Origin of the sequence: Thalassospira profundimaris (genome assembly GCF_003326675.1) — a bacterium.
GTDB lineage: Bacteria > Pseudomonadota > Alphaproteobacteria > Rhodospirillales > Thalassospiraceae > Thalassospira > Thalassospira aquimaris.
Genome location: NZ_JPWF01000002.1, coordinates 403,701 through 461,371, shown reverse-complemented (window position 1 = coordinate 461,371; position 57,671 = coordinate 403,701). Strand labels below are relative to the sequence as shown.

Genomic DNA, 57,671 nt, shown 5'->3' with positions numbered 1-57,671 from the left:
CCCCAAGGCCCTGCATGACGAGCTGGTTGCGCTGACCAAGGCGGGCTGACTTCGTGCTTTGGTAAATGTCAGTTGTCGGAAAAGTCGGTGTCGGCAATAAGATCAGCAACCTTTTGGTCAAGGTTGGGCAGATCGCGCTGGATTGTGTTCCAAACGATTTCCATGTCGACTTTGAAATAGCCATGCGCCAGCGCATTTCGCATGTCATAGGCAAATGCAAATGGGATGTTGGAATTGGCTGTTGCGATCTCAGGAAAGTTTCGCGTTATGTTTCGCGAAGCTTCGCCAATGATCTCCAGATTGCGGATGACGGCGTCCTGCAAAAGCTGATCAGAGAAGAACCGGGTTTCGTCATGGTCACTGGTATATTGTTCGATGCGCGCAATAGATTCTCGGATATGGAGAAGATAATCCCGAAGCCGCGTTTTGCTATACGTCATATTGGTCTTGCTTCTTGCAGGACTTTTTGACGGAAAGAATCCGGCAACGCATTGGGAGTTAATACATCGACTTCAACGCCAAGCAGTGAGCGCAGTTCGCAACGGATGGCGCCAATATCAAGCATGGTTGTCAAAGGTGTTGGGTCAATCAGGATATCAAGATCGCTGTTGATGCCGTCATTGCCATGCAAAGCAGAGCCAAATACACGTGCATTGCTTGCATGGTGTTGTTCAACAACTTTGCGGATGGCTTCCTTGTGGCGTTCAAGTGCTGCTGACGGCGTCATCACTTTTCTCTGTGCGGTGCATGAACTGTGTGAAGTATAGCTTTGATCAGGGGCGTGCGCCAGTGATGGTGGAAGGTTGTTCGTCGTTGGGGGGGCGTTACTGGAAAAACGCCTGCTTGATGCCATCAATGATGAACTGAACCGCAAGGGCCGCAAGGATCATGCCGAGCAGGCGCGATACCACAGTGGCGACCGTCGGGCTGAGGCGTTTGGCGACGATGTTCGATGCCAGGAAGAAGACAAAGGCGATGGCCATTACAACGGCGACCACGCCAATCACGCTGGCCTGCATGGCGATATTGTCTTCGAATTTGCCCATCAACAGCATGACCGAGGCGATGGCGCCGGGACCTGAGAGGAACGGGATCGACATCGGGAAGATCGAAATATCGTCTGCTTCGTGATCCGGGATTGTGGGCCCGGGTGCAGTGGCGTTTGCGGTGGGGGATGATTTCGTCTTTTCAGCCTTTTCGGCTTCGTGGTCTTCTTCGAGTTCCTGATGAACCTGTTCGGCGCGCTGGTTACGTTTCTGGCTGCGTTTTTCAAACAGCATTTCAAGCGCGATCAGGAACAGAAGCGTTCCGCCAGCGATGCGGAAGGCTGGCATATGGATGCCGAAAATGCCCAGCAATCCCTCGCCGATCAGGGCAAAGGCGGCAAGGATGAAAAAGCTGGTCAGGCAAGCGCGGATCGCCATGCGACGACGATGGGCAGCACTGGTGCCTTGGGTCAGGACAATGAAAACCGGAACCAGACCCAGCGGGTCAATAATCACAAAAAGCGTGACAAAGACCGGGATCAGATCATTGAGCATGTCAAAGCTTGGCATCGGTTTTCCCTGAAAAAGACGGTTAATCGGCTGCGGGCATTGTCATGATGGACCCGGGACGGGGTCATGTATCGGTCTTAGTCTGACAGGTAAATGGTCAAGTTGGGAATTGTTTTGTCTTTTGACAGATCAGGCAACGTGATCTAGCGCCGCTTGCCACGATTACGCCCGTAACGACCGCTGCTTTCGGGCCAGTCAACATAGTCGGCGGGCTTTTTACGGACCCATGCGATGAATTTAAGGATGTCCGGGTGGGTTTTGAGCTTTGCGGGATCATCGTAATCGCGTGCAAGCGTGGCTTCATCAAGCAGGCGGTGAATCATGCGATGACAGACGCGGTGCAGCCATTGGGTCTCGGTTCCACCCTTTGATTTCGGGCGCCAGTGATGGCGATCAACACTGGCGCCAGCGATCATTGGACGTTCACAGATCGGGCACGGGCCAAGATCAGTTCCGTTTTTATCAGGGGGTGGCAACATGGTCTGTTACGGGTTGGGCATATTGCGGTTTTCAAAGAATTTCTGCCATGTGCCGGGTTTAAGCGCGCGAAGCGCCTTGATCCGGGCGGTGACAGATGGATGGGTATCAAGCAGGCTGGGGGGCTGGGTGCTGCGATAGGGGATGACGCCCAAGCGTTTGCGATTGATCTGATCGATATGAAGCAGGGCATCAATCATGTCTTCGGGGCCGTTTAACAAATCACTTGCCCCGTGATCGGCGGCAAATTCCCGGTCGCGAATGACCGCACGTTGCAGCAAAAAACTGATTGTCGGCACCGCGCCAAACAGCACGACCATCCATGCAGGCGGATTGAAGTCGCCAAAGATAAAGATCGCCAGTCCAAACAGGGCAATGGTCCATGTGGCGCGATAAAGGACATCGGTGATCAAAAGGATGCGGGTGTCGCCGTGCCATGCATGGGCGATTTCATGGGCAAGGATCGCCCGCATCTGTCGCGGTGACAGGTTGTGCAGGGCGTCATCGGAAATTGCGATTGTGGTGTTGTCATCCGTGCCGGTGGTGATCGCATTGGCGCCCTTGCCCGGCAGGATGAACAGTTTGGGATCATGGCCAAGTCCGGCGCGTTCACACAGTAAATGAACCATTTCATGAATGGCGGGATGATCACGGGCCAAAAGCGGTCGGGCACGCAGGATTTTCATCAGGATTTCCGGCGAGATCATCGGGGTCAGTGCCAGCATCAGGGCAACTGCAATTCCGGCCGAAATCATCATGGATATGCCGCCAAGCATCCAGGCGCAGGCCGCAAGAACACCAATCATGCAGGCCATCAGGCCGCCTGCATGGGAAATTCCGCCCGGTTCAAGGGCAAGAAAGCGTTGAATGAATGCCGGAAGTTGCGGGCTGTTATTTGTCATATCCGATCCGCAGGTTGCATTTCAAAATGGTGCATGTCGGTTCCCCGGAGATAGGGACGAAAGGGGTCCTTGCGCAATTCAAGCCGGGCGCACCAATTAAAACATAACGATGGCAAATGGTTGGCGCATGGGAAAAGGATTGCACTGCTTGCCCGTTTACTCAAGGGATGAACGCAGACCTATACCGTTAAGATGTGCGTCAGTTCGATGATAAGGCGATGAATTACGGGGATTTGTGGCGTGATTTTAACACATCCTTATATATTCCAACTGAATAGTGGCAGTATGCCATCGGCTAGGTTGCCCGTCGCAGCATTGTTGCGCGGAGCGTTTGCCATGCGTGAAAGCAAGATGCCAAAGTTTGGCGTCATGGTATGATGAAGCGATTGCCAATGGTGGCAAAACGGAAGGATTGAATGGGTCTACTCGACAAAATCCGGCCAACCCGCAAAGCGGATGCGGGACGTGAGGGGGATCGCACCCCGCTTGAACGGATGTTCTGGCGGTCGATCGCGCTCGTGGGCGGATTCTCGATGGTGATCAACCTTCTGAATATGGTGATCCCGATCTATTCGATGCAGGTCTTTGACCGCGTCCTTTCCAGCCGTTCGGTAGATACGCTTGCGCTTTTGACGCTGGGGATCGGGCTTGTCCTGCTTTTCATTGCATCGATGGAACAGTTGCGTTCGCGGGTTCTGATCCGGGTGGGAACAGCACTTGACCTGCGTCTGGGCGGCGAACTTTTTGCCCATGTCGTTCAGCAATCGGCACGCGGTGCGCCGATGCGTCAGCGGCCTTTGCGCGATCTTTATGGTCTGCGCGGCTTTTTGACCGGAAGCGGGCCCTTTGCCCTGATCGATTTCATGTGGGCGCCGGTCTATATCGGGGTGGTGTTTATCTTTGATACCCGTCTTGGTCTTGTGGCCTGTGGCGGGGCGGTGTTGCTGATTGCGATTGCTGTTGCCAACGAGGCGGCGGCCAAGATTTCTGTCGACCGATCCGAAGAAAGCCAGAACCGCGGGATCGCGCAGGAAGAAACCTATGTCCGCAATGCCGAGGCGATGGAAGCCATGGGCATGACCCAGTCAGCGCGCCAGCGCTGGCAGGCGGACCAGTCGGATTCCCTTTACTGGGAAGGTCAGGCCAGCCGCCGGGTGGGCACATCGACCACACTTTCGCATTTCATCCGACTTGCGATGCAGGTGTGCTTTATCGGGGTTGGTGCCTATCTGGTCCTGTCGGAAAGCATTACCATCGGGATCATGGTCGCATCGATGATCCTTGGCATGCGCGGGCTTGCCCCCTTTGACGGGGCGGTGAATGCCTGGCGCAGCTGGAACGCGGCGCGCAGTTCGTTTGAGCGTCTGAACAAGATCTTGCTTGATAAGCGCCAGACGGTTCCGGCCCCGCTGCCGCGAGGGCGTGGTATGGCCGTCAGTGTGGATCGTCTGGTCTTTGCACCGCCAAACAGTCGCAATGTTCTTTTCAAAGGATTCTCGTTCAAGGCCGGACCCGGACAGATCATTTCGATTGCCGGGTTTAATGGCGTTGGCAAAACCGCGCTTTTGAAGCTGATTATGGGGATATGGTTGCCCGGTTCCGGGTCGGTGAAGCTTGATGATGTTGAAGCATCACGTGTTGATCGCGCTGATATCGGCGCGCAGATCGGCTATCTGGCGCAGAACCCGTTCCTGTTCCCCGGAACGATTGCGGAAAACATTGCCCGTCTTGGCAATGCCGAGATGCGCGACATTATCCAGGCCGCAGAATTGGCCGGGGCGCATCAGTTTATCCTTGATCTTCCAGATGGTTATGACACGCGTGTCGATCGAGGTGGACGGAACCTTTCGGGTGGGCAGCGCCAGTTGATCGCGTTGGCCGCGGCCCTGTTTTCCAGACCGCGCATGTTGCTTTTGGACGAGCCGACAACCGCCCTTGATGATATCGGGGTGTCCCATATCAGCGATCTGATTGATGTGTTGCGCAAGAACGGCATCACGACCTTTATCGTCAGTCATGAGCGCGCCATTCTTGCCCGCGCCGATGCCATTCTGGCGCTTGCGGATGGTCAAATTCAGGTGGTGCCCGTCAAAAACGCGCCAAAGCTTCCGCCCGGCAAGCCGACGGTTCAAGTCGAAGATATTGCCCGTGGTCTGCCGCCCGCCGCCCGCCCGGCGGCCGTGCCGGAACAGGCCGCAGTGGCAGCAGATGCAAGTGCCGCAGAAAATGTCGACGGGCAAATGCGCATCACACCCAAACAGATCGAAGTCCCCAATCCCGAGGCACCGCGCCCGATTGTCGAAAAGAATTCGGCCATGGGGCAGCATCCCGCCAGTGTTATGGATATGCTTGATCTGGAAGAAGACGAAATACCCGAGATCGAGGACTTTGGGCTTGCAGGTGAAACCGGCTCCGGTCGGGTGCAGGCCGCGAAGGCAGCGGCAGGCATCAAGCCGGAAATGAAGCCGCAACCCACGCCGGGCGGAACAATGATGACGATGCGTCCGGTGACGCCAAAGGTTGAAGAACCTGCGCCGGTTAAGAAATCTGTCAGCTGGTCCGATGAAGAAAAGCCGCAAAAGACCGAGCGTCCGCGTGTAAAGGCCGCCGCAAAACCGCAACCGGAACGAAAGAAAACCGAGGCCCGCAAGGTCCCGGCACCCAAGCGTCAATTGACCGACGCCCAGGCCGCGGCAAAGGCACGCGAAGACGCCGCCATGCGGATGCGCAAGGTGCGTGAAGATGCCGAGCGTGCGGCTGCTGAACGTGCTGCGGCACGTCGGGCGCAGGCCAAAACGGCACCTTCGGGCGATGTTCCACAGCGGGGGCGGCCGCAGTTGCGTGTTGTTGAGGGATCAGCTGAACGTCGACGGGGTGGTGCCTGATGTCAGGAGTGCAATTACCAACCGCCCGTCAACTTGATACCGACGTCAAGCCGTTGGTAAGGCTTGGTCTGTTGATTCTTGTTCTTGGATTTGGATCGGTGTTTCTTTGGGCGGCAACGGCCGAGGTCAATTCTGCGGCAACTGCAAGTGGCGTGGTTGCGCCGTTTTCCGGCCGACAGAGTGTGCAGCATCTTGAAGGCGGCATCATTCGCGAAATTCTGGTGCGCAATGGCGCGCGGGTGAAGGCGGGTGATGTTTTGATCAAACTTGATGATACGCGGTCCCGCGCCAGTTTTGATCTTCTCAACAACCGTTATCTGAATTCGCTGGCGACCCAGACGCGCCTGATCGCCGAACGTGAACAAAAAGATGATCTGGTGTTCCCGGCAGTGCTGAATGATGCGCGCTATTTCTCGATCACGGACTCGCAGCGGACCCTGTTTGAAAGCCGCCGCAGTGCTTTCAAGGGCGAGGTCGATCTTTATGACGAGCGGATCAAGGAATTGCGCCGCGAAATCGTTGGGACCCGCGAGCAGAAAACAGCGTCAGAGCAACAGGTGGGCATCGTCAAGGAAGAGCTGGCGATGGTCAAACCGATGGTCGAGCTTGGCTATGCCAGACGGACAAGGTTGCTTCAGCTTGAAAGCCGCTTGGTCGAAACGCTTGGTAATATCGGGCGGTATTCCGCCGATATCGCGCGGATCGAACAGCAAATCCAGCAGGTCAAGGCAAGCCAGTCGCAGTTGATGCGCGACCATCTTCAGTCGATCAATACCGAATTGCGCGATGTTCAAAGCGAGATTTCAGATCTGAATGAACGGTTGCGTTCGGCGGAAGACGTTTTGGTGCGATCCGACATCAAGGCACCGCGCAACGGCACTGTGACCAACATGCAATTCACCACCGTGGGCGGGGTTATTCCGCCGGGTGCCCAAATTCTGGAAATCGTACCACTTGATGACCGTCTGGTGATCGAGGCAAGGGTTTCGCCCAACGATATCGATGTGGTTTCCACAGGGCTTGGTGTGAATATTCGCGTCACAGCGTTTAGCCAGCGCTGGTTCGCCCCGGTCAAGGGTGTGGTGACCGATGTATCGCCAGATCGCCTTACCGATTCGGAAGGTCGATCCTATTTTCAGGCTATGGTTGAGATCGATGCCGAGAGCCTAGCCGAGCATGAAGGCATGATACTATCCCCTGGTATGCCTGCCCAGTTGGAGATTGTGACGGGTTCCCGCACCATTCTGGCCTACCTGTTTTCCCCGATTACCACCAGTTTCGAGCGGGCTTTCCGCGAACAATAGGCTTCTGCACGTTTTGGTCGATGGTCTGATCTGACCTATACAACCTGACAGAATCTGACAGTTTGTATTTCCGGCTTCCAAATCCCCAAAAAACATGAAAAAAAACTAAAGCAGCTTGATTTTCAAGCTATCAGTGGTTGATGGTCTGTTGGTGGTGGTTTATACTACTGTATAAATCGATTCTACGTTGCATCACGCAGATCGGGATCAGGTAAAATAATTCCCAAGTAGGGAGTATGTGTCTTGGCTTCGCCCGCCAATCAAGATGATGGTGTTGGTATCACCGACACCGATATTGAACAGGTTCTCGACAGTCGCGCGGAAGATGATTCGGCAGCGGCTAATTCTGATTCCGAAACCGGTTCGCAGGGCGATGGCAATTCCCCCTCATCCGCAAATCAGATTTTCACCAATGTGCAGAACGTCATCGGCAGTGCCTATGACGATATTCTTGTTGGTGATGGCGCGAACAATACGCTGATTGGTGGCGATGGTGACGATATCCTTGAGTCGGGCGAAGGCGAGGATGTGGTCACCGGTGGCGCAGGACGCGACACCTTTGTGCTGGAAAGCGGGTTTGAAAAAACCACGATCACCGATTTTAATGTTTCCGAAGACGAACTTGCTCTGACCGACCTTGGTGTCAGCAGTGTTGTTGATCTGATGTCACTTGCCGCTGATGACGGTGCAGGTAACGTCATCATCACATTTTCGACTGGCGATATTCTGGTTCTTCAGGGTGTCAGCAAGGCCGAACTTGCAAATGTCACCATTGTCGATGCACCGCAAATTGCACCGGTAACTGTTGTTTCCGATGATGCTGCCGATGACGGTTCTGATGCGTCGGGCGAAGACGCGGCAAATGTCATTGATGGCACGTCTGGCGACGATACGATTGTCGGTTCTGACGGCGATGATGTGATTTCGTCGGGTGGCGGCATCGACAGTGTTGATGGTGGTGCGGGCGAAGATACCCTGTCACTTGATGGTGCCGCAGACGGCATGCGTGTCGATCTGGAACAGGGTGTTGCGACCGATGCGACGGGCGCAAACCGTGTTTCCTTTGGCGGGATTGAAAATGTTGAAGGGACGTCCGGTAACGACGTTCTTACCGGTAATTCCGGCGATAATTCCCTTTCGGGCGGTGCGGGTGACGATACCTTCAAATCCAGCGGTGGCAGCGATGTCATTGATGGTGGCGAAGGCGAAAATACCGTTGATTTCAGCGACTCCGAGCAGGGCGTCCATGTTGATCTTGGTTCCGGTGCGGGGCAGGTCAATACATCCGATACAGTAACAGACACATCTGGCAGCGAAACTGGCGATACGGCTGGCGCGGGTGACGAAACGTCGGGTAGCGGTTCGGACAGTCCCGATACTGGCGGCACAGATGGCGGTGCTTCAGATGCCGGTGCCGGTTCATCCGATGATTCGACGACCGGATCTTCGGGCACGGATACCACCGATGGCAGTTCCGAGGACGCGACCGGTTCTGATACGAGCGGTTCAGATGAGGCCGGCTCTGATGCTGGCGCTGGCGAGACGGTCGAAAGTGGTACGGAAACCGGTGGTGCCGAGACAGGCGCTTCAGGTGCCGGAGATTCCGGAGCCGGTGAAACCGGTTCGGGTTCTGGTGATGCGGGTGCGGGCGACAGCACCAATGGCGATGCCGGCTGTGATACTGGCGCAGGTGCGGAATCCGGTGCGACGGACGGATCGGACACATCCGGCGAAGGTGGCTCGACCGACGCGACGTCTGCCGGTTCCGATGCGGCCGGTGGCGATGCGGGAACAGATTCCGGTTCGGCCGATGGTGATGAGGCAACTGGCGATAATTCCGGTTCCGGCGATACCTCGGGCGCAACCGATGGTGAAAGTGCTGCGGGCGATTCTGGTTCGGATAGCGTAGCAGGCTCGGACGGTGGTGATACCGTCGATACCGGTGCGTCCGACACAAGCGACAGCGGTGACACCTCTGGTCAATCCGGTGCGGAAGCTGGCGGCGCAACCGACGGTGAAACCGGTGCCAGCGGTGAAACTGACACTGGTGGAACTGACGCTGGTGACGCAGGTGGCGACGCATCCGGCACTGATGAAGAAGCCGAAACCCAGACCGGTAGCGGCGGCGAAACTGGCGCAACCGATACATCCGATACATCTGGTTCGGACGCATCCGGATCTGATGGTTCAGGCTCTGATACCGGTGGTGATGCGGGTGCTGACCAGGTTTCGGGATCAGATGGATCTGATACGCTTGGCGCTGGTGAAGATACGACTGGCGAGAGCAGCGACCCTGATGCCGCGGGTGGTGATGGTTCTGATGCGACGGGTGAAGACACCGGCGCTGATATCGGGACGGATACCACTGGTGCCGAAGGTGGCACCACGCAGGAAGACAATACCACGTCGGGCGCACAGGCCGGTGCCGATACGACTGGCGGTGATAGCGCCAATACAGATGGTGAAGATACGGCTTCGGGTGCTGATGCCAGTGATCCAGCGTCTGATCCGGCGTCTGACACAAATGATGGGACCGATGGTTCTGGTTCTGCCGAGACCGGTGCGTCTGAAGGCGACGGTACCACGGATCAGGGTGGCGTGACCGAAGGTGAAGCCGGTTCGGAAGATACCGGCACATCAGCCGAAGGCGAAACCGCGACTGACGGTGAGGATGCGTCTTCGGGCGACGGCGGCTCGGGCGATGATTCCGGGGCCACGGCCTTTGATAACACTCCGACGGCTGCCGATGATCTGGTTCAGGGCGGTGATGACGCTGACCACTTTGGTGGTGGCGGCGGGAACGACACGCTTCAGGGCAATGGCGGCGACGATACGCTTGAAGGCAACCTTGGCGACGATGTTTTGCAGGGTGGTGCCGGTGATGACGTCTTGCTGGGAGAAGAAGGTGATGACCTTCTTCAGGGCGGCGAAGGTAATGACAGCCTTGATGGTGGTGCCGGCGACGACGTTCTTCAGGGTGGTTCCGGCGATGACACGCTGATCGGTGGCGATGGCAATGATGTTATGGCTGGTGGTTCCGGCGATGACTTCATGCAAGGCGGTGCCGGTGACGACCACATTCAGGGTGGCAGTGGTACCGATACCGTCAGCTATAGCGACGCGACCAGCGCGGTTACGGTTGATCTTTCGAACGAAACCGCGACGGGCGGTTCGGGCAATGACGTCGTCCAGATGGTCGAGAACGTCATTGGTTCGGATTTTGACGACCATATTACCGGGGATGACGGCAATAACGTCCTTGAAGGCGGGGCTGGAATTGACACCCTGACCGGCGGTGCAGGTGATGACATTCTGACCGGTGGATCGGGCAAGGATGACTTCGAACTGACCGAGAATTTCGGTAACGATACCATTACCGATTTCAACGGTTCAGAAGACATTATCGACCTGTCGCGCCTTGGTGTTCAGGATTTCGCGACCCTGCAAACCATGATGTCGGATGACGGGAACGGCAATACCGTCATTGATTTCGGCGAACAGGGTGTTCTGACCCTTGAAGGTGTCAGCAGTGACAGTCTTGTCGCGGATGATTTCCGCGGATTTGGTCGTATCTTCGAGTCTGAAAATGACGATGTTGAAACCGGTACTGGCGGCAATGACGCCATTTACGGTTACGGCGGGAATGACACCCTGAGTGGTGGTGACGGTGATGATGTCATTTCGGGCGGCTATGGCGATGATACCGTTTCGGGCGGTGCGGGCAATGATACCCTGCGTGGCCAGGAAGGCATTGATACCGTCGATTATTCGGGTGCAAACGGCAGTGTTCAGGTCGATCTCGCAGCTGGAACAGCGACCGGTGCCGATGGCAATGATGTTCTTGATCGTATCGAAAACGTCATCGGGTCAAACTATGACGACGAGATTTCCGGTGATAGCGGTGTAAACGTCCTTGCCGGTGGTGACGGTAACGACACGATTATTGGTCGTGGCGGCAACGACACTCTTGACGGTGGTGCGGGTGATGACCTGTTCTTTGGCGAGGATGGCAATGACACGATTATCGGTGGTGCGGGCAACGACACCCTTGATCTGAGTGCACGTGATACCGCACAGGATGTCCATCTGACGACCGGAACGGCACGTGATACCGAAACCGGGGAAGTTGACCAGGTTTCGGAAATCGAAAACGTCATTACGGGTGCCGGAAATGACACGGTAGTCGGAACATCGGGCGATAACGTTATTTCTACCGGTGCGGGCGACGACGTGGTGCGCGGTGTCGGTGGCAATGACACGATTGACGGTGGTGAAGGCAACGACACCATTGGTTTTGGCAGTGAGAAGGGCCTGAATGTCAATCTTGCGACCGGAACGGCTGTAACCGATTCCGGTACGTCGCAGATTTCGAACTTTGAAAATGTTATCGGTACGGGCAATGCCGACATCATCACCGGTGATGACGGCGACAACATTCTGTCGGGCCTGAATGGCGACGATATTCTTGCCGGTGGTGGCGGGAATGACACCCTTCTTGGCGGTGACGGTATTGATACTGTCGACTATTCCGATGTTGAGGGCGGTGTAACGGTTGACCTTGTCAATGGCGTGGCAAGTGGCGATGGCACCGATACGCTTTCGAGCATTGAAAATGTTGTTACGGGATCGGGCAACGATGTCATCTATGGCGATAGCCAGGGCAACGTTATTGATGCAGGTGCAGGCGATGACACCGTTTATGGTAGTGGCGGCATTGACACGCTGACCGGTGGCGAAGGCACGGATACGCTGAGCTATAACTCGGGCGCGGACAGCACGCTTAATCCGAGTGTTTCTGTTGATCTTGAAGCTGGAACTGTAACGGGCAGCAATTTCGTCGATCAGATTTCCGGTTTCGAAGTTATCGAAGGATCGTCTGGTGCTGACACCATGTTGGGCAGCAGTGGCGATGACGTGTTTATTGGCGGAGCCGGGAATGACACCATCGATGGTCGCGGCGGTGATGACACGCTGACCGGTGGTAGCGGTGCCGACACCTTCGTGGTTTCGCCAGACAGCGGCAATGACGTTGTTACCGATTTCAATCCGGCGAATGATGTCATTGATATTCAGGGGATAGACGGGCTTGAACTGTTCTCTGATATCGCTGATTTCATTGGTGAAGATGCGCTTGGAAACGCCACCATCACGCTTGGTGATGCGGTTATCACCCTTGAAGGCGTTGATCCCAACAGCCTGACCTTTGCCAACTTTGTTGGTATCCGTTCGCTTGAGGGGACTGAAAACAAAGACATCCTCGAAGGTACAAACCGCAGCGATGTTATCGATGCCAAAGCCGGTAATGACACTGTTACAGGTGGTGACGGCAACGACACGATTGATGGTGGTTCGGGCAACGACGTCATTTCTGGCGATGCTGGTGCAGATACCATCACCGGTGGCGAGGGCGACGACGTTATCAGCGGTGGAACCGGCAACGATGTCCTTGATGGCGGTGAGGGTAATGACACCCTGAGCTATCAGGGGCAGACAAGCGGTGTCACAGTTGATCTTGAAACCAATCAGGCAAGTTCGGGTACGGAAACCGATACGATTTCGAATTTCGAAAACGTTACCGGGTCTTCCTATAACGATACGCTGTCAGGTGACGACAATGCCAATACCCTGCGTGGTGGCGTTGGCGACGATATTCTGAATGGCCGTGGCGGTGATGACTATCTTGATGGCGGCGTCGGGAATGACACCTTGGCCGGTGGCGAAGGCAATGACGTCCTTAATGGTGATACCGGGAATGATACGGTTACCTATGCGGATGCATCCGGTGGTGTAAATGTCGATCTTGGTGCCGGTACGGCAACCGGTGCCGACGGTGAAGATACTCTGCTTGATATCGAAAACCTGATCGGCTCTGACCATGACGACATCCTGACCGGATCGGTACAGGACAACACAATTGACGGTGGTGCCGGTAACGACACCATCAATTCCGGTGCAGGTAGTGACGTTGTTACCGGTGGCGAAGGTGCCGATACCTTTGTTCTGGACAATGCCAGCGACGAAGTCCTGGTGACCGACTTTGATCCGTCAGAAGACAAGATTGATCTCAGTGCCTTCAATATCCCGAATTTCGAGGCGCTTAAAAAGCTGATCAGCACCAATGAGAACGGCGATGCCGTGATCACGGTTGATGATCGCATCATGACGCTGAACGGTGTTTCGCCGGAAGATTTGAGCGCGGATAACTTTGTTGATATCGAATCCCTTGGTGCGACCGAGGGTGATGATGTTCTGCAAGGGACATCGTCCGAAGAAATTATCGACGGTCTTGGCGGCAATGACACCATCAACGGCGGTGCCGGTGATGACACCATCTATGGCAATAGCGGTGATGACACGATCATCGGTGGTCAGGGCGCAGACATCATTGATGGCGGCGAAGGCCAGGATACCGTTGATTACAAATCCAGCGGCAGTGTCACGGTTGACCTTGAAGCAGGTACAGGTGGTGTCGCGGGCGAAGATACCCTTATTGATATCGAAAACGTCAATGGTTCAAACCAGAAAGACATCATCACCGGTAACGACGGCGCCAACACGCTGATCGGTAATGGTGGTGATGATACGATTTCGGGTGGTGCCGGTGACGACGCCATTCTGGGCGGTGCAGGCAATGACAAGCTGGTCGGCGGGGCCGGAGATGATGCGCTGATCGGTGGCGATGGTACTGACCTTGCCGATTACAGTGCCGCCGAAGGCGGTGTCACGGTTGACCTGTCAGCGGGTACCGCAAGCGGTGCCGATGGCAACGATACCCTTGAAACCATCGAAAATGTTACCGGTTCGGATCATGACGATACCCTGATCGGGGACGATGGCAACAACACGCTGAGCGGCGGTGCCGGTGATGACGTGCTTGATGGTGGTGCTGGCAACGATCTGCTGATTGGTGGTGCCGGTGATGACATCATCGAGGGTGGCGAAGGCATCGATACCGTCAGCTATGAAAATGGTGAAGCTGTCAGCGTTGACCTGTCCGAAGGGACTGCAACCCGTGCAGACGGCACCGATAGCCTGAGTGGTGTTGAAAACGTCACAGGTTCGAAATTTGACGACATTATTACCGGCGATGACGGCAACAACGTCATTCGTGCCGGTGCCGGTGCCGATACGATCACCGGCGGTGCAGGCGATGATACGCTGACTGGTGGTACGGGTGCAGATGTTTATGTTGTCGGACCGAATGACGGCACAGATACAGTCACCGATTTTGCCGTTGGCGAAGACCAGATCGATATTACCGGCCTTGGTATTGATACCTATGGCGAACTTTATGAATTGATGTCTGAAAACGAAAACGGTGACCTTGTCATCGATTTCGGTGAAGGCACGTCGATGATCCTTAAGGGCGTCAGCCTTGATGATATCACGGCTGACAACTTTATCGGTGTTCGCGACATCGTCGGGACCAGTGGTGATGACACCATGTTTGGCACCGACGGTCAGGATACCCTGTCGGGTCTTGACGGCAATGACACGATTTATGGCCTTGAAGATGATGACAGCATCTTTGGTGGTGATGGTGATGACACCCTGATCGGCGGCGAAGGCAACGACATCCTTGATGGTGGGGATGGTGTTGATACCGCAGATTACAGCGATGAAACCGGTCCGGTTACCGCCAACCTGAATACGGGTACAGCGACCACAGAAGGTGGCAATGACACGCTGCGCAACATCGAAAATATCGTTGCGGGTGCTGGCAACGACACCCTGACCGGTTCTGATGGCGACAACCTGCTGGTTGGCGGCGAAGGCGACGACGTTCTGGAAGGTCTTGACGGCGACGATACGCTTGTCGGTGGCGAAGGCAGTGACACGGTCAGCTATGCCAATGCTCAGGGTGGTGTAACGGTCGATCTTGAAGAACAGACGGCAACCGGTGCTGCGGGTGATGATACCCTGTCGGGGATCGAGAATATTGTTGGTTCCGGTCATGCCGATACACTGGCCGGTGACAGTGGCGATAACAGCATCAATGCCGGTGCAGGCAATGACACGATCATTGCCACGGGCGGCAATGATGTTCTGCGCGGCGGTGCGGGTCTGGATACCGTTGACTATCGTAATGCCACCGGTGGGATTACGGCCGATCTGGAAGCAGGCACGGTAACCGGGCTTGGTACCGATCAGCTTGAAAATATCGAAAACATTACCGGTTCTGATTTCAACGATACCATTCTTGGTAACGAGCTGAACAACGTTCTGTCTGGTGAAGATGGCGACGACATCCTGTTTGGTGGCAACGGTGATGACACCCTGCTTGGTGGTGCTGGCAATGACACGCTGGATGGCGGCAAGGGCAACGACTTCATCGATGGTGGTGATGGCGTTGATACGGTCGATTACAGCGACGAGCAGCAAGGTATCGAGATCAATCTTGGCACCGGCGAAACCGATGATGAAACCGGCGATACCGTTCTGAATGTTGAAAATGTCATCGCAACAAGCCGTAATGACATCATCACCGGTTCGGATGCGGACAATACCATTCTGGCGGGTGCTGGTGATGACGTGCTTAATGTCAGTGCTGGCGACGATGTCATAGACGGTGGTGCCGGTCAGGACCGTATGGATTACAGCGGCAGCAACACGGGTGTTGATGTCGATCTTGAAGCCGGAACTGCCCAGAAAGCCGATGGTACCGATCTTCTGAGTAATATCGAAGATGTTACCGGTTCGGATGCCGATGACAGCATTTCCGGTTCGGCAGATGCCAACACCCTGATCGGTGGCGCAGGCGACGATATCATTGATGGTCGTGCGGGCGATGACCTGATTGCCGGTGGTGAAGGCAATGACACCCTGTCGGGTGGTGACGGTACCGATACGCTTGATTACTCTGATGCATCGGGCGCACAGAACATTGATCTTGGTGCGGGTACGGCAAGTGGTGCCGATGGCGATGACACCATTTCCGGGTTCGAAAATGTAACCGGTACGGATTACGGCGATACCATCACCGGTGACGATGGCGCTAACTCCATCGATGGCGGTGCCGGTAACGACATGCTGACCGGTGGGGCTGGCAATGACATCCTTAATGGTGGCGCCGGTGATGACAGCTTTGTCGGTGAACTTGGCGATGACACCTATATCGGTGGCGAAGGTGCCGACACGCTTGATTATTCGGATGCCTCGTCCGGCCTGAACATCAATCTGCAGACCAACATTGCGACCGGTGATGCGACCGGCACGGATACCTTTAGCGGTATCGAACAAATTATTGCGTCGGACCACGATGATGTTGTTACCGGTGGTGCCGGCAACGATACGGTTCTGGCGGGCAGCGGTAATGACACGCTTACCGGTGGTGCAGGCAATGACATCCTGTTGGGTGAAGACGGCGACGACACCATTTCCGGTGGCGCAGGCCGCGATACGCTTGATGGTGGTGAAGGTGAAGATACCCTTTCCTATGCCGATGAAAATGGCGTTTCGATTGATCTGCAGACCGGTGTAACCAGCACGGGCGACACCATTTCGAACTTTGAAAACCTTGAAGGTTCGGGTGGCAACGATACGCTGCGCGGTGATAGCGGCCGCAACACCCTGAGCGGTGGGGCTGGCAATGACGTGCTTGATGGTCGTGCCGGTGACGACGTTCTGCTTGGCGGTGCGGGCGACGATACGCTACGTGGTGGCGCTGGTAGCGACACCATTGATGGCGGCGAGGGCAACGATACCCTTGATCTTTCAGACCTCACCGGTGATCAGACAGTTGATTTCACCAATGGTACGGCGACCGATGGCACCGATACCGACAGCTTTACCAACATTGAAAATGTCGTCACGGGTGATGGCAATGACCTGATCATTGGCGATGACAATGGCAATGTCATTGATGCAGGCAATGGTGATAACACCGTCGAAGGCGGTGTTGGTGAAGATGTTATCACCACCGGCGATGGCGCGGATCTGGTTGATGGTGGTGCGGGTAACGACACCATCAATACCGGTGCGGGTGCCGATACGGTTCTGGGTGGTGACGGCAACGACGTTATTTCGTCGGGCGCCGGTGACGACCTGATCGAAGGCGGTGCCGGTAACGACACCATTTCGGCCGGTAGCGGCAATGACACCATTGATGGTGGTGCCGGTAACGACACGATCCTGTCGGGTGCGGGTGATGATGTCATCATCGGTGGCGACGGGGTTGATACCGCAAGCTATATCGACTCTGAAGCCGGAGTTGTGGTTGATACCAGCAACAATACGGTCAGCGGTTCTTCGATCGGAACCGATACCCTTGATGGCATCGAAATTGTTCGCGGTTCGGAATTCAACGATACCTTTATCGGCGGTGGTCAAAGCGACACCTTTGTTGGTGGCGCAGGGGATGACACCTTTGACGCCGGTGCAGGCAATGACACGCTGACCCTTGGCAGCGGTGCCGACCAGGTGATCTTCAATCCGGGCGATGGCAATGACACCATCACCGACTTCAATGTCGGCGCCGACAAGATCGACCTGACCAGCTTTAATATCGCGGGTTACGACGCGCTTGAAGAACTGTTTGGCACCAATGCCAACGGTGATCTGACCATCAGTCTGGAAAGTGGTGACACCATCACCCTTCAGGGTGTCAAGGCAGGCCAGCTGAGTGCGGATAACTTTATTGGCGTTGATGTCCGTCTGGGCACCGACGACGCCGATGAAATGATCGGTGGCGATGGTGATGACATCATCAATGCGCTGGGCGGTGATGACACGGTCGATGGCGGTGTTGGCAATGACCGTCTGATCGGTGGTGACGGCAACGATACCCTTGATGGCGGTGTTGGTAATGACACGCTGGTCGGCGGTGCCGGATCGGATGTCCTGATCGGTGGCGAAGGCAATGACACGGTTGATTATTCGACCGAAGATGCAGGCATTGTTGCCGATCTTGAAAACGGAACAGTGACCGGTGGCGAGGGTGATGACACCCTTGACGGCATCGAAAACGTTATTGGTACGCTCCATGACGACGTTCTGATTGGCAATGACCAGAACAACACCCTGTCGGGTCTTGATGGTGATGACAGCTTTGTCGGTGGTACCGGTGATGATGTGATCGATGGCGGCGAAGGTTCCGATACCGTTGATTATAGCGGTGCAACCCAGGGCGTTACAGTCGATCTTGATGCCGGAACAGCAACCGGTCAGGGTTCCGATACCCTTAATGACATCGAAAATGTCGTCGGATCCGACTTCAATGACGAGATTACCGGCGACGACGGCAATAACACCATTTCGTCCGGTGCTGGTGGTGATGCGATCAATGCCGGTGCAGGCAATGACGTGATTGATGCAGGCGACGGTATCGACGAAGTCAGTGGCGGTGACGGTGACGACATCATTGATGGCGGTGCCGGTGGCGACATCCTGTTGGGTGAAGCAGGCAATGACACCATCATGGGCGGCGAAGGCGATGATATCGTCGAAGGCGGTGCCGGTGATGACTGGGTTTATGGTGATGCAGGCGACGATATCCTTGATGGTGGCGAGGGCGATCTGGATACGGTCGACTATTCCAATGTTGATGGCGGCGTCACGGTTGACCTGATCAAGGAATATGCGACGGGTGCCGCAGGTGATGACATTGTTCGTAACTTCGAACGTGTTATCGGTACCGATTATGCCGATACCCTGATCGGCAGCGATGGCATCAACACCCTTGATGGTGGTTCGGGCAACGATACCCTGTTTGGCGGTGCTGGCGATGACGTGATCATCACCGGCGACGGCGAAGATATGATCGTTCTGAAGCCGGGCGGCGGACATGACACCGCGACCGACTTTGATATCGAAGAAGACATGATCGATCTGTCGTCATATGGCATCGAGGATTACGCAACCCTGCGCGATCAGATGTATGACGACGAGAACGGCAATGCCGTGATCACGGTCGGCGATGACAGCATCACGCTTGAAGGCGTGTCTGTGGACGACCTGACGCCGAAGAACTTCTTTGGCTATGACGTTATTTACGGCACCGAGTTCGAAGACAACATCACCGGCAGCCAGATCAGCGATGAAATCCACGCCCTTGAAAGCGATGACATCATCGACGGTCAGGCCGGTAACGATGATATTTATGGCGATGCCGGTGACGATACGCTGATCGGTGGTGCGGGCGACGATACCCTGCGCGGCGGTGAAGGCAGCGATACGGCCGACTATGCCGACACGACCGAAGGTGTGACTGTTGATCTGGGCGCGGGAACCGCGACCGGCGAAGCAGGCAATGATACCCTTGAAAGCATCGAAAACGTTACCGGCGGTGCCGGTGATGACATCCTGATTGGCGATGAAAATGCCAACATTCTGGATGGCGGTGCAGGCAATGACACCGTTTATGGCAATGGCGGTGATGACACCCTTATTGGCGGCGAGGGCGATGATGTCCTGTCCTACGAAGATGCGGAAAGTGGCGTAAATGTTGATCTGGATGCCGGAACGGCAACCGGTGGCGCAGGCAATGACGTCATTGACGGCTTTGAGACCCTGATCGGGTCGGATCATGACGATACGCTTGCCGGTAACGATGCCAATAACGTCATTGATGGCGGTGCCGGTGATGACACGCTTTCGGGCGGTGCCGGTGACGACACCCTGATCGGTGGCGACGGCAACGATATCGTTGATTATTCCGACCAGACCGACGCGGTTGTTGTCGATCTTGAAAACGGTACCGGTACGGCGACCGATGGCGTCGATACCCTTGATGGTATCGAAGGTGCGACCGGTGGTGCGGGTGATGACACCCTGATCGGTTCGACCGGCGACAATATCCTGTCGGGCGGTGCCGGTAACGATACCCTGACCGGTGGTGCAGGCAATGACACCCTTGCCGGTGGCGAGGGCGCGGACCTTGTTGATGGCGGAACCGGTGACGACGTTCTGTCGTTCGAAGGTGATCGCATCGGTGCGGACGGTGAAACCACCGATCATGTCGGCAGCCCGACCACGGATGGCACCGGTGAAACTGCCGATATTTCCGGCAAGAACCTTTCTGATGACAGCTTTGTCGGTGGCGAGGGCAATGACACCCTGGTTGCCGGTTCTGGCGACGATGCAATTATTCTGGACCGTGATCATGCCGGTGGCGGATCGGCCAACCCGGCAATTGTCGATATTGAAAATATCGATGCCGGTGCCGGTAACGACGTTGTCGACCTGACCAGCGAAGTTCACTCCTATGGCGATGTCACGATCGACGGCGGCGAGGGTGATGACACCATCTGGTCGAATGATGGCAATGACGTCATTTATGGCGGCGAAGGTGCCGATAATATCCATGGTGGTGCTGGTGACGACGTGATCGATGGCGGTGCCGGGGATGACGTCCTTGATGGTGGCGAAGGTACCGACACCATCGACGGCGGCACGGGCAATGACACGATTGCGGCTGGTGCCGGTAATGACATCCTGATTGGTGGCGATGGTTCCGATACGCTTGATATGTCCGGCGCAGACGGTGCAACCATTGATCTGGGTGCGGGCACGGCAAGCAGCGATGCGACCGGTGTCGACAGTCTTTCCGGGTTTGAAAACGTCATTGCGACCGATGGTGATGACACCATTACCGGTTCGGACAGCGATAACACGATTGATGCCGGTGCAGGCAACGATACGGTGACCCTGGATGCCGGGAATGACAATCTTGATGGTGGCGAGGGTGTCGACACCCTTGATCTGTCGGGAACGACGGGCGGCGTTACAGTTGATCTGGGCGCAGGTACGGCAAGTGGTGCCAATACCGGTACGGACACGATTGCCAACTTTGAAAATGTCACAGGGTCGGATGATGCCGATACCATTACCGGTTCGGACGATGCCAACGTCATTGATGGCGGTGCCGGTGACGACGTGATCGACGGTGGTGCGGGCGACGACATCCTGTCAGGTGGCGAAGGCAATGACACGCTTGCCGCAGGCGAAGGCAACGATACGCTTTCGGGTGGTGCCGGTGCGGATACCTTTGTCTTTGGCGATGGCACCGATGCGGATCTGGTCACCGACTTTGATCTGAATGCCGATGTGATTTCCCTGCCGGATCTCGGGATTTCGGCCTGGACCGATTTGCAGCCGCTTCTGTCTGATGGACCGGACGGTGCTGTCATTACCCTGCCATCTGGTGGCACGGTAACGCTTGCCGGTGTGGCGGTCGGTGATCTGACGCCGGATCACTTCAAGGATGTCGCCAATGTCGGAACGCCCGGTGAAGACACCCTTGGCGGCGGCGATGGCGATGACAATATCGACGGCGATGATGGCGATGATACCGTAGACGGCGGTGGCGGCGACGATACCCTTCAGGGTGGCGGCGGCAACGACACGGTCAGTGGTGGCGATGGCAATGACAGCGTCGATGGCGGTGACGGTGATGATTCTGTTGGCGGTGGCGACGGTGATGACACTGTTTCCGGCGGTGGCGGCGATGATACGCTAAGCGGTGGTAGCGGTTCCGATACGCTTGATGGCGGTGACGGTAACGACGTCCTTCAGTTCGAAGCCGACCGTATCGGTCAGGCTGGCGATGAAACCGACCATGTCGGCAGCCCGGGTGTTGATGGCACCGGCGATGTTGCCGATCTTGAAGGTCTTGGTATCAGCGATGACCAGTTCGATGGCGGCGAAGGTGTTGATACGCTTCTTGGTACGTCGGGTGCGGATGCGATCATTCTTGATAACGATCACGCAGACGGTTCGAACGCACCGTCAATCAGCGGCATTGAGGTCATCGATACCGGCGCAGGTGATGACGTTGTCGATCTGACCAGCCAGACCGACGCATATGGCGATGTAACTGTGAATGCCGGGACCGGCAATGACACGGTCTGGACCAGTGCGGGCAATGATGAAATCAATGCCGGTGACGGCGATGACGTGATCAATGACGGTGCAGGTAACGACTTTGTCGATGCCGGTGCAGGCAATGATACGATCGCAGGCAGCCTCGGCAATGATACCCTTCTGGGTGGCGAAGGCACGGATACCCTTGATCTGTCCGATGTGACGGTTGATGTTGCGGTCAATCTTGAAGATGGCACCGCCAACAGCAGCCAGACCGGTGCGGATATCATTTCCGGGTTTGAAAATCTGGTGACCGGATCGGGCGATGATACCATTGTTGGCAGCGCATCCGACGACACCATCTCGACCGGCGACGGTGCCGATACTATTGACGGCGGTGATGGCATTGACCTGATCGATGCGGGTGCCGGGAATGACGTGATTTCCGATGGTGCGGGCAGTGACCTTGTCATGGCCGGTGCCGGTGACGATACGGTTGTAGCCGGTTCGGGCAATGACAGCCTGGATGGCGGCGACGGTATTGATACCATTGATATGTCGAACGCATCGGGTGATGCGGTTGTCAATCTGGGTGCGGGTACGGCGACTTCGGCCGAGACCGGAAATGACCAGATTTCGAACTTTGAAAATGTCATCACCGGTGCCGGTGATGATGTCATCACCGGTTCGAACGCCGATAACGTGATCAATGCCGGTGCAGGCAATGACACCATTGATGGTGGTGCAGGCGACGATACCGTTTCCGGTGGTGCAGGTGCGGATACGTTCGTCTTTGCCGATGGCGTCTATGACGATGTGGTCAGTGATTTCACCCCGGGCGAAGACAAGCTTTCGATTGATGATCTTGGCATCGAACGCTGGGCCGATCTTGTGCCGTTGCTTAGTGAAAACGGTAATGGTGATGCGGTTCTGAACCTGCCAGCGGGCGGTACGGTGACCCTGATCAATGTTGGTCTGAGTGATCTGAGCGCAGATGACTTTAACAATATCACCGACGGCGCGACCCCGTATGACGATGATCTGCTGGGTACCGACGAAGACGACACCATTGACGCGCTTGCCGGTGACGACACCGTTTCCGGTGGTGCAGGTGACGACACGCTGCTTGGCAATGATGGCGATGACACCATTGATGGTGGCACCGGCAATGACAGCATCGATGGCGGTACTGGCAGCGATACACTTACCGGTGGTGCCGGTGATGATGCGATTGCCGGTGGTGATGACAATGACACGCTGTCGGGCGGTTCGGGCGATGACACCCTTGACGGTGGTTCGGGCAACGACGTTCTGAACTTCGAAGCCGATGGTACAGCCGACACCGGCGATACCACCGAACATACCGGTAGCCCGGGTGTGGATGGTACGGGCGATCTTGCCGGTATCAGCGGCAAGAACATTTCCGACGATACCTTTATCGGTGGCGAGGGTAACGACACTCTTAATATGACCGGTGGCAGTGATGCGCTGATCCTTGACGGTTCGAAACTAGGAGATGGTCAAACCACCGAGCCGACCGTCGAAACCCGTACGCTTGGCCTGACGGAATCGGCAAGTGCCGCAGATGTTCAGGCCGCTTGGGCGGATGCGAACCTGTATGCCTTTGACTTCGGGACGTCGTTTGTTGATGAAAACGGCAAGCTGAACCTTGCGGCGGCAGATGACACCGTGACCTTTGACGGTAACGGCATTGGCAATGATGGTGGCAGCCCGGCGGGCAGCCAGATCAACCACAACGCCGCAACCGGCGAAAGCGAAGCAATCGTTGTTGATCTTGGTGCCGATGCGACCACCGCAACGGTTCAGGTTTCCAACCTCATGGCCAACGAAGCCAGCGGCGAGGTTGGTTCCTGGCAGGCATTTGATGCCGATGGCAACCTTGTGGCTTCCGGTACGCTTGATAGCAGCACGATTACCTACACCAGCAATGGTGTCGGTACGGCAACCATCAGCGTCACTGACGGTTCTGGCAGCTCGGTCGAATTCCGCTATATCGCGTTTGAAAGCGAGCCCTATGCCAGCGGCTCCAGCGGTTCGGACAGCAGTGACTTCTTTGTCCGATCCATCAGCTTTGACACAATTGTTGATGAAACCGTCACCGATGGCGCGCGCCTTGACGGGGTTGAGGTCATCAATGCCGGTGACGGCAATGACGTGGTCGATCTGACCAGCGACACGATTTCCTATGGCGATGTCACGATCAATGGTGGTTCGGGTGCCGATACCCTTTGGGGTAACGCGGGCGACGATACCATTCGCGGTGAACTGGGTGATGACAACATCCACGGTGGTGCCGGTGATGACTACCTCGATGGTGGTTACGGCGATGATGTGATCAATGGTGGTGTTGGTAATGACACCCTGCTTGGCGGCACGGGCGAAGATGAACTTCGCGGTGGTGCAGGCGATGACACCATCGTCGGTGGTGCCGATGTCGATACCGTCATTTATGACGATGCCACGTCCGGTGTTGATGTCGATCTGGCCAATTACACCGCCACCGGCGGTGCGGGGAACGACGCGATCTATCAGGTCGAGAACGTTACCGGTTCGGACCATGACGACATCATCAAAGGTGACAGCAAAGCCAACATTCTTGATGGCGGTGCCGGTGATGACACCCTTGTCGGTGGCGCGGGCAACGATACCCTGCGCGGCGGCGATGGCACTGATACCGCGGATTACAGCAACGCAAATGCTGCTGTGAATGCGAACCTGTCCACCGGTGTTGCCAAGGTTGGCACGACCGAAACCGACAAGCTTTCAAGCATTGAAAACCTGATCGGTTCGGCGGGGAACGATACCCTGACAGGTTCGGACGGGGATAACACCCTGACCGGTGGTCTGGGCAATGACATTCTTGTCGGCAATGGCGGCGATGACCTTCTTGAAGGTGGTGCCGGCAATGACAGCCTTGATGGTGGTGAAGGTAACGACACCCTTGATGGTGGCGACGGCAACGATGTGATCAATGCCGGTGCGGGTAACGACACGGTCGACGGCGGTGCGGGTGACGATACCGTGCTGGCCGGTGCAGGCGACGATACGCTTGCTGGTGGTGAAGGCACCGATACGCTTGACCTGTCCGAGGCCGCCAGTGGTGCGACGGTTGATCTGGGTGCAGGTACGGCATCCTCGACCGAGACCGGCAATGACAGCATTTCCGGATTTGAAAATGTTGTCGGTGGTGCCGGTTCTGACACGATTACCGGTTCTGACGGCGATAACGTGATTTCCGGCAATGGCGGGGACGATGTCCTTGACGGCGGTGCCGGCAATGACACGATTTCCGGTGGTGCCGGCAACGATACGGTCATGGCCGGTGCAGGCGACGATACCCTTGCGGGTGGCGAAGGCACTGATACGCTTGACCTGTCCGAAGCTACCAGTGGCGCGACGGTTGATCTGGGCGCTGGTACGGCAAGCTCGGCCGAAACCGGTAATGACAGCATTTCCGGCTTTGAAAACCTGACCACGGGTGATGGTGATGACACCATTACCGGTTCGTCCGGTGACAACGTTATCAATGCCGGTGCAGGCAATGACACGATTGCCGCCGGTGATGGTGATGACACCATTTCGGGTGGTGCGGGTGCCGATAAGCTGATCTTCGAAGATGGTACGGACAATGACGTCGTTACCGACTTCGATGTTGATGAAGATGTGATTTCCCTGCCGGATCTGGGCATTACGGCCTGGACCGACCTTAAGGCCCTGCTGTCTGAGGACGGCAATGGCAATACTGTGATCAACCTGCCGGCGGGCGGTACGATCATGCTGGTTGGCGTTGCCCTTGATCAGCTTGGCCCGGATCAGTTCGAAGGTGTCGAAAACATCGCGACCGGCGGTGACGATACGCTCGGAGGTGGCGATGGTGATGACACCATCAATGGCGGTGGCGGGGACGATACCATCAGTGGTGGTTCAGGTGGCGATACGCTTGGCGGTGGTTCCGGCGATGACACCCTTGATGGTGGTGACGGCGACGATACCCTGACCGGTGGCGAAGGCAGCGATACGCTTGACGGTGGTGCCGGTGACGACGTTCTTCAGTTCGGTGCGGACCGCACAGGAACGGACGCCGATGACACCGACCATATCGGAAGCCCGGGTGTTGATGGCACCGGCGATGTCGCAAGCCTTGATGGCCTTGGTATCAGTGATGACCAATATGCCGGTGGCGAAGGCGTTGATACGCTTGTCGGTACCGATGGTGGCGATGCCATTATTCTGGATGGTGATCACGACAACGGTGCAACCGATCCGTCGATTTCGGGAATCGAAGTCATCAATGCCGGTGGCGGTGATGACGTTGTCGATCTGACCAGCCAGACCCATGGTTATGGCGATGTCACGGTCGATGGTGGCGAGGGTAACGACACCCTGTGGACCAATGCGGGCAATGACACCGTTCTGGGTGGTGCCGGTAATGATGTGATCCATGCCGGTGCGGGCAGCGACGTTATCAATGGCGGTACGGGTGACGACACCGTGATCGCAAGTGCCGGTGATGACAGCATCGATGGCGGCGAGGGTTCCGATACCTTTGATGCATCGACCAGCAATGGCGCAACGATTGATCTTGGTGCAGGCACGGCATCCTCGGCCGAGACCGGAAATGACAGCCTGACCAGCATTGAAAACGTGATCGGTTCGGATGGTGCAGACACCATTACGGGCAGCGACGCCGACAACACGATTGTCGCGGGCGATGGTGCCGATACGATCAATGATGGTGCGGGGAATGACGTTATCGATGCCGGTGCAGGTAATGACAGCCTGATTGCCGCAGCCGGTGATGACAGCATTGATGGCGGCGAGGGTGAAGATACCCTTGATATGAATGCCGCCAACGGTGCGACGGTCGATCTCGAAGCAGGAACTGCAAGCTCGGATGCGACCGGATCGGACAGCATCAGCAGCATCGAAAATATCATTGGTTCGGACGGCGATGATGTTCTGACCGGATCAAGCGGTGATAACACCATTCTGGGTGGTGCCGGTGATGACACCATCGAAGGTGGTGCCGGTGGCGATTACCTTGATGGTGGCGAAGGCCGCGATACGATCAGCTTTGAAGGATCGGACGCAGGCGTCGAGATTTACCTTGGTGAAACCGATGCCAATGCCAAGACACCGGGTGAAGCAGGCCGTGCCTATGATGGCGATGCGGCGGGTGATATTCTTGCCAACTTCGAAAAAGTCATCGCATCGGCCCATGACGATTATGTCTATGGCAACAGCCAGAACAACGAAGTTGATCTGGGCGATGGCAATGACACCTTCGACAATGTCGAGGCAGATGTCAGCGAAGACACCATTGATGGGGGTCTTGGCAATGACACGATCTGGGCTGGTGACGGTTCCGACACCCTGCTGGGTGGCGAGGGCGACGATTACCTGAACGGTGAAAAAGGCGATGATTACCTTGATGGTGGTGCCGGTACGGACCGCCTGATCGGTGGCGACGGCAATGACACCCTTGATGGTGGCGAAGGTGACGACACGCTGAGTGGTGGTTCGGGTGCCGACCTTATTCAGGTTAGCAGCCTGATCGGTCACAAGCTTGTCACCGACTTCAACACCAGCGTTGATCAGATTTCGCTCGATGCTTTGGATATCAGCACCTGGTCCGAACTTGCCCCGCTTCTGTCGGAAGTTAATGGCAATACGGTGATTGATCTGGGTGATCAAGGCTCGGTCACGCTGCTTGGTGTCCGTCTGAACGATGTTTCGGCCGATATGTTTGTCGGCATTGAAAATGACGGTGGCGCAACGCCGTTCGATGACGTCCTGATCGGTACCGACGAAGATGACTATATAGACGCGCTTGCCGGGAATGACGTGGTCGATGGCGGTGCCGGTGATGACACCATCAACGGCATGGAAGGCGACGATAACCTTTCGGGTGGCACAGGCGATGACACCATCACCGGTGGCAGCGGCAATGACGTTATTTCCGGTGGTGATGGCAACGATACCCTTGATGGTAACGACGGCCATGATGTGATTGCAGGCGGTGCCGGTGATGACACCCTTGTCGGTGGTGCCGGTAACGACGTCATGGATGGCGGCGGCGGCGATGATTACATCGACGGCATGGACGGTGACGACACCATCACCGGTGGTGATGAAACCGACACCATCTATGGTTCGGCCGGTAACGACAGCCTTGATGGTGAAGGCGGCGACGACGTCATTTATGGCGGCGACGACAATGACAGCATCGCAGGTGGTGCGGGCAATGACCTTCTGTCGGGTGATGCCGGTAATGACACCATTGATGGCGGTACGGGCAACGACACGCTTCTGGGCGGTGATGGCGACGACACCCTGAATGGTGGCGATGGCGATGACGTTCTGTCCGGTGGTGCCGGTAATGACGTGATGGATGGTGGTGCCGGTAACGACACCCTGACCGGAACCGATGGGGCCGATACCCTGATGGGTGGTTCGGGCAATGATACGCTTGATGGCGGTGCGGGTGACGATACCTATACCGGTGGAACAGGTTCGGATCAGATCCTTGTTTCCAACAATTCCGGTGACAAGGTCGTACACGGCTTCAATCCGAACGAAGATCAGATCAATCTGGCCGCCCTTGATGTCGATGACTGGACCGCGCTTAAGGGGCTTATGACCGAGGTGAATGGCAATACTGTCATTGATCTTAATGGTCAGGGCACGTTGACCCTGGTTGGCATCACGATCAATCAGCTGAATGCGGATATGTTTGTCGGTATCGAGGCATCGACTGGACCGACCCCGTATGACGATCTGCTTTACGGCACCAGCAACAATGACACCATCGCGGCCCTGTCGGGTGATGACACGGTCTATGGCCTGAATGGTCAGGACACCCTGACCGGCATGGAAGGCAATGACAGCCTTTATGGTGGTGATGGCGACGACGTGCTTGGCGGTGACGAGGGCGATGACCTTGTCGAAGGCGGCAGCGGTCAGGACACCATCACCGGCGGTACGGGCAACGATACGCTTGATGGCGGTTCGGGTGATGACCGTGTCTGGGGTGGTGACGGCAATGACACCATCATCGGTGGTCAGGGTCAGGACAAGCTGTATGGCGAGGCTGGCAACGACACCATTTCCGGCGGCACCGGTGACGATACTCTTTATGGCGGCGCGGGTTCCGACGTCCTTGATGGCGGCGAGAACAACGACAAGCTTTATGGCGGTGACGATGCCGATACGCTGAGTGGCGGCAATGGCGATGACAAGCTGTATGGCGATGCAGGCAATGACACCCTGATTGGTGGGGCCGGACATGACACGCTTGTCGGTGGGGCTGGCCGTGATACGGCAAGCTATGCCGATGCGACCTCGGCGGTGGCTGTTAACCTTGAAAGCGGGTCGGCAACCGGCGGTGCGGGCAATGACATCCTGTCGTCGATCGAGGACCTGATCGGTTCGAACTTCAATGATTACCTGTTTGGTGATGATGGTTCGAACCTGCTGTCCGGCCTTGATGGCAATGACGTTCTTGGCGGTGATGCCGGGGATGACACCATCTGGGGCGGTGCAGGCAACGATACGATCAATGGTGGCAGCGGTTCGGACATCATCGATGCCGGTGCGGGCAATGACACCATCGAATATCAGAAGGATGCGACCTGGAGCGGCAGCTATGCTGCGAAAAACGTTGGCGATCCGGGTATGGCCGGTTCCAACGAACAGATCAATCTTTCGGGTTACAACCGTTCGCAGGATATCATTGATGGCGGCGACGGGACCGATACCCTGTCGATGACCAGTGGCAATGATGCCCTGTTCCTGGATGATACCTTTACCGATCCGGGTACCAGCCCGCGCATCTCGAATATCGAGGTGATTGATGCCGGTAACGGTGACGACATCATCGATCTGACCAGCGATACGCACAGCTATGGCGATGTTACAATCCTTGGCGGTACCGGCGATGATATCGTCTGGAGCAATGCGGGTGATGACGTTATCGATGGCGGTGAAGGCAATGACACCCTTTGGGGTGGATCGGGTGCCGATACCATCAGTGGCGGCAATGGCGTCGATATTCTCAACGGCGGTGCCGGTGACGATGTTCTGCAATACAATGCCGACGATACCTGGGGTAATAGCTGGTACGCGCTGAATGACGGATCGCCAAGTGAAGATGGTCATCAGCATGATAACGGCTGGGGTCACGATAACCATAATGGCAACGGTTGGGGCCATGATGATGGTGGTGACGAAGGCACTGGCGAATATGTCAATCTGGGTGGCTATAACCAGTCCAACGATGTCTTTATCGGTGGTGAAGGTACAGACACCCTGCAGATGACCAGCGGCGACGACGCCCTGTTCCTGCGTGACAGTGTCAGCGAAGGTGCGTCGAACGTCCGTATCAGCGGTATCGAGGTGATCGAGGCCGGTGACGGCAATGACATCATCGATCTGACCAGTGATATCGAAAGCTATGGCAATGTGACCCTTGATGGTGGTGCCGGTGACGACACCCTGTGGTCAAATGCCGGTGACGATCTGTTGCTGGGCGGTGCGGGCAACGACCATCTCTATGGCAGTGCCGGGGATGACACCCTGACCGGTGGTACTGGTTGGGATACGTTCCAGATCGGCAAAACCGATGGTCACGACATCATCACCGACTTTACGCCGGGCGAAGACATCATTGATCTGTCGGAGTGGAACTATAACAACTTCAGCCAGATTCAGAATGACATGCATATCGACGTTGATGGCAATGTCGTCATCGAACTGGGCAATGATGCATCGGTTACTCTGATGGGGGTCAATGACCCGGATGATCTGAATGCGGATGATTTCGGATTTGGCAGCAACTGCTAAATCCTGAAGGCCGAACACAGAAAACGGGGTGGTTTTGGAGCCACCCCGTTTTGCTTTCAGGCCCTGTTATCCGCGGCGCATCAGGATTACTTCGAACGGTAGTCCTTCATCATCGTGCGGACGCCTTGAAACTTCGTGGAAACCAAGTTTACGATAGAAATCCGGGGCGAGTTTGTTGTCGGCATAGACATCAAGTTCCAGCATTGGCCTTTGTTGGCTTACATAGTCGACCAAGGCCCGGCCAATACCGTGTCCGTGATGGGCGGGGTCAACGAAAAGCCCGCCAATAAAACAATCCATCATGCCGATAAAGCCAACCGCTTGACCGTCAAGTACGGCAACGTGGTTTTCCGCGCCTGGCAGATAAACATCACGGACGATGTCGCGTTGTGCCAACAGGATGTTATCGCCCAAAAACGGATGCCCAAGGCGCGATGCTGACAGCCAGATATCAAGCAAACGGTCGGTATCTTGCGGCTCAAATGCCCGCAAGGTCAGTTCAGGAAAAGTCATGGGAATTCCAGATCAGAATTTAATGCGCAAATACAGTAATCCCGCCACCCGTATGAACGGATGTCAGAACAAAGGTCAAATTATCGGGCTGCTGCGCATAAGGCTCCTGTCTGGTGAAAAGCCAGAATAAATCCGATCTCGTGATTTTTCAATCGGCAGAATGAGTTGTCATAAGGCTATTCTGCGGCAATTGGCATGTCTTTCCGTTGGTTTTCCGGCAACGACATATCATGTTGCAGTTTGGCGCGAAGTTCGCCAATTGCACGGATACGTTTGATATCATCAAAACAGGCAGCACCCTGGGCATGGCTTTTGCGGATCAGGGCCATCCATTGTTTGATGCGGCCGGCCTGATGGTTTTCAGATGCACCGTCCGTTTCCATCAGATCACAATAGGCCAATAACATGGCAAGGACATCGGCCCAGCTTTCCTTGGGCAGGTATGATCCGCCTTCAGATGCCTTGATCCGGTTGGCAAGATCGGGGGCGGCAATTGCACCACGGCCAATCATGAAACTGTCGCAGCCCGAAATATCGCGGCATTTTTCGTAATCGGCGACATCCCAGATTTCGCCATTGCCGGTCATGCCAATTGAAATGGCTTCGCGGATGCGTGCCAGATATTCCCAATGTGCAGGCGGCTTATAGCCTTCAAGCTTGGTGCGGGCATGAACAGTCAGATGTTGCGCACCGCCTGCTTCGACGGCACGGGCAATATCAAGAAACAGTTCCTTGTCGCTAAACCCAAGACGGACTTTTGCACTGACCGGAATGTCGGCCGGAACCGCACGACGCACCGCCGAGACAATGTGAAACAGATTGTCCGGGCATTTCAAAAGCGATGCACCGGCCTCGCGTTTGTTCACGGTCTTGGACGGACAACCAAAATTGATATCGATCCCCGGCGCGCCAAGTGTGGTCGCAAAGGCGGCGTTTTCGCCCATTAACTCGGGATCATGCCCCATCAACTGAACCAGAACCGGCACCCCCGAAAGGGTTTTGCCGCCATTCAAAAGTTCGGGGCAATAGCGATGGAAGACATGGGCGGGAAACAGGTTCTGCGACACGCGGATAAATTCGGTGACGCACAGGTCAAAGCCGCCCGTCGCAGTCAGCAATTGCCGAACGCGCCAGTCAACCAGTCCTTCCATCGGTGCAAGCACCAGATGCGTCATCGCCGTTTAATCCTGTTTCCTGAAATCAGAGGGCGGCTTTTACCACAAACCGTACAAACGTGCCGTTGAAAAATCACAGAGCAGCAATGTCGCAGCGATGCCGGTAACTGCCGAATTGAGGCAAAAATAGCGCATTGCTGACACCTTTCCAGCGAATTTCAGGACTAACTTATAGGCATCAAAAACAACCAAGAAACGCCCGGTAATGCCGCCGGGCAGGAGTGAAAAGCATGCTGTATATTTTCGAAAGTGCCTTTGACGAAGTTGAAGCCGTTTCGCGCGAAGCTCGCGAGAAATTGTCAGGCCTTGAGAAAGTGCTGAAATCGACGGCGGAAAGCCTTCAGGTGCTTCGTGAACGCCTTGAACAAACTGCTACCTGATCTTATTTTAATTTGAATTGATCTATGTCTTTGAACTGAAAGACCAGTTGATTGATACTTGGTGCTATAATCATGGCCGATCAGGTCACGGCAGATAACCAAGGAGGGATTGGAAATGCTTTATATCGTCGAGAAGGCGCTGGATGAACTCGAAGCTGTGTCGGGTGAGAAACGCGAAGGCCTTGCCCATCTGGACAAGGAAATCACCGATGCGCTCGAAAAGCTTAAAGTCCTGAAGGACAAACTTGCTGCCGAAGCAGACAAGAAATAACGCATCCGGCGTTCCCCGATTATCAAGGTCGCACCAAAGCAGTGCGGCCTTTTACTTTGTCTGATTGGTTGTTTTGATCAGGCCCAGCAATTCCTCGACCGCGGCGGTCGGGTTGGTGGTGCCTGACAGGACATCTGTTTCAAGCGCGGTCAGGCGACTTGCGACGTCATCACGATGGGTAAAGGTTTCAAGCAACCGGTCGCGCAGCATCGTCCACATCCAGTCGCGCTGTTGACGGGCGCGTTTGGCGGTAAATTCGCCTTCCTTTTCCATTACTGCACGGTGCTGGTTGATCAGGTCCCAGATGATATCAAGCCCGTCATTGATCAGGGCGGAGACCATCACTGATTGCGGACGCCAATGTTTGCTTGTCGGCTGCAAAATTCGCAAAGCCGAGGAATACTCACGTTTGGCCTCGCGGGCCTTGGCTGGGTCGGCATCGGACTTGTTAACTGCAATCAGATCGGCGATTTCAAGAACACCTTTTTTGATGCCCTGCAATTCATCCCCGGCACCGGGCAGCATCAGAACCAGGAAGAAATCGGTCATCTGGGCTACCATGGTTTCGCTTTGACCAGCGCCCACAGTTTCCACCAGAACCACGTCAAATCCGGCGGCCTCGCACAGAAGAATGGTTTCGCGGGTCATGCGATTGACCCCGCCGAGATAGCCGCTGCTGGGCGACGGGCGGATATAGGCATTGGGATCAATGGAAAGCTCGTTCATGCGGGTCTTGTCACCGAGAATAGAGCCACCTGATCGCGCACTGGTCGGGTCGACCGCAAGAACCGCGACCTTTTTACCTGCACCTGTCAGGTTTTTGCCAAAGGCCTCGATAAAGGTTGATTTGCCCACACCGGGAACACCCGTGATCCCGATGCGATGGGCACCGCCGGTATGGGGCATCAGGCGGGCAAGAACGGCCTGTGCCTGTTCGAAATGGGCCGGATTGCGGCTTTCGACCAAGGTTATCGCCCGTGACAGGATGGTACGATCCCCGGCAAGCACACCATCTACCAGTTGATCGGTCGAAAGAACCCGTCTGCGCACGGCTTTGCGCGGGCTGATATTGCCGCCCGTGCCTGCGGGTATGGTGCGCAGTGTTTCTTTCACCGATGGTTCCTTTGCGGGTGCCGGATCATGGAAATATGCCCGCCGTCAGGTTAGGCATCAAAGCCGGTGGAAGCAACCTGATCAGGCTGCTTCCTCGCCAGCTTGTTTCAGTTTTTCTAGCAGTTCACCCGCTGCCTCGGCAATCACTGTTCCGGGCGGGAAGATCGCCTCTGCGCCAGCTTCGAACAGTTTGCCAAAGTCCTGTGGCGGGATGACGCCTCCGGCAACGATCATGATGTCTTCACGGCCAAGCTTGTCCAGTTCGGCGCGAAGCTGCGGCACAAGGGTCAGGTGCCCTGCGGCAAGCGAGCTTGCACCAACGATATGAACATCGTTCTCAACAGCCTGTTTGGCGGCTTCTTCCGGGGTCTGGAACAGCGGGCCGATATCAACATCAAAGCCAAGATCGGCAAAGGCCGTGGCAATGACTTTCTGGCCACGGTCATGGCCATCCTGCCCCATCTTGGCAATTAGGATACGCGGACGGCGGCCTTCGGCTGCTTCGAACTCGGTGATCAGGCGATCAACTTTTGCCAGGGCCTCGTTATCGGCCCCGACCTCGGTTTTATAGACGCCGGAGATTGAGCGAATAACCGCCTGATGGCGTCCATAGACCTTTTCCAGTGCATCGGAAATCTCGCCGACGGTGCATTTGGCACGCGCGGCCTGAACGGCAAGTTCAAGCAGGTTGCCATTGCCACTGTCGGCGGCATTGGTCAGGGCCGTCAGGGCATTTTCGACCGCACCATTGTCACGTTCGGCACGCAGGCGTTCAAGCTTGGCGATCTGTTGGCGGCGGACTTCGGCGTTATCGACCTGAAGCACGTCGACCGGGCGATCATCGGTCACGCGATATTTGTTTACGCCGACCAATGTCTGACGACCGCTATCGATGCGTGCTTGCGTGCGGGCGGCGGCTTCTTCGATGCGCATTTTGGGAATGCCGGCCTCGATTGCCTTGGCCATGCCGCCCTGTTCTTCGACCTCGGCAATATGGGCCCATGCCTTTTCGGCCAGATCGCGGGTCAGGCGTTCGACATAATATGAACCGCCCCACGGATCGATGACATTGGTGGTGCCGCTTTCCTGTTGCAGGAATAACTGGGTGTTACGGGCAATCCGGGCCGAGAAATCGGTCGGAAGCGCCAGTGCCTCGTCCAGTGCGTTGGTGTGCAGGGACTGGGTGTGGCCCTGGGTTGATGCCATGGCCTCGACGCAGGTGCGGACGACGTTGTTAAACACGTCCTGTGCGGTCAGGGACCAGCCTGATGTCTGGCTGTGTGTGCGCAGCGACAGGGATTTGGGGTTTTGCGGATCAAACTGTTTGATCAGCTTGGCCCAGATCATGCGGGCGGCGCGCATTTTGGCGATTTCCATGAAGAAATTCATGCCGATCGCCCAGAAGAAGGACAGACGCGGCGCAAATTTATCAATCGGCAAACCTGCGGCCTGACCAGCGCGGGCATATTCAATGCCATCGGCAAGGGTATAGGCCAGTTCAAGATCGGCGGTCGCGCCTGCTTCCTGCATGTGATAGCCGGAAATAGAGATCGAATTGAATTTCGGCATATTTTGCGAGGTAAAGGCAAAGATGTCCGAAATGATGCGCATCGATGGTTTGGGCGGATAGATATAGGTGTTGCGCACCATGAATTCTTTGAGGATGTCGTTCTGAATGGTGCCTGAAAGCTGTTCGTGTTTCACACCCTGTTCTTCGGCCGCCGCGATATAAAGCGCCATGACCGGAAGAACCGCACCATTCATCGTCATGGAAACCGACATCTGATCAAGCGGAATGCCGTCAAACAGGGTTCGCATGTCATAGATGCTGTCAATTGCCACACCGGCCATGCCGACATCACCGGTCACGCGGGGATGGTCGCTGTCATAACCGCGATGGGTCGCAAGGTCGAAGGCAATCGAAAGGCCCTTTTGACCCGCGGCAAGGTTGCGACGATAGAACGCGTTGGATTCTTCGGCGGTCGAGAAACCGGCATATTGGCGAATGGTCCAGGGGCGTTGCACATACATGGTCGGATAGGGGCCGCGCAAGAAAGGCGGCATACCGGGCATGGTGGCAAGATGGTCAATGCCGTCAAGGTCCTTGGGGCCATAGACGGATTTGACGTCAATGCCTTCTGGCGTGGTCCAGGGTGCCGACTGGAACGGGTCCTTGGCCCCGGCAGAAGCCCCGTCAAACAGCGGAAAGTCGGAGAAATCAGGAATGCGGGTCATGGTTATTTCTCCCCCCGTTTGCCAAGAAGGTGGTCAAGTGCAGTGCCGCAAATCGTCAGAACATCCGCCCCGACATAGATAAATTCGTCAATCCCGGCGGCCACATAGTCAGCACGCGCATCGCCCGGATGTCCGGCAAGATAAACCATGCTGGCCCCGGCAGATTTCAGTGCCTTGGCAACGGTGCCTGCCATGTCGCCATATTGCGGATCGGACCCGCAGATGATGGCGATTTTTGCACCACTTTCGGCAAAGGCCTTGGCGGCGGCATCGGCATCCTCGAAGCCGTTATTGGTGATGGCCTCGATCCCGCCTGCTTCAAAGAAGTTCCGGGCAAAGGTCGCGCGTGCGGTGTGCTGGGCGACTTTGCCAAGATTGGCCAGGAAGATTTGCGGGAAGCTGCCCGATTTGGCCTTGTGCGCATCGGAACGTTTGCGCAGGGCCTCAAAGCTTTCTGACAAACGATGCGGGGTCAGTGGCGAAATACGGGCCGCAGCACTGGTGCCAAAAAGATCGGTAAAGATATGACCGATGGTGGCACCGGCGCGGGCAGCCTCCATCATCGCATTCAGGTCTTTGCCGACGGTGCCGTCATATTTGGTCTGACGGGCTTTGGCATCGGCCTGAATGGCTTCGAGATCCGGGGCACCGCATTTGACTTTGGCCTCGGCGATGTTTGGGAACTCCGAAACGCCGGTCAGCGGATCACGCCGGGTTGCCAGACGCTTTTCGCGTTCCTGCCAGACGGTTTCGATTTCAGCTTTAAGCGATCCATTGGCAAGGGCCTTAAGGATACCACCGGATGCTTCGAGTGACTGGAACTTGCCCCATGCGGTTTGTGCCAGTTCCTTGGTCAGGTTTTCGATGAACCATGAACCGCCGGCCGGGTCGATCACACGGTGAACGTTGCTTTCTTCCTGCAAGATCAGTTGGGTATTACGCGCAATACGACGGGCAAAACCATCGGGCAGGCCAATCAGATGATCATAGGGCAGGCAGGTTACGCTATCGGCACCGCCAAGGCCCGCGGCGAAGCTTGTGACAGTGGTGCGTAGCATATTGACCCACGGATCAACCTTGGTCAGCGCCATTTCGGCCGATACCGCATTGATCGAAATCGTTGCATCCTGTGCGCCCGATGCGGAAATCACGCGGCTCCACATCATGCGAAGGGCACGAAGCTTGGCAATTCCGGCAAAGAAGTCCGTACCGATGGCAACGTTAAAGACAATCGCCCCTGCCGCCTGATCGACAGCCATTCCGGCATCGGTCAGGGCGCGCAGATACGTCACACCCGATGCCAGCAAGCATGCCAGTTCCTGCCCGTCAGTAGCACCTGCGTTATAATAAGGCGCGCCATTTACCGAAATTGCGGTGGCCAGCGGGAACAGATCAATCAGTTCGCAGGCAACAGATGCCGCATGGCCAATCGCGTCCTCGGCACTGCAGGGCAGGGTGCCGGTAGCAGCAAGGGTGCCAATCGGGTCGATGTTAAAGGCCGGTGCTGCTTCGTCTGCGCCATCGGTATTTGCAATATGGGCGGCCAGAAGGGCGGCTGCGGGAATACCGGCGGCACCGGCATCAAGGCCAATGGTAGCAAGGTTGGTATAAATATCATCAAGGGTCAGTTGCAGATCGGCAAGGCAATGGATTGCAACCCCGTCAACACCGACTTCGCCCGATGAAATTTCGCGCCCCTGACGGGCAGCGGCATCAAGCCTAAGCGTGATCGAGGTCGCGCCATTTTCCAGATCTTCAAGAATGGCGGCGTTGGTTGCCTTGGGGTCGGGGTGGGCATGTAGCTGGCGAATGTCCCAGCCGGTTACGGTTTCACGGGGTTCGACCGTTGCGGTCAGGACTTCGTGAATAAGCCGAGTTGCATCATCCTGATCATCATTGGTATAGATCGGCTGAATGGAAAAACCGTCATCTGTTTTGCTGACAAGTTTCTTGTCGAACGGGGCCCCGTTAAGGGCTTGTTCGGCAAGTTTGCGCCAGCTTGGGTAATCGGCAGACGGAAATTCGGATGCAAGTTTTAACGGGTCGGACATGGTTTCTCCCGGCTTGGTCGGTTCTTGTCATCGGACTCTATATGGTCCTTGGGTGACGAAACGTTCCAAATTTTATTTTAGTACGGATTCCCAGTGCCCGGTACACCCCGCCCGGCCCAATTTAAACCATGGAAACAGCATCGGTATTCTGACTCGTGCCACAGGATTCGGATCAAGGCACTTACAGTTGCGGGGGCAGTTCCGGGTTTGACAACAATGCGTTAACGCCTGTGCGCACCGGATTCCCGACGATATTTCCAGATCACATTCGCGACAGGCGGGTTTATAGCATCTGACATTAATTCCGTAAATAGGCATGGAAATACCTATTTAGGCTTAGTTGCACTGCGATCGATGATGTTTCCGTAGCGTCATGTGTCAGGTTTCCTTGAATATTTCGGCGTTGCACATGGGCGGTATGGGTATCGCGCCGACATTACGGACATGTTGATGCCGAGGCGGCAGAATCGGGGGTGCCAAAGCTATGTGGCAAAAAATCGGCAGGTTTAACCAATTTGACATTTTCATCTGGCAATTTGGGGCTGTCCCAAAATTCGGAGTATCGCCATCCATGAACGCGCTAAGCGCCATGACGTCGCAAATTGGTCCTGATGGACTTGTTGCGTTTGCTGACGACAGCCCCAGTGCCAAGGCCGCACTTGAAACAGTGTTGCGTCGCGCCGGATATGACGTGGCCGGTTTTGATTGTGCCGATGATCTGATTGATCAACTCGACGGGCTTTATCCGCGTGCGATCATTCTTGATATCGAAATGCCGGGTATGAGCGGATTTGAAGCGTTCTGTGAAATTCGCCGCCGCTATCCCGATGCGGTGAATGTGCCTGTGTTCTTCTTCTCGGCCCATTATGATGCAGATACGCGCGCGCAGGCAGATGCCCTTGGTGCCGCCGACTTCATCAGCAAGGACGCCAGCCCGACCGTGGTGCTGGAGCAACTTAATCGGGTGCTGGGTCATTCCATGAGTGCCTGCTAGGCATCTGATCCGTTACATCTGATCTGACCGCCACGCCCTGCTTTATGCAGGGCGTTGTTGTCTGTGGGGTTCGGTTTGGTGCGGCTCCTGGCCAAGGGCGATGATGCGTTCGGCGTCTCCGTGCACGTGATACAGCCGGTCAGTTGGTAACGTGGTGCTCGGATCGATAGAAGGTTTATCGACAAGCCGTTCATAAATCGGTGCCATCGGGGTTTTCATGGCGTCAAACAGCTGATCGTAACTTTCCAGAACAAAATAGGTTTTCTGGAAATCATCAATCGCATAGTCGGTTGCCATCACCCGTTCGAGATCAAAGGCTACCCGGTTGGGGGTGGAATCGGTCACCGAGTAAATGGTTTCGGTTTGTGATGACAACATGCCCGCACCATAGGCGCGCAGGCCATGTTCGGTCATGATCAGGCCGAATTCCACCATGTACCAATACATCCGCGCCAGGTTTTTCAGGCCGCCCATTGCAATGGCCTCTGCCCCCTTTGCGCCATAGGCGGCAAGGTAATCGGCAAAGACCGGGTCATACAGCATCGGCACATGACCAAAGAAATCATGGAAGATGTCGGGTTCGACCAGATAGTCCATTTCTTCGGGCTTGCGCAGCCAGACCGTCACCGGGAAGCGCCGGTTGGCAAGATGATCAAAAAACACATCATCGGGAACAAGCCCCGGCACCGCGACAAGATGCCAGCCGGTGGCGGCATGCAATTGTTCGCTGACCCGGCCGAAATGCGGAATTTGACCAGCGGCATCAAGCTTTTCCAGATTGCGAATGTAATCCTCGGCGGCGTAGCCGGGCAAGATACGGGACTGGCGCGCATACAGTTTGCGCCAAAGATCGTGTTCGGCGTCGGTATATTTGTCCCAGTCCTGTTGAATGGTGTAGTCGTCATTAATGTGGCTGTAATCGCCACGCAGATTGTTTCCCTGATTCATGGCCGTCCTCGTTGGGGTTCTTATGCCTGTTTATGGAAACAATTTTACATCAATTTAAATGTCATTTTCTGGCCAATACGGCATCAAAATCGGCTATGATGTATATATTGTGACCTGATATGTTCTGTTTGGGGTTGAAAATGACCGACCTGATCCTGAGTGCAACCGACATTCGTATTCTTCAGGCCCTGCAAAAAGACGCAGGCATCAGCAATGTGCAGCTTGCCGAAATGGTTGGTATGTCGCCGTCCCCCTGTTTGCGCCGGTTTAAGCAGCTTGAAGCATCCGGGGTGATCAAACGGCAGGTCGCCCTTCTTGATCGCAAGAAGCTTGGTCTTGGTGTGCTGGCAACCATTCAGGTGCGCCTGCAAAGTCATACCGAAGCCGGGGCCGAGGACTTTGCCCGTGCCATGAATGATTTGCCGGAAATCCTGTCATGCTGGGCGATGACCGGGCGACAGGATTTTCTGCTTGTGGCGGTGGCGCGCGACATTGAAAACTTTGGGGAATTTGTCACCCATCAGTTGTTGTCGATGCCCAATGTACGCGATGTACAATCCAGTCTGGTTCTGAAGGAATATAAAAATCACACGGCGATCCCGTTGCCCAAGGCACCGTGACGGTTGACCGGAAGAGGGCGTCTTTTGCGTGAAAGGTTGGCGGTGCTTGCATTGGCACCCATCTTTCGGGCATAGGAAGAATAGTCCCACATATGCCGGAGCATAATGATGTCCCAAGCCGCCAATCCGATTCTGGTCGAAGCCACCCGTGGCGAGATGGTCGAAAGTTTCCATCGCGGACGTTATGTCGTGATGAAGGCGGACGGGACGGTGATTGATCAGGGTGGGGATATTGATGCCCTGATGTATCCGCGTTCTGCGATCAAGCCGTTGCTGGCGATCCCGTTTGTCGAAAGCGGTGCGGTCGAGGCATTTGGTCTTGAAGACAAGCATATCGCGCTGGCCTGTTCATCCCATAACGGGGAAGAGGACCATGCCCAGACGGTTAAGGCCTGGCTTGAAAAGATCGGCCTTGGCGTTGATACGCTTGAATGCGCGCCGCATTATTCGCTTAGTGCCGCTGCCGGGATCAAACAGGCGTCTGATCATGTGACCCTGACCAAGGCGCACAACAATTGTTCGGGCAAACATTCCGGCTTCCTCAGCACCATTGTGCAGATGGGCGAAGATCCCACGGGTTATATCTATGAAGATCATCCCGAGCAGCAGCGCCTGATCAAGGTTCTCGAAGAAATGGGGGATTGTGATCTTTCATCGACCCCGCGCGGTATTGATGGTTGTGGCATTCCGGTGATCGGTATGCGCCTGCGTGATCTGGGTCTTGCCATGGCGCGTATGGCCGATCCGTCGGGACTTGATCCCAAGCGTATTGATGCGATCAAACGCATTCGCACGGGATGTGCCAATGCGCCATTCATGGTCGCGGGCACGGGCCGTTTCTGTACCGGGATCATGGAGGAATGCGGCGAGGATGCGCTGGTCAAGGTCGGGGCAGAGGGCGTTTATTGCGCGGCCTTCCCGAAACAAGGGTTGGGTGTTGCCCTTAAGATCGATGACGGCACCCAGCGCGGTGCAGAAGTTGCCATGGGTGGTCTGTTACGCAAACATGGTGTGATTGATGATGCCAAGGCAGAAATCCTTAAAAACTATCTGACCCCGGTTCTGACCAACTGGGCGGGTAAATATGCCGGTGATCTGCGCCCGGCATTCTGATCGCCGATCAAACAGGAAGATAAATGCAAAGCATTGCGGCCTATATCTTTGCAGCGATTGCAGAAATCGCCGGATGCTTTGCCTTTTGGGCCTGGCTTAGGTCAGGCAAATCGATCTGGTGGATTGTACCGGGCATTGCATCGCTTGTACTGTTTGCATGGATATTGACCCGGGTTGATGCCGAATTCGCCGGTCGGGCCTTTGCCGCCTATGGCGGGGTTTACATTACCGCATCGGTTTTCTGGATGTGGGCGGTCGAACGGACAAGCCCTGATCGCTGGGATTTGACAGGACTTTTGATTTGCTTGATCGGGGCGGGCATTATCCTGTTTGCGCCGCGCTAGTCTTATTCGGTTGCCGGCTTGCCTGTGCGATCTTCGGCCGGAAGCAAGACATGAAATGTGGTTCCCTTGCCCATTTCGGTTTCAAACCAGATACGACCGCCATGGCGCACGGTGACAATATCGTGGGTGATGGATAATCCCTGACCGGTGCCTTTGCCGACCTCCTTGGTGGTAAAGAACGGATTGAAGATTTTCGATCTGTTTTCCTTGGCAATGCCTGTGCCGTTATCGGAAATACTGATCAGGATGCTGTCATCAAGTGAGGTGGTTTTGACGATGATTTCACCCACGGACGGTGGGCGTCCGGCTTCCTGAATGGCTTGAACCGCATTGACGATCAGATTGAGGAAGACCTGATTGATCTCGTTGATATAACAAGGGATATGCGGAATTTCCGGATCAAACTTTTCAACGACTTCGGCGTAATGCTTCCATTCGTTACGCGAAATGACCAGAACGTTGGAAAGAACCCTGTTGATGTCGGTGGTGGTTTTTTCCTTGCCGCCGGGATGTGAAAATTCCTTCATCGACAGGACGATGCGCGCTACCTGATTGATCCCATCAAGGGATTGCTGGGTGGCATGCGGGATTTCTTCAAGCAGGAATTCCATGTCGGAATCGCGTAATTGTTTGGCAAATTCCTCGAAGGTGTTTTCGGGTAAATGGGCGCGGTTTTTCCACAATGTCTGTAATGCAAGACCAAGAACGCGCGACAGTGCACCATAGCTGTCATTGAGAAATTTCAGATTGTCGCGGATATACTGGCTTGGCGTGTTGATCTCATGGGCGATCCCGCCGGCAAGATGACCGATGGCCTCGAGTTTCAGGGCTTCGCGCAGGTCTTCTTCCAGTTTCTTTTGCGATTCTTCAGCCTGCTTGCGGCGGGTGATATCGCGAAAGATATAAAGATAACTCATTTCTGAACTGAAATTGGCCGGACTGACGATGATTTCCATTGGAAAGCTGTCACCATCAAGGCGTTGGGCCATGGTTTCGGTATAGTCGTATTTCAGGGTGCCCGAACTGATATTGATGCAGCGGTTCAGCAATCTGTGGCGAACGGTCATCTTGCGATCGATAAAGATCACATCCACCGACATGCCCAGCAATTCATTGCCTTGCGGGCGCAGGATTTCCTCGGCAGATTTATTGAAGTCCTGAATAACGCCCGCAGCATCAACAATCAGGATCCCTTCAACCACCGTATCAAGAATGGTTTTGAGGCGTTGGGTGACTTCAATCTTGCGACGGCGTTGCTCGCCAAGCAGCGCCATAAAGCGTTTCTGGATATCGGCAGGGGCCGGGATTTTGAGCGCTTCGTCGAGCAAATCCTCGTTGGCGGCAAGTTCTTCGCCGCCGCTCAGTATCTTTGGGGTTTCGACGCTATCCCGATCTTCTGTCATGGCTTTTCCAATCGCAGGTGTGATCGTGGTTAATCTTCATCGTCATGGCCACCCCGCCTTACACGGATTGGTTCGTGAAACTGATGAAGTTTCTGGAAGACCCGCAATCGTTGCAGCTGGACTTCAGAAACATAATTGCCGCGGGTCAATAGAACGTGGCCATCCAGTGTTTCGATATCGGTGATCAGGAAATCACCCATCCGAAGATGTTTGAGATAGATGTCGTGTTCCGTACCTTCGGGATAGGCGACATTGTCATAGGCGGGATCGACCTCGGCCAGTTCCTGTTCGATCTGGTCAAGCAGCGCCATGTCATAACGTTTGGGTTTCTGACGCAACTCGTCAAAATGTTGTTTCACAACCAGATCACCGTCAACGATTTTGCCAAGATCATTGAAAATGCGCAGGATGCGTGACCCAAGCGGAATGTCTTTGCCTTCGGGGCCGTCGGCGGGAAATCCCGATCCGTCATAGTCGCGATATTGCAGATAGACGATCTGGGCAACCTGTTCGAGCCGCGGAATATTGGAAATCAGGTTGCGCGCGACTTCTGGCGTACGACGCACGACATCGCGTTCCAGTGGTTGCAGGGCCTTGTCCGCGCCAAGGCGTCCAAGAATGTCGGGCGGCAACGAGACATAACCAATCGGCGCCAGCAGTGCGGCCAGTCCCAGTTCCCAAGGATGCGGATAACCGACCGACGCGGCAATTCTGTCGCACCATCTTTTGGCGCGCATGGCCTTGCCGAAAATCGTCGGGTTCAGTTGGGCAAGGACTTCGGTCAGAACCTTGACGCTTCCGGCCAGGGTTTGTTCGATCAATGCCTTTTCCGCAGTGATCAGCTGATATTGCCGTAATCCGGCGGTCAGTCCGGCAATCAGATCTTCGTCGTCGCAGGGCTTGTTGAAAAACCGGAAAATACGCCCCTGATTGATGGCCTCGACGGCGGTTTTCTGATCTGCGTTGCCGGTCAGCATCATGTTGACGGTGTCGGGGCTCAGTTTTGCGATTTCGGCCAGCAGTTGTACGCCGTCCATTTCGGGCATTCGCATATCGGCGACGCAAACTGCATATTTTGCGCCATTCCTGATGTTTTCGATGGCTTGGGACGGGCCAAGCGCGGTGTCAAAGTTGAACTTGCCACGCAGCTTGCGTTTTAGCCCCATCAACAGGTTTTCGTCGTCATCAACGAAAAGAATAAGGGGATCTTCCATGACATGTGTCTCCCTTACTTGGTGAGCTCGCAATATTTCTCTTCGACAAGTTTTGCGGTCTCGCGCCAGGCCGAAAGGCGGTGGGCTTTGCCAAGACGTTCCAGATATTCAATGTCGATCCGGCTTTCCGGCGCTTTGCCGGTCCGTCGTTCGATGGCAACTTCGCGGGCAAGGTTTTGCGCGACATAGATGGTTGTCAGCGCGTTCATCTGGTTATGCGGGGTATCTTGCGGGCGGTGATGATAGGCAACGGTTTGCACCATCGCGCTGGGAAAACCCCACAGACCAAGCAAATAGGCCCCGATTTCCGGATGAGCTGCGCCCAGCAAATCCCGTTCGGCGATATAGACCGGGATGTCTTCGTGTTCGACACGTTTGATGATGTCAGTCATTTCCGCAGACCGGAATGCATAAAGGATCAGGCTTCCTGTGTGGCTAAGCATCCCGACGGCAGCCATCACATTGACGATTTCAGGGGCAAGCTTTTCCTGTTCGGCGATCAGGGTTGCCAAAACGCCCAATTGTTGGCTGCGCTGGCAGAGCTGCATCATCCGGGATGCGTCTGCTTTGGGGCCGTCGTAACTGCGAAAAAGGCCGGTAAACAGTGCCAATGCCTTAAGCGTATCAATTCCGATCATGCGAATGGCCAACGAAACCGACGTGACTTTCTGGCGAATGGCAAAATAGGCGGAATTGGTCAGTTTCAGGACCTCGGCGGTCAGGGCGATATCGGACTCAACAATGGAAGTCAGCTTTTCGTTGCCGACAAGCGGGTCTTCAAGCGCCTTGACCAGACTGGTATAGGTTGTTGGCGGGGAGGCCAGTGTATCAATACCGCCAACCAACGCGCGCAGGTCAGGGTTGGTCAGCAGGTGGCGTAAATCCAGGGCGTTATCGATGGTTTCAAGCAGCAACTGGTCATCACAGGGCTTTGCAAGATATTGATGGGCGGGGCCGACCGTGCGCAACACGGCTTCCTGTTCGCTAAATCCGGACAAGATGATCCGCGCACTATGCGGATGCTTTTGCTGCATCAATGTCAGAAGTTCGGCGCCATCCGTTCCGGGCATGCGCATATCGGAAATGATGACATCAGGCTCGATTTTATCGGCTTGCGTGATTGCGCTTTCTGCATTTTGGGCAAAGGAAAGCTTCCAGTCCGGACGGGCCGAATGCAGTCGGCGTCGCAGACCTTCCAGAATGTTATTCTCATCATCAACGAAAAGGATGATGCTCATGATTTGCCTCTTATGCGTGTTCCTTGCCCATTACATGGGGAGAAACCCGCGCAAATCATAGTCCGCATATGAGGAGGGTATTGGCGTTTTTACCTGAAATCAGGCGGGAAATCCCGGAAAGCCTTATGATGCGGGATGTGCAACTTTTTGGCGAAACCGGTTCTTAGCTGTTGGTCAACTCGCTGTATTTCAGGGACACGATACGGGCGATATTTGTCCATTCCTCAATCCGGTCGTCTTTACCAATCAAAGACAGATAGGCCATATCGATCTGGCTTTCGACATCCTGACTGTTTTCGCGATCTGCGATTTCGCGTGTCAGGTGCTGGGCCACATAAATCGCGGTCAGGGCGTTCATATCCTTGTGGGGCAGGTCCATCGGGCGATGGTGATAGGCAACTGCCTGAATGACCGGTGCCGGGAACCCCCAAAGACCAAGAAGATAGGCGCCGATTTCGGCATGCCCGGCCCCGAATTGTTCGGTTTCGGCCTGATCGATGGAAATGCCTTCGATTTCGACACGCTTGGTCACAGCGTCCATTTCATCTGGCCGGTTGGCATAAAGAATAAGCGTGCCGATGTGGCTAAGCATCCCGATACAGGGAACTGCGTGGCAAATATCACGGGGCAGCTTTTCATATTCGGCGATCAGAGCAGCGGTAACGCCGATTTGTTGACTGCGATGGCACAGGCGTTTGAGGTTCGCCGCCTGACGGGGCGGGCCGTCAAAGCCGCGATACAGACCTACAAACAGGGCAAGCGCCTTTAACGTTTCCATGCCCAGCATCCTGACCGCGTGGGCAACGGACGCGACATTCTGTGTGACCGCAAAATAGGACGAATTGGTCAGTTTCAGGACCTCGGTCGTCAGGGCGATATCAGATTCAACGATTTTGGAAATGCTGTCGAGATTGTAGTTCGGGTCTGAAAATGCGTTTTCGAGGCGTATATAGGTGTCGGGCGGGGAGGCCAGACTTTTGGAATCTGCGACCAGTGTCCGCAGCTCCGGACTTTGAAGAAGCTGACGAAGACCCAGTGCATTTTCAATGCTGTCGATCAGGGTCTGATTATCGCACGGTTTACTTAGAAACTGGTGGGCCGGACCGATGGTGCGCAGGTAGGACGCATTGTCCGCATGGCCGGTCAGGATGATGCGCACAGCATCGGGATGGGTTTCCTGAAGTGTTTCAAGCAGGGTGATGCCATCCATTCCCGGCATCTGGATGTCAGAAACGATCACATCGAAATTCATGTCTTTGGCAAGGGCCAGTGCATCCGCACCGCTTGTCGCGAAATGCAGATTCCATTTTGGACGCGCACTGCGAAGTTGCCGTCGCAATCCGGACAGAATGTTGGTGTCGTCATCGACAAACAGGATGTGGTGCATGTGCTTGATTCAATTCTGATCGTTTGACTGTCCTTGCAGATGGTCGTTGTGACAGATCAACACAAGATTGGCGGATTAAATCAGAAAGGTCTGAAATATGCATTCGGTTCCGGCTTGGCCGATACGATCGAAATTATGGGTCGAAGAAATGTCGTCCACGAATGACGCAAGGCAATGAGTTCTGGTATTGAATTTCTATACAAGAGTATATAAATATATGGTGTAAGGTCCTATATTCAAACCACTTTTTGCCCAAATGTCATATTTTGTCAGAATGTAAATCAGCAAGGACAGGTACACTCATAAAAATGAAAACAAAGAGCATTTGCGTATTGTCTTATGATCGACGGGAGCACGATCCATTAAATGACAACGCGTTCAGAACTGATTGACGCGATAAAAAAGCACCAGCTGTATGTTTTGAAGCAGCCAGGGGGCAGGCGCATGCAATTGCGCAATGGAAACTTGTCTCGCATCAAGATGAGCAAGGTCAGTCTTGAAGATGCTGTACTTCCGGGATCGAACTTTATTCAGGCAACAATCCGTGATGTGAAGTTTGATTTCTGCGATCTTTTTGGCACCAACTTTGTCGAAGCCGATCTTGAAGGGTCGAGCTTCATCCGTGCTGATTTGCGCGGGGCAAATATGGCGCGTGCCAAACTGCGCCACGCCAACCTAAAGGGGGCTGATCTTCGGTCCGGGGTTATGGTGATTGTTGATGCCGGACGAGAAAAAAAGGTCAAGCGCACCACCGATCTTGCCAATGCCGATTTGCAGGGCTCGATCCTTTCGGGGGCCAATATGGCCGAAAGCAATCTTTCCGGGGCAAGATTGGCGGATGCCGATTTAAGCGATGCCAATATGTTTGCGGTCAATCTTGCCGGGGCGGATTTGAGTGGGTGCAACCTTTCGGGGGCCAAGCTTAAGAACGCAAACCTTAAAGGTGCACGGTTAAAGGACAGTTTGCTTGTTGGCACCGATCTTACCGGGGCCAACCTTCGCAATGTCGATTTGTCTTCGGTGGATTTGTCGCAGGCCAATATTGCCAACTCGATTGGAAGCAAAGCGGTTGCGCCACTCCCCGAAGATATCCGGGAACTGATCAACAGTCACACCGAATGGCTGACCAGCGGGGGCGTTGCCGGAAGCCCATTGAATGTGACCGGGCGTGATTTGTCCGAACTTGATTTTTCGGGGCTGGATTTGTCGGCAGCCTGTTTTGATGACTGCATCATGCGGGGTGTTTTGTTTGTTGATGCGATCCTTGCGATGACGTCAATGCGCAATGCCGATCTCAGTCGTGCGCGGCTTAGTGGTGCGATCATGAACGGCGTGCGGATGTCCTATGCCAATTGCAGCAAGGTCATTTGTCAGGGGGTTAAGTTTGGTGGCGTTGAACAACGCGATGCCAAAGGAAACAAGACCGGTGACGTCTGGCGCGCAGATTTGACATCTGCCGATTTTTCGCAGGCCGACCTTCGAAACTCGGTCTTCGAAGCGCCCCAGATGAAGGGCGTCAAATTGTGCAAAGCCAATATTGCCGGTGTGGCTTTTGGCGAGACAGATCTAAGCGAAGTTGACCTTAGTGGTACCAATATCGGTTCTATCCTGAGTGGCACGATTCCGGAATAGTATTGGCCGTCTGCCCGATACCCTGTCCATCAAGATAGGGTACAAAGAACGAATTCCTCCGCTAGAAATAAAACGCGTATTAGCGTGATGCGATTTGCATTGCGCGGCACCTGATTGTTGCAGTTTATTAGGTGAATAAAAATCAACGCGATCTCGCCTTGGGGGACTTTTGGTGACATGACAGAGCGTGCCGAGCTGATTGATGCAATCAAATTGCATCAGCTTTATCTTAATCAAAAGCCCGGCGGCCGACGGATGCAGGTTCGTAATGGAAATCTGTCCCGTATCAAGATGAGCAAGATCAGCTTGCAGGAAGCCGTCCTGCCCAGTGCCAATTTCATTCAGGCAACTGCGCATCATGTCTGCTTTGACTATTGCGATCTGTTCGGCGCGAACTTTGTTGAAGCTGATCTTGAAGGATCAAGTTTTCTCAGAGCTGATTTGCGCGGTGCCAATATGGCGCGAACCAAGCTGCGCTATGCCAATCTGACGGGTATTGATCTTCGGGCCGGGATAATGGTGGTGCTTGAAGGCAGTCAGCATCGCCCGGTCAAGAAAACCACCGATATGAGTAATGCCGACCTTGAAGGTGCGATGATGTGGGGTGCGAACCTTGCCGGTGCCAACATGTCCGGATCGCGGCTTGCCCATACGGATATGAGTGACGCCAACATGTTTGCCGTCAATCTTGAAGGCGCGGATTTGACCGGCTGCAACCTGAACGGGGCCAAGCTGCGCAACGCCAACCTTAAAGGGGCGAAGCTTGCCGGGTGTGAGCTTGTCGGGGCGGATTTGAGTGGTGCCAATCTGCGCAATGTCGATATGACCGATGTGGATTTAAGTCAGGCAAATACATCCTATTCCATCGGCGGCGGGACGCCGACGGCACCGTTGGCCGAGGACGTCCGTGATCTGGTGAATGGCCATAGTGAATGGCTTGCCACCAGCGGGAAAACCGGCGTGCCGATGATTGCGATCGGGCGTGATCTTAGCGGGATGGATTTTTCGGGGCTGGATTTGTCAGGTGCGTGTTTTGATAAATCCGATCTGCGCGGGGCGTTGTTTGTCGATACCATCCTTGCCATGTGTTCGATGCGCGAAACCAACATGCAAAAGGTCAAGATGAACGGTGCGGTCCTTGATGGTGCACGCATGTCCAATGCCGATTGCTCGGAAGCTGTATTTCAGGGTGTCAAATTTGGCGGGGTCGATCAACGCGACAAAAAGGGCGAGAAAACCGGAACTGTGTGGCGGGCCGATCTGAGTAACGTGAATTTCGAACAGGCGGATTTGCGCAACTCGGTCTTTGAGGAAGCCCGCATGACCGGGGCCAACCTGACCAAGGCCAATATCGCCGGTGTTGCTTTTGGCGATACCGACCTTAACGAGGTCGAACTTGAAGGCACCAATATCGGTTTGATCCTGAACGGTAATGTTCCGCGCCGCAGATAGCCGCATCCATATCCATATGCGGTGCCCAAAAGAAAACGCCGTCCGGTAAGGGACGGCGTTTTTGTATTTTTGATGCCAGCAGATGGCAGATCAGCTGCGGTAATCCGCATTGATCGAAATATAGCCATGCGTCAGATCACAGGTCCAAACCGTGGCAGCACCGTCGCCAAAGCCAAGATCGGCGGCAATTTCGATATACTGACCCTTGATATGGGCATCGACCGGGCCTTCGTCATAATCGGCAACACGTTCGCCGTTCTTGGCAAGCGTAATGCCGCCGATTGCGACGGTAAGCTTGTTGGGATCCGCCGTTACACCGCATTTCCCGACCGCCATAACAATACGGCCCCAGTTGGCGTCTTCACCGGCAATCGCGGTTTTAACCAGCGGCGAGTTGGCAATTGCCTTGGCGGCAATTTTGGCTTCCTTCTCGTTCACGGCACCGGTGATGTTGACGGTAATAAATTTGGTTGCGCCTTCACCGTCACGAACGATCTGATGGGCAAGATCGCGCAGAACGCCTTCAAGCGCATCCTTGAATTCGGCGATTGCCGGATCGGTGACATCTGATACCGACGCATTTCCGGCCTTGCCGGTTGCTGCGAGCAACAGGGTGTCCGAGGTCGAGGTGTCGCTATCAACGGTGATCGCATTGAAGCTGCGATTGTTGCAATCAGACAGCAATGCCTGAAGGACATTGTGCGGGATTGCCGCATCGGTAAAGACAAAGCCCAGCATGGTGGCCATGTTCGGTTCGATCATGCCCGAACCTTTGGCGATGCCTGCGATGGTGACTTTGGTACCGTTGATGTTGGCGGTGGCCGACGCGCCCTTGGGGAAGGTATCGGTGGTCATGATCGCCTTGGCGGCATCAAGCCAGCTTGCGTCATTTGCCAAAAGATCATCGATTGCATCGGTAATGCGGTTTGCCGTGGTCGGTTCGCCGATCACACCGGTTGATGCGGTAAAGATTTCGTTCTTGGCACAGCCAAGTGCACTTGAAGCACGTTCGACCTTGTCTGCGACGAACTTTTCACCTGCTTTGCCGGTAAAGGCGACCGAGTTGCCGGCATTGACAAAGAATGCACGTGCCGTCCCGCCCTTGAGTGCCTCGCGTCCCCAGCGAACTGCCGCCGATGCGGTGGTCGATGTCGTAAAGACACCGGCAACCTGGGTGCCGGTTTCAAGTTCTGCAAACAGAACGTCCGGGCGGCCCTTATAGCGGATGCCAAGGGTTACGGTATGCAGTTTGACCCCGGCAATAGCCGGAAGGTCTGGGAATGATGCGGGGGCAAGCGGTGAAAGCGAAGTCGCAACCATCTGTGCAAATTCCTTAAATGGACAAGTTTGTTTTATCCTGCCGCAATGGTGACGAAAAGCAAGCAGCAGAATGCATTTATTCCGATACAGGATCGGCAAAACAAACGGGGCGAAGCCATTGGCCGCACCCCGTTTGGTTCAAGCGAATTCCAGATCAGTCGGCTTTAAGCCAAGCTGATTAGTTCTTCTTTTCTTCCGCCGGAGCATTCTTCGCAGCTTCTTCTGCTGCTTTTGCGGCTTCGATTTCGACATTGTTGACGATATCGGCCTTTGCGCGCAGGTCATCTACAATGCCGTCGATGGCATCGCGGGTAACTTCGGCAACAAGCTGCTGGCGAACTTCTTCAAGGGTCGGCTGCGTGCCTTCCTTGATTTCTTCAACCTTGATCACGTGCCAGCCGAACTGGGTTTGAACCGGTTCTTTGGAATGGGTGCCTGCTTCCATTGCGAAGGCGGCATCTGCAAACGGTTCAACCATGTCGCCGCGGCTAAAGAAGCCGAGATCACCACCATTCGGGCCGGACGGGCCGGTGGATTTTTCCTTGGCGAGTTCGGCGAAGTCCGCACCGTCATCAAGTTCGGCGATGATGGCTTTGGCGTCTTCTTCGTTTTCCAGCAGGATGTGGCGGGCATGGACCTGCGGTTCCGGCTGGTTGCTTGCGACGAATTCGTCATACTTTGCCTTGATGGCGTCTTCGGTGACGGCATCGTCAAGGGCGCGATCAAGGTAGGTTTCTGCAACGACGCGGCGCTCAAGCGCTTCTACGCGTGCCTTGACTTCTTCGTCATCGGCAAGGCCTGCATCACTACCGGCAATCATCAGCAGGCGCTGATTGATTTCACGGGTCAGAAGATCCGCTTTGAGCATCTCGAAAGGAAGCTGGCGATATTGTTGCGGCAGACCCTGCTGGGTTGCACGGACTTCGGATTCCAGAATTTCTTCGCCATTGACCGTCGCCAGAACCGGGTCTTCTTTCGGCGCGGCATCCTGTGCCAAGACAGGGGATGCAAAAATGACGGATGCCAGCGACGCGGCAAGAAGGGTATTGCGCAGCATAGTTTCTCCAGACTTTAATTTCGCGGGCTTCAAGCCCAGTGCCTCTCTCCACGGGTAAATCACATAAGCGGATTATGCACAAGGCTTCGCCGTGGAAGTCCGGCTTTTTCGCAAAGCATTCTGTCCAAAATGTGAAATGCTTAAATTCCCGATATTTTATATGCGTATCGGGCGAAAATGCTGGTCCGGGTGCCGATTAAACAGACAGACCAGGCACGCATAGCTGTCGGGTATCCTGATGCACCGGTGCAGGAATTGCTGTTTTGTGAAATTTGGCGGCCGTGTCTAGGCCTTTACGTCAAAGAAGACTTCACCAATCTGCCCAACCGATCCGTCATCCCGTTCGAATGCGGATCGTGCGACCAGATCACCGCCAATCAGGCGCTGATCAACCGGGGTGATCATGGATAGTGAAATCGACTTGATACCGGCATCGGTCAGGCTTTGCTGGCTGCCATCGGCACGCAGCAGCACAAGGGATGAAAATACCCCGTCCTGTTTATCAATCAGGCCATCAAGATTGTCGTCATATTTGGCAAGTTCTTCAAAACCGTCCTTGGCCCCATTTTGATCGCCAAACAGTTCGCGGCCATCATTGATCTTGCCATCGCCATTGCGATCAAGGGCAAGCAAGGCATCCGCACCACGTATCCAGGCGGTCTGATCCAGGGTGCCATCCCCATCAATGTCGAACTGTTTGCCATTTTCGAGGCTGGTAATGTCGATACCGTTGCCATCAAGATCAAGGATCAGCGGGTCTTGCTGGAAGGCTTGGGCAATTTCGATGCGGACCATTTCGATATGGGCTTTGAATTCCGATATCGAGATGTTGGCCTGCCCGCCGATTTGGGAAAATTTGGCTTCAAAGGCACTGAAATCAATCTCGACCCGGCTGGAGGAGATGGACAATTCGCCAAGATTAACCTGACCGTTTCCGGTGCTGATATTCAGTGACAGTTCCTGTGCCGAAATCGCCCGGCCAGAACCGTTTGCCCCGGATATGCCAAGCTCGCCCGGGTCGCCGCCGGTCATCGCATTGGCAATTGCGCGCGCCTTTGCCGGGGGGACACCCATCATGGCAAGAACGATAAAGGCCTCGCGGTTCATGCGGGTTTGGGCTTCGTCCATTGCCGGTTTAAGGGCATTGAACACATCAAGGGCGCTTGATGTGAATTCGAATACCGGCCCCTGAAAAGCATCAAGGCTTTGTTCGATGCGCTGGTTGGCTTCGATGCTGAGATCAATCTGATCAACAATCGACCGCTGACGGGCAATATTGCCCTCGTCTGATGATTTGCCACCCGAAGGCGCGCCATCATTGGTCACAGCACTTTGTGCCGGGGCCTGAGACGCGGCAAGTGCGGCGGCATTTTGATGTGCCGTCGGGTTTGTCAGTGTGCTGTGGTCAAACATTCAGCGCCTCCTTCCTGAAGGGCTGCGGGATGTCAGATGACATCCCGTGCGTCGTTAAATCAGAACATCCTGTTGCTGGGACGGGTCCATCACCGGGACAGTTTCGCCTGTCGGGAAGGTAAAGGTTGCGTTCCCGCCATCCTGGCCAAAACGTCCCATTGGCATCAACATATCAACGGTCAGTTTCAGCTGATTGTCACCTGAACCCTCCTGCGGGGCGGCCTGACTGATGCTGCGTACGATTAGGGTTGCCTGTTCCATGAATTGTTCGGTGATCTGCGCATTCAGCGCCGCCATCCGTTCGGCAGCAATCGATTGACCGGTCGCCGGCGTTGAGGTGCCGTTTTCGCCGTCAGTGGTCTCGCTGTTGTCAGAGCCAACGGTTGCATTCATCAATTCACGAATGAATTCGGCGACTCCGTTGTCGTTAATATCAAACAGCAATCCGCCATTATCCGCATTGGCCGGGTTGCCAAGCATATCGACAAGCGATCCACCACCAAGCCCGTCCATGACGGCGCCAAGTGCGCCCAAAGCAGCGCCCATGCTGTTGCCAATGGCAATGGCTTCGGTGCGTACGACTTCGATCTTGGCGGCCTGATAGTTAAACGAGAATTCGCCGGTTTCGTTATTGATGCTGATATCAAGTGACTGAACCGCCATCATGGCAGATTCAGAAACCCCGACAGCGGCACCATTGGCACCGGCATAGGATATCGCAGTTTTACTGTGACTTGCGATGGCCTGATCAAACGAAAATTCAAACTGGTCCTGACCCTTGGCGGCATCACGAATGCCGTCAAACATCGCATCGGTTGCGGCAATCGCGTCTTCCTCGGTCATGCCGGACAGGGCAAACATTTCCTGAACGCTGCCGCGAATCATCTCAAGCGACGCATCAAGGGCGCGTTCAAACACCTCTTCGGTGCTCAGCGGTTTACTGGAAAGGGATTTGCCGTTAGCAGGAACAAGCTGTTGGGTTTGGTTCTGTGCCGCCAGAGCATCGTCGGACAGGGCAACCGGATCAATCCGGGTACGCGCATTTGCATCTGCCTGCGCGGAATCCTGACTTGTTGCCGGATTGGGTTTGCCAAGGGTCTGACGCGCATCGCCGAGGGCAGATTGGCCCTGTCGGAACGGATTAAGCGCGGAGAAATCTACCATTTCCTCCTCCTGAGGATATCTTTGGCGTGTGGATCAGGGTATCCCCCGATAGCCAAAACAGAGCTACATGCTCGTTTAAGTTTAAAACTGTGGAGCAAATAATACGTTTTTTTTGTGCTTTTCTCAAGCCCGAAGGCGCCAGAAGAAGTTTGTGTGTTCTGCAATGAATGTTTTGTCCGGTTTGACAGTCCCTTGAGACAAGGGTTTTCGCGTTCGTGGCGGCTAAATCTCCGCCCAACATTAGTGATATTGGTTCGTTCCGTTGACAGATGGCAGACAGGGTTCTATCTGTGATCGGGCTCGGCTTTCTGCCGTTGCCTATTTCGTGTCTTTATTCATTTGTTCAGGAACGTATTAATGCTCGGCGTCATTGCCCGGAAAATTTTCGGTTCAGCTAACGATCGTGAAGTCAAAGCCCTGCGGGCCACGGTCGAGCAAATCAATGCCCTGGAACCCGATGTCGAAAAGCTGTCTGACGACGAACTGCGCGCCCGCACAGACTGGCTGCGCGAACGTCTCAAGAATGGCGAGAGCCTGACAGATATTCTGCCTGATACCTTTGCCACCATCCGCGAGGCATCCAAGCGTGTTCGCGGCGAACGTCATTATGACGTACAGCTGCTGGGTGGGATGGTGCTGTGTCAGGGCAAAATTGCCGAAATGAAAACCGGTGAAGGTAAAACGCTTGTTTCGACCTTGCCGGTTTATTTGAATGCGCTTGAAGGCAAGGGTGTTCATGTCGTGACCGTCAACGACTATCTTGCCCGCCGTGACGCGGAATGGATGGGCGAGGTTTACGGCTTTCTTGGTCTTTCGGTTGGCGTGATCATGCATGGCATGACCGATGAACAGCGCCGTGAAGCCTATGGCTGTGACATCACCTATGCGACCAACAACGAGCTGGGCTTTGATTATCTGCGCGATAACATGAAGTTCCGCCTCGAAGACATGGTGCAGCGCCCGTTCAACTTTGCGATCGTCGATGAAGTCGACTCGATCCTGATTGACGAAGCCCGTACTCCGCTGATCATTTCCGGCCCGGCCGAGGACAGCTCGGAACTGTATCGTGCAATTGATGTACTGATCCCGAAGCTGACCGCAGAAGACTTCGAGAAAGACGAAAAAGCCCGTGCCGTGACCCTGACCGAAGAAGGGACCGAGCACGCGGAACAGCTTTTGATGGAAATGGGCATCCTGACCGAAGGCACGTTGTATGATGTTGCCAACGTTCACCTTGTGCATCACGTCAATCAGGCCCTTCGTGCGCACAAGCTTTTCCAGAAAGACACCGATTACATCGTCAAGGACGACAAGGTCGTCATCATTGACGAATTCACCGGTCGTATGATGGAAGGCCGTCGCTATTCCGATGGTCTGCACCAGGCGCTTGAAGCCAAGGAAAATGTGAAAATTCAGAACGAGAACCAGACGCTTGCGTCGATCACGTTCCAGAATTATTTCCGTCTCTATCCGACCCTTGCGGGCATGACCGGTACGGCAATGACCGAGGCCGAGGAATTCGAGGAAATCTATAGCCTGAAGGTTGTCGAAATCCCGACCCATCGCCCGGTTGCCCGTAAAGACGCCGATGACGAGATTTATCGTACGGCCAATGAAAAATGGATCGCGATTTCCGAACTTCTGGCCGAATGCCACGAACGCGGCCAGCCGGCCCTTGTTGGTACTGTTTCGATCGAGAAATCGGAAATTCTGTCGAACCTTCTGAAACAGAAAAAAATCCCGCACGAAGTTCTTAATGCCAAGCAGCACGAACGCGAAGCATTGATCGTGGCACAGGCCGGTGCGCCGGGCGCAATCACCATTGCGACCAACATGGCCGGTCGTGGTA

32 protein-coding genes and 1 riboswitch (2 of these 33 cut by a window edge) are annotated in these 57,671 nt (G+C 55.1%); of the genes, 13 read left to right on the top strand and 19 right to left on the bottom strand.

Annotation, left to right across the window (positions count from 1 at the left end; translation table 11 throughout):
- A protein-coding gene (locus TH19_RS04620) for an Ldh family oxidoreductase (protein WP_114101148.1) crosses the window boundary here: on the top strand, window positions 1–49 show its final stretch. The gene continues 971 nt to the left of window position 1, outside the view; the window shows 49 of its 1,020 coding nt (coding positions 972–1,020); its start codon lies off the left edge, out of view; it ends in the stop codon at window positions 47–49.
- Between the two features lie 19 nt (window positions 50–68).
- Here the strand turns inward: TH19_RS04620 and TH19_RS04615 are convergent, their stop codons facing one another.
- The 5 genes from TH19_RS04615 to TH19_RS04595 all read right to left on the bottom strand — a co-directional run bounded on the left by TH19_RS04615 (window position 69) and on the right by TH19_RS04595 (window position 2,935).
- Window positions 69–440: a HepT-like ribonuclease domain-containing protein gene (locus TH19_RS04615; RefSeq protein ID WP_114101147.1), complete on the bottom strand. Its 372-nt coding sequence runs from the start codon at window positions 438–440 to the stop codon at window positions 69–71.
- Entirely contained in the window at window positions 437–727 is a 291-nt protein-coding gene (locus tag TH19_RS04610) for a nucleotidyltransferase family protein (RefSeq protein WP_114101146.1), read from the bottom strand. The genes TH19_RS04615 and TH19_RS04610 overlap by 4 nt, the downstream gene beginning before the upstream one ends.
- 97 nt (window positions 728–824) lie before the next feature.
- The gene (locus TH19_RS04605) at window positions 825–1,556 is read right to left on the bottom strand and encodes a MarC family protein (protein WP_114101145.1); all 732 of its coding nucleotides are present in this window, start codon (window positions 1,554–1,556) and stop codon (window positions 825–827) included.
- A gap of 143 nt (window positions 1,557–1,699) precedes the next feature.
- Window positions 1,700–1,972 (bottom strand): HNH endonuclease, encoded by a 273-nt coding sequence (locus TH19_RS04600; protein ID WP_114101144.1) that lies wholly within the window; start codon window positions 1,970–1,972, stop codon window positions 1,700–1,702.
- 69 nt (window positions 1,973–2,041) lie between these two features.
- Window positions 2,042–2,935 (bottom strand): M48 family metalloprotease, encoded by an 894-nt coding sequence (locus TH19_RS04595; RefSeq protein ID WP_114101143.1) that lies wholly within the window; start codon window positions 2,933–2,935, stop codon window positions 2,042–2,044.
- 416 nt (window positions 2,936–3,351) lie between these two features.
- Here TH19_RS04595 and TH19_RS04590 point away from each other — a divergent pair, with 416 nt between their 5' ends.
- The 3 genes from TH19_RS04590 to TH19_RS23005 all read left to right on the top strand — a co-directional run bounded on the left by TH19_RS04590 (window position 3,352) and on the right by TH19_RS23005 (window position 30,785).
- Window positions 3,352–5,820 (top strand): type I secretion system permease/ATPase, encoded by a 2,469-nt coding sequence (locus TH19_RS04590; RefSeq protein WP_114101142.1) that lies wholly within the window; start codon window positions 3,352–3,354, stop codon window positions 5,818–5,820.
- Window positions 5,820–7,124 carry an HlyD family type I secretion periplasmic adaptor subunit gene (locus TH19_RS04585; RefSeq protein ID WP_114101141.1) on the top strand — a complete coding sequence of 435 codons (1,305 nt, stop codon included), beginning with the start codon at window positions 5,820–5,822 and terminating at the stop codon, window positions 7,122–7,124. Before TH19_RS04590 ends, TH19_RS04585 begins: the two co-directional genes overlap by 1 nt.
- Before the next feature lie 243 nt (window positions 7,125–7,367).
- Window positions 7,368–30,785, top strand: a complete 23,418-nt coding sequence (locus tag TH19_RS23005) for a M10 family metallopeptidase C-terminal domain-containing protein (protein ID WP_114101140.1) — start codon at window positions 7,368–7,370, stop codon at window positions 30,783–30,785.
- A gap of 66 nt (window positions 30,786–30,851) precedes the next feature.
- Here TH19_RS23005 and TH19_RS04575 read toward each other — a convergent pair whose 3' ends face one another.
- The gene (locus TH19_RS04575; protein ID WP_114101139.1) at window positions 30,852–31,298 is read right to left on the bottom strand and encodes a GNAT family N-acetyltransferase; all 447 of its coding nucleotides are present in this window, start codon (window positions 31,296–31,298) and stop codon (window positions 30,852–30,854) included.
- A gap of 176 nt (window positions 31,299–31,474) precedes the next feature.
- Complete coding sequence (locus TH19_RS04570) at window positions 31,475–32,473, bottom strand: tRNA dihydrouridine synthase (RefSeq protein WP_114101138.1); 999 nt, start codon at window positions 32,471–32,473, stop codon at window positions 31,475–31,477.
- Between the two features lie 230 nt (window positions 32,474–32,703).
- On the opposite strand from TH19_RS04570, the gene TH19_RS22470 reads away from it, so the two are divergent.
- The gene (locus TH19_RS22470; RefSeq protein WP_181846310.1) at window positions 32,704–32,853 is read left to right on the top strand and encodes a hypothetical protein; all 150 of its coding nucleotides are present in this window, start codon (window positions 32,704–32,706) and stop codon (window positions 32,851–32,853) included.
- A 115-nt stretch (window positions 32,854–32,968) separates the two neighbouring features.
- Window positions 32,969–33,124: a hypothetical protein gene (locus tag TH19_RS22465; RefSeq protein ID WP_181846309.1), complete on the top strand. Its 156-nt coding sequence runs from the start codon at window positions 32,969–32,971 to the stop codon at window positions 33,122–33,124.
- Between the two features lie 51 nt (window positions 33,125–33,175).
- Here the strand turns inward: TH19_RS22465 and meaB are convergent, their stop codons facing one another.
- From meaB to TH19_RS04555, 3 genes are all read right to left on the bottom strand, one after another.
- Window positions 33,176–34,237: a methylmalonyl Co-A mutase-associated GTPase MeaB gene (gene meaB, locus TH19_RS04565; RefSeq protein WP_114101137.1), complete on the bottom strand. Its 1,062-nt coding sequence runs from the start codon at window positions 34,235–34,237 to the stop codon at window positions 33,176–33,178.
- Window positions 34,238–34,318: 81 nt separating this feature from the next.
- Entirely contained in the window at window positions 34,319–36,472 is a 2,154-nt protein-coding gene (gene scpA / locus TH19_RS04560) for a methylmalonyl-CoA mutase (RefSeq protein ID WP_114101136.1), read from the bottom strand.
- 2 nt (window positions 36,473–36,474) lie between these two features.
- Complete coding sequence (locus TH19_RS04555) at window positions 36,475–38,523, bottom strand: methylmalonyl-CoA mutase family protein (protein ID WP_114101135.1); 2,049 nt, start codon at window positions 38,521–38,523, stop codon at window positions 36,475–36,477.
- 121 nt (window positions 38,524–38,644) lie between these two features.
- A riboswitch (cobalamin riboswitch) is annotated at window positions 38,645–38,792 on the bottom strand.
- A gap of 302 nt (window positions 38,793–39,094) precedes the next feature.
- Here TH19_RS04555 and TH19_RS04550 point away from each other — a divergent pair.
- Window positions 39,095–39,517, top strand: coding sequence for a response regulator (locus TH19_RS04550; RefSeq protein WP_114101134.1), 423 nt, complete (start codon window positions 39,095–39,097; stop codon window positions 39,515–39,517).
- A 42-nt stretch (window positions 39,518–39,559) separates the two neighbouring features.
- On the opposite strand, the gene phhA is transcribed toward TH19_RS04550, so the two are convergent.
- Window positions 39,560–40,465 carry a phenylalanine 4-monooxygenase gene (phhA, locus tag TH19_RS04545; protein ID WP_114101133.1) on the bottom strand — a complete coding sequence of 302 codons (906 nt, stop codon included), beginning with the start codon at window positions 40,463–40,465 and terminating at the stop codon, window positions 39,560–39,562.
- A 140-nt stretch (window positions 40,466–40,605) separates the two neighbouring features.
- On the opposite strand from phhA, the gene TH19_RS04540 reads away from it, so the two are divergent.
- The 3 genes from TH19_RS04540 to TH19_RS04530 all read left to right on the top strand — a co-directional run bounded on the left by TH19_RS04540 (window position 40,606) and on the right by TH19_RS04530 (window position 42,542).
- Window positions 40,606–41,085 (top strand): Lrp/AsnC family transcriptional regulator, encoded by a 480-nt coding sequence (locus TH19_RS04540; protein WP_114101132.1) that lies wholly within the window; start codon window positions 40,606–40,608, stop codon window positions 41,083–41,085.
- A gap of 108 nt (window positions 41,086–41,193) precedes the next feature.
- Complete coding sequence (locus TH19_RS04535) at window positions 41,194–42,198, top strand: asparaginase (protein ID WP_258547827.1); 1,005 nt, start codon at window positions 41,194–41,196, stop codon at window positions 42,196–42,198.
- Between the two features lie 23 nt (window positions 42,199–42,221).
- The gene (locus TH19_RS04530) at window positions 42,222–42,542 is read left to right on the top strand and encodes a YnfA family protein (protein ID WP_114101130.1); all 321 of its coding nucleotides are present in this window, start codon (window positions 42,222–42,224) and stop codon (window positions 42,540–42,542) included.
- A gap of 2 nt (window positions 42,543–42,544) precedes the next feature.
- On the opposite strand, the gene TH19_RS04525 is transcribed toward TH19_RS04530, so the two are convergent.
- The 4 genes from TH19_RS04525 to TH19_RS04510 all read right to left on the bottom strand — a co-directional run bounded on the left by TH19_RS04525 (window position 42,545) and on the right by TH19_RS04510 (window position 47,784).
- Window positions 42,545–43,945: a two-component system sensor histidine kinase NtrB gene (locus tag TH19_RS04525; RefSeq protein WP_114101129.1), complete on the bottom strand. Its 1,401-nt coding sequence runs from the start codon at window positions 43,943–43,945 to the stop codon at window positions 42,545–42,547.
- A gap of 29 nt (window positions 43,946–43,974) precedes the next feature.
- Complete coding sequence (locus TH19_RS04520; RefSeq protein WP_114101128.1) at window positions 43,975–45,159, bottom strand: HD domain-containing phosphohydrolase; 1,185 nt, start codon at window positions 45,157–45,159, stop codon at window positions 43,975–43,977.
- Between the two features lie 14 nt (window positions 45,160–45,173).
- Window positions 45,174–46,397, bottom strand: a complete 1,224-nt coding sequence (locus TH19_RS04515; protein WP_114101127.1) for an HDOD domain-containing protein — start codon at window positions 46,395–46,397, stop codon at window positions 45,174–45,176.
- Window positions 46,398–46,560: 163 nt separating this feature from the next.
- The gene (locus tag TH19_RS04510; protein ID WP_114101126.1) at window positions 46,561–47,784 is read right to left on the bottom strand and encodes a response regulator; all 1,224 of its coding nucleotides are present in this window, start codon (window positions 47,782–47,784) and stop codon (window positions 46,561–46,563) included.
- 444 nt (window positions 47,785–48,228) lie between these two features.
- On the opposite strand from TH19_RS04510, the gene TH19_RS04505 reads away from it, so the two are divergent.
- Together TH19_RS04505 and TH19_RS04500 are read left to right on the top strand one after the other, a co-directional pair.
- A complete protein-coding gene (locus tag TH19_RS04505) occupies window positions 48,229–49,416 on the top strand; it encodes a pentapeptide repeat-containing protein (protein WP_258547826.1) in 1,188 nt (395 codons plus the stop codon).
- Window positions 49,417–49,593: 177 nt separating this feature from the next.
- Entirely contained in the window at window positions 49,594–50,868 is a 1,275-nt protein-coding gene (locus TH19_RS04500; protein ID WP_114101124.1) for a pentapeptide repeat-containing protein, read from the top strand.
- Window positions 50,869–50,958: 90 nt separating this feature from the next.
- Here the strand turns inward: TH19_RS04500 and argJ are convergent, their stop codons facing one another.
- From argJ to TH19_RS04480, 4 genes are all read right to left on the bottom strand, one after another.
- Window positions 50,959–52,188, bottom strand: a complete 1,230-nt coding sequence (gene argJ, locus TH19_RS04495) for a bifunctional glutamate N-acetyltransferase/amino-acid acetyltransferase ArgJ (RefSeq protein WP_114101123.1) — start codon at window positions 52,186–52,188, stop codon at window positions 50,959–50,961.
- Between the two features lie 178 nt (window positions 52,189–52,366).
- Window positions 52,367–53,245 carry a peptidylprolyl isomerase gene (locus TH19_RS04490; protein ID WP_114101122.1) on the bottom strand — a complete coding sequence of 293 codons (879 nt, stop codon included), beginning with the start codon at window positions 53,243–53,245 and terminating at the stop codon, window positions 52,367–52,369.
- A 285-nt stretch (window positions 53,246–53,530) separates the two neighbouring features.
- Window positions 53,531–54,658: a hypothetical protein gene (locus tag TH19_RS04485; RefSeq protein ID WP_114101121.1), complete on the bottom strand. Its 1,128-nt coding sequence runs from the start codon at window positions 54,656–54,658 to the stop codon at window positions 53,531–53,533.
- 54 nt (window positions 54,659–54,712) lie between these two features.
- Window positions 54,713–55,822: a hypothetical protein gene (locus tag TH19_RS04480; protein ID WP_114101120.1), complete on the bottom strand. Its 1,110-nt coding sequence runs from the start codon at window positions 55,820–55,822 to the stop codon at window positions 54,713–54,715.
- A 357-nt stretch (window positions 55,823–56,179) separates the two neighbouring features.
- Between TH19_RS04480 and secA the strand changes: the two genes are divergently transcribed.
- Window positions 56,180–57,671 carry the 5' portion of a preprotein translocase subunit SecA gene (secA, locus tag TH19_RS04475; protein ID WP_114101119.1) on the top strand. 1,217 nt of this gene lie beyond the right edge of the window, so the window shows 1,492 of its 2,709 coding nt (coding positions 1–1,492); the start codon lies at window positions 56,180–56,182; its stop codon lies beyond the right edge, outside the window.

Excerpts from the sequence above, each read along its gene's own strand:
- phhA (WP_114101133.1), bottom strand. The coding sequence starts at position 40,465 with ATGAATCAGGGAAACAATCTGCGTGGCGATTACAGCCACATTAATGAC.
- TH19_RS04570 (WP_114101138.1), bottom strand. The coding sequence starts at position 32,473 with ATGACGCATCTGGTGCTTGCACCGATGGAAGGACTGGTTGACTGGCGC.
- TH19_RS04480 (WP_114101120.1), bottom strand. The coding sequence starts at position 55,822 with ATGGTAGATTTCTCCGCGCTTAATCCGTTCCGACAGGGCCAATCTGCC.
- TH19_RS04530 (WP_114101130.1), top strand. The coding sequence starts at position 42,222 with ATGCAAAGCATTGCGGCCTATATCTTTGCAGCGATTGCAGAAATCGCC.
- TH19_RS04585 (WP_114101141.1), top strand. The coding sequence starts at position 5,820 with ATGTCAGGAGTGCAATTACCAACCGCCCGTCAACTTGATACCGACGTC.
- TH19_RS04500 (WP_114101124.1), top strand. The coding sequence starts at position 49,594 with ATGACAGAGCGTGCCGAGCTGATTGATGCAATCAAATTGCATCAGCTT.
- TH19_RS04520 (WP_114101128.1), bottom strand. The coding sequence starts at position 45,159 with ATGGAAGATCCCCTTATTCTTTTCGTTGATGACGACGAAAACCTGTTG.
- TH19_RS04595 (WP_114101143.1), bottom strand. The coding sequence starts at position 2,935 with ATGACAAATAACAGCCCGCAACTTCCGGCATTCATTCAACGCTTTCTT.
- scpA (WP_114101136.1), bottom strand. The coding sequence starts at position 36,472 with ATGACCCGCATTCCTGATTTCTCCGACTTTCCGCTGTTTGACGGGGCT.
- TH19_RS04550 (WP_114101134.1), top strand. The coding sequence starts at position 39,095 with ATGAACGCGCTAAGCGCCATGACGTCGCAAATTGGTCCTGATGGACTT.
- argJ (WP_114101123.1), bottom strand. The coding sequence starts at position 52,188 with ATGGTTGCGACTTCGCTTTCACCGCTTGCCCCCGCATCATTCCCAGAC.
- TH19_RS04605 (WP_114101145.1), bottom strand. The coding sequence starts at position 1,556 with ATGCCAAGCTTTGACATGCTCAATGATCTGATCCCGGTCTTTGTCACG.
- TH19_RS04510 (WP_114101126.1), bottom strand. The coding sequence starts at position 47,784 with ATGCACCACATCCTGTTTGTCGATGACGACACCAACATTCTGTCCGGA.
- TH19_RS04540 (WP_114101132.1), top strand. The coding sequence starts at position 40,606 with ATGACCGACCTGATCCTGAGTGCAACCGACATTCGTATTCTTCAGGCC.
- TH19_RS04615 (WP_114101147.1), bottom strand. The coding sequence starts at position 440 with ATGACGTATAGCAAAACGCGGCTTCGGGATTATCTTCTCCATATCCGA.
- TH19_RS04590 (WP_114101142.1), top strand. The coding sequence starts at position 3,352 with ATGGGTCTACTCGACAAAATCCGGCCAACCCGCAAAGCGGATGCGGGA.
- TH19_RS22470 (WP_181846310.1), top strand. The coding sequence starts at position 32,704 with ATGCTGTATATTTTCGAAAGTGCCTTTGACGAAGTTGAAGCCGTTTCG.
- TH19_RS04575 (WP_114101139.1), bottom strand. The coding sequence starts at position 31,298 with ATGACTTTTCCTGAACTGACCTTGCGGGCATTTGAGCCGCAAGATACC.
- TH19_RS04555 (WP_114101135.1), bottom strand. The coding sequence starts at position 38,523 with ATGTCCGACCCGTTAAAACTTGCATCCGAATTTCCGTCTGCCGATTAC.
- TH19_RS04610 (WP_114101146.1), bottom strand. The coding sequence starts at position 727 with ATGACGCCGTCAGCAGCACTTGAACGCCACAAGGAAGCCATCCGCAAA.
- TH19_RS04525 (WP_114101129.1), bottom strand. The coding sequence starts at position 43,945 with ATGACAGAAGATCGGGATAGCGTCGAAACCCCAAAGATACTGAGCGGC.
- TH19_RS04535 (WP_258547827.1), top strand. The coding sequence starts at position 41,194 with ATGTCCCAAGCCGCCAATCCGATTCTGGTCGAAGCCACCCGTGGCGAG.
- TH19_RS04600 (WP_114101144.1), bottom strand. The coding sequence starts at position 1,972 with ATGATCGCTGGCGCCAGTGTTGATCGCCATCACTGGCGCCCGAAATCA.
- TH19_RS04515 (WP_114101127.1), bottom strand. The coding sequence starts at position 46,397 with ATGAGCATCATCCTTTTCGTTGATGATGAGAATAACATTCTGGAAGGT.
- TH19_RS04505 (WP_258547826.1), top strand. The coding sequence starts at position 48,229 with ATGCAATTGCGCAATGGAAACTTGTCTCGCATCAAGATGAGCAAGGTC.
- TH19_RS04485 (WP_114101121.1), bottom strand. The coding sequence starts at position 54,658 with ATGTTTGACCACAGCACACTGACAAACCCGACGGCACATCAAAATGCC.
- TH19_RS04490 (WP_114101122.1), bottom strand. The coding sequence starts at position 53,245 with ATGCTGCGCAATACCCTTCTTGCCGCGTCGCTGGCATCCGTCATTTTT.
- TH19_RS22465 (WP_181846309.1), top strand. The coding sequence starts at position 32,969 with ATGCTTTATATCGTCGAGAAGGCGCTGGATGAACTCGAAGCTGTGTCG.